The 57,671-nt window shown below is 62.5% G+C and carries 49 protein-coding genes and 1 pseudogene (1 of these 50 running past the window's edge); 34 read left to right on the top strand and 16 right to left on the bottom strand.

Features of this window, described 5'->3' with window-relative positions:
• Nucleotides 1-656 precede the first annotated feature (656 nt).
• From KQ661_RS22820 to KQ661_RS09530, 17 genes are all read left to right on the top strand, one after another.
• Nucleotides 657-1,259 carry a T9SS type A sorting domain-containing protein gene (locus tag KQ661_RS22820; protein ID WP_216686288.1) on the top strand — a complete coding sequence of 201 codons (603 nt, stop codon included), beginning with the start codon at nt 657-659 and terminating at the stop codon, nt 1,257-1,259.
• A gap of 258 nt (nt 1,260-1,517) precedes the next feature.
• Nucleotides 1,518-1,841, top strand: a complete 324-nt coding sequence (locus KQ661_RS09600; RefSeq protein ID WP_216686287.1) for a hypothetical protein — start codon at nt 1,518-1,520, stop codon at nt 1,839-1,841.
• 21 nt (nt 1,842-1,862) lie between these two features.
• On the top strand, nt 1,863-2,537 hold the full coding sequence (locus KQ661_RS09595; protein WP_216680418.1) for a response regulator transcription factor: 675 nt from the start codon (nt 1,863-1,865) through the stop codon (nt 2,535-2,537).
• A gap of 77 nt (nt 2,538-2,614) precedes the next feature.
• Nucleotides 2,615-3,958: a sensor histidine kinase gene (locus tag KQ661_RS09590; RefSeq protein ID WP_216680417.1), complete on the top strand. Its 1,344-nt coding sequence runs from the start codon at nt 2,615-2,617 to the stop codon at nt 3,956-3,958.
• A gap of 81 nt (nt 3,959-4,039) precedes the next feature.
• Nucleotides 4,040-4,168, top strand: a complete 129-nt coding sequence (locus tag KQ661_RS22550) for a hypothetical protein (RefSeq protein ID WP_262898296.1) — start codon at nt 4,040-4,042, stop codon at nt 4,166-4,168.
• A 74-nt stretch (nt 4,169-4,242) separates the two neighbouring features.
• On the top strand, nt 4,243-4,446 hold the full coding sequence (locus tag KQ661_RS09585) for a hypothetical protein (protein WP_216686286.1): 204 nt from the start codon (nt 4,243-4,245) through the stop codon (nt 4,444-4,446).
• 92 nt (nt 4,447-4,538) lie between these two features.
• A complete protein-coding gene (locus tag KQ661_RS09580; RefSeq protein ID WP_216686285.1) occupies nt 4,539-5,387 on the top strand; it encodes a hypothetical protein in 849 nt (282 codons plus the stop codon).
• Between the two features lie 72 nt (nt 5,388-5,459).
• Nucleotides 5,460-6,005, top strand: coding sequence for a hypothetical protein (locus KQ661_RS09575; RefSeq protein ID WP_216680413.1), 546 nt, complete (start codon nt 5,460-5,462; stop codon nt 6,003-6,005).
• A 257-nt stretch (nt 6,006-6,262) separates the two neighbouring features.
• Nucleotides 6,263-8,083, top strand: coding sequence for a DUF885 domain-containing protein (locus KQ661_RS09570; protein ID WP_216680412.1), 1,821 nt, complete (start codon nt 6,263-6,265; stop codon nt 8,081-8,083).
• Nucleotides 8,084-8,207: 124 nt separating this feature from the next.
• On the top strand, nt 8,208-9,992 hold the full coding sequence (locus KQ661_RS09565) for a DUF885 domain-containing protein (protein ID WP_216686284.1): 1,785 nt from the start codon (nt 8,208-8,210) through the stop codon (nt 9,990-9,992).
• Between the two features lie 147 nt (nt 9,993-10,139).
• Nucleotides 10,140-11,138, top strand: a complete 999-nt coding sequence (locus KQ661_RS09560; protein ID WP_216686283.1) for a hypothetical protein — start codon at nt 10,140-10,142, stop codon at nt 11,136-11,138.
• An 84-nt stretch (nt 11,139-11,222) separates the two neighbouring features.
• The gene (locus tag KQ661_RS09555) at nt 11,223-13,490 is read left to right on the top strand and encodes a M3 family metallopeptidase (RefSeq protein WP_216686282.1); all 2,268 of its coding nucleotides are present in this window, start codon (nt 11,223-11,225) and stop codon (nt 13,488-13,490) included.
• A gap of 277 nt (nt 13,491-13,767) precedes the next feature.
• Complete coding sequence (locus KQ661_RS09550) at nt 13,768-16,107, top strand: S9 family peptidase (protein WP_216686281.1); 2,340 nt, start codon at nt 13,768-13,770, stop codon at nt 16,105-16,107.
• A gap of 146 nt (nt 16,108-16,253) precedes the next feature.
• Complete coding sequence (locus KQ661_RS09545; protein ID WP_226929988.1) at nt 16,254-17,663, top strand: POT-type proton-dependent oligopeptide transporter; 1,410 nt, start codon at nt 16,254-16,256, stop codon at nt 17,661-17,663.
• Between the two features lie 45 nt (nt 17,664-17,708).
• The gene (locus KQ661_RS09540) at nt 17,709-19,205 is read left to right on the top strand and encodes a M28 family peptidase (RefSeq protein WP_216686280.1); all 1,497 of its coding nucleotides are present in this window, start codon (nt 17,709-17,711) and stop codon (nt 19,203-19,205) included.
• Between the two features lie 56 nt (nt 19,206-19,261).
• Entirely contained in the window at nt 19,262-21,064 is a 1,803-nt protein-coding gene (locus tag KQ661_RS09535; protein ID WP_216686279.1) for a DUF885 domain-containing protein, read from the top strand.
• 45 nt (nt 21,065-21,109) lie between these two features.
• Complete coding sequence (locus tag KQ661_RS09530) at nt 21,110-21,748, top strand: flavin reductase family protein (protein ID WP_216686278.1); 639 nt, start codon at nt 21,110-21,112, stop codon at nt 21,746-21,748.
• Nucleotides 21,749-21,828: 80 nt separating this feature from the next.
• Here the strand turns inward: KQ661_RS09530 and KQ661_RS09525 are convergent, their stop codons facing one another.
• Nucleotides 21,829-22,167, bottom strand: a complete 339-nt coding sequence (locus KQ661_RS09525) for a hypothetical protein (RefSeq protein ID WP_216680404.1) — start codon at nt 22,165-22,167, stop codon at nt 21,829-21,831.
• A gap of 127 nt (nt 22,168-22,294) precedes the next feature.
• Here KQ661_RS09525 and KQ661_RS09520 point away from each other — a divergent pair, with 127 nt between their 5' ends.
• Entirely contained in the window at nt 22,295-23,458 is a 1,164-nt protein-coding gene (locus KQ661_RS09520) for an esterase/lipase family protein (protein ID WP_216686277.1), read from the top strand.
• Nucleotides 23,459-23,593: 135 nt separating this feature from the next.
• Here the strand turns inward: KQ661_RS09520 and KQ661_RS09515 are convergent, their stop codons facing one another.
• Complete coding sequence (locus tag KQ661_RS09515; RefSeq protein ID WP_216678791.1) at nt 23,594-24,424, bottom strand: IS5 family transposase; 831 nt, start codon at nt 24,422-24,424, stop codon at nt 23,594-23,596.
• Between the two features lie 179 nt (nt 24,425-24,603).
• Between KQ661_RS09515 and KQ661_RS09510 the strand changes: the two genes are divergently transcribed.
• Nucleotides 24,604-25,020, top strand: coding sequence for a thiol-disulfide oxidoreductase DCC family protein (locus KQ661_RS09510; RefSeq protein ID WP_216680402.1), 417 nt, complete (start codon nt 24,604-24,606; stop codon nt 25,018-25,020).
• 312 nt (nt 25,021-25,332) lie between these two features.
• On the opposite strand, the gene KQ661_RS09505 is transcribed toward KQ661_RS09510, so the two are convergent.
• Complete coding sequence (locus tag KQ661_RS09505; RefSeq protein WP_216685403.1) at nt 25,333-26,448, bottom strand: IS4 family transposase; 1,116 nt, start codon at nt 26,446-26,448, stop codon at nt 25,333-25,335.
• Nucleotides 26,449-26,619: 171 nt separating this feature from the next.
• Between KQ661_RS09505 and KQ661_RS09500 the strand changes: the two genes are divergently transcribed.
• The 3 genes from KQ661_RS09500 to KQ661_RS09490 are packed head-to-tail and all read left to right on the top strand — an operon-like array spanning nt 26,620 to nt 29,937.
• Nucleotides 26,620-27,450 (top strand): IS5 family transposase, encoded by an 831-nt coding sequence (locus KQ661_RS09500; RefSeq protein WP_216685353.1) that lies wholly within the window; start codon nt 26,620-26,622, stop codon nt 27,448-27,450.
• Between the two features lie 40 nt (nt 27,451-27,490).
• Nucleotides 27,491-29,185 (top strand): reprolysin-like metallopeptidase, encoded by a 1,695-nt coding sequence (locus KQ661_RS09495; protein WP_216686276.1) that lies wholly within the window; start codon nt 27,491-27,493, stop codon nt 29,183-29,185.
• Complete coding sequence (locus KQ661_RS09490; RefSeq protein WP_216686275.1) at nt 29,179-29,937, top strand: T9SS type A sorting domain-containing protein; 759 nt, start codon at nt 29,179-29,181, stop codon at nt 29,935-29,937. The genes KQ661_RS09495 and KQ661_RS09490 overlap by 7 nt, the downstream gene beginning before the upstream one ends.
• A 689-nt stretch (nt 29,938-30,626) precedes the next feature.
• Here KQ661_RS09490 and KQ661_RS09485 read toward each other — a convergent pair.
• The 5 genes from KQ661_RS09485 to KQ661_RS09465 form a co-directional block, all read right to left on the bottom strand.
• A complete protein-coding gene (locus KQ661_RS09485) occupies nt 30,627-31,094 on the bottom strand; it encodes an enolase C-terminal domain-like protein (protein ID WP_317196087.1) in 468 nt (155 codons plus the stop codon).
• Between the two features lie 30 nt (nt 31,095-31,124).
• The gene (locus tag KQ661_RS09480) at nt 31,125-31,487 is read right to left on the bottom strand and encodes an enolase-like domain-containing protein (RefSeq protein ID WP_216680398.1); all 363 of its coding nucleotides are present in this window, start codon (nt 31,485-31,487) and stop codon (nt 31,125-31,127) included.
• A gap of 6 nt (nt 31,488-31,493) precedes the next feature.
• A complete protein-coding gene (locus KQ661_RS09475; protein WP_216680397.1) occupies nt 31,494-31,688 on the bottom strand; it encodes a hypothetical protein in 195 nt (64 codons plus the stop codon).
• Between the two features lie 998 nt (nt 31,689-32,686).
• Nucleotides 32,687-33,064 (bottom strand): hypothetical protein, encoded by a 378-nt coding sequence (locus KQ661_RS09470; RefSeq protein ID WP_216680396.1) that lies wholly within the window; start codon nt 33,062-33,064, stop codon nt 32,687-32,689.
• Between the two features lie 47 nt (nt 33,065-33,111).
• Complete coding sequence (locus KQ661_RS09465) at nt 33,112-35,586, bottom strand: glycoside hydrolase family 31 protein (protein ID WP_216686273.1); 2,475 nt, start codon at nt 35,584-35,586, stop codon at nt 33,112-33,114.
• Nucleotides 35,587-35,809: 223 nt separating this feature from the next.
• Here KQ661_RS09465 and KQ661_RS09460 point away from each other — a divergent pair, with 223 nt between their 5' ends.
• The 6 genes from KQ661_RS09460 (at nt 35,810) to KQ661_RS09445 (ending at nt 40,556) form a co-directional block, all read left to right on the top strand.
• Nucleotides 35,810-37,207, top strand: a complete 1,398-nt coding sequence (locus tag KQ661_RS09460; protein ID WP_216686272.1) for a glycosyltransferase — start codon at nt 35,810-35,812, stop codon at nt 37,205-37,207.
• An 80-nt stretch (nt 37,208-37,287) separates the two neighbouring features.
• A complete protein-coding gene (locus tag KQ661_RS09455; protein WP_216686271.1) occupies nt 37,288-37,758 on the top strand; it encodes a YdeI/OmpD-associated family protein in 471 nt (156 codons plus the stop codon).
• A gap of 238 nt (nt 37,759-37,996) precedes the next feature.
• A complete protein-coding gene (locus KQ661_RS22815; protein WP_317196151.1) occupies nt 37,997-38,425 on the top strand; it encodes a cyclomaltodextrinase N-terminal domain-containing protein in 429 nt (142 codons plus the stop codon).
• A gap of 26 nt (nt 38,426-38,451) precedes the next feature.
• Nucleotides 38,452-39,411: an alpha-amylase family glycosyl hydrolase gene (locus tag KQ661_RS22810; protein WP_317196086.1), complete on the top strand. Its 960-nt coding sequence runs from the start codon at nt 38,452-38,454 to the stop codon at nt 39,409-39,411.
• Between the two features lie 126 nt (nt 39,412-39,537).
• Nucleotides 39,538-39,774 carry a cyclomaltodextrinase C-terminal domain-containing protein gene (locus tag KQ661_RS22805; protein ID WP_317196085.1) on the top strand — a complete coding sequence of 79 codons (237 nt, stop codon included), beginning with the start codon at nt 39,538-39,540 and terminating at the stop codon, nt 39,772-39,774.
• A gap of 245 nt (nt 39,775-40,019) precedes the next feature.
• Nucleotides 40,020-40,556: a hypothetical protein gene (locus tag KQ661_RS09445; RefSeq protein WP_216686270.1), complete on the top strand. Its 537-nt coding sequence runs from the start codon at nt 40,020-40,022 to the stop codon at nt 40,554-40,556.
• A 62-nt stretch (nt 40,557-40,618) separates the two neighbouring features.
• On the opposite strand, the gene KQ661_RS09440 is transcribed toward KQ661_RS09445, so the two are convergent.
• Nucleotides 40,619-42,670, bottom strand: coding sequence for an alpha amylase C-terminal domain-containing protein (locus tag KQ661_RS09440; RefSeq protein WP_216686269.1), 2,052 nt, complete (start codon nt 42,668-42,670; stop codon nt 40,619-40,621).
• A 145-nt stretch (nt 42,671-42,815) separates the two neighbouring features.
• Between KQ661_RS09440 and ggt the strand changes: the two genes are divergently transcribed.
• The gene (gene ggt / locus KQ661_RS09435) at nt 42,816-44,567 is read left to right on the top strand and encodes a gamma-glutamyltransferase (protein ID WP_216686268.1); all 1,752 of its coding nucleotides are present in this window, start codon (nt 42,816-42,818) and stop codon (nt 44,565-44,567) included.
• 173 nt (nt 44,568-44,740) lie between these two features.
• On the opposite strand, the gene KQ661_RS09430 is transcribed toward ggt, so the two are convergent.
• The 3 genes from KQ661_RS09430 to KQ661_RS09420 form a co-directional block, all read right to left on the bottom strand.
• A complete protein-coding gene (locus KQ661_RS09430) occupies nt 44,741-45,112 on the bottom strand; it encodes a hypothetical protein (RefSeq protein WP_216680386.1) in 372 nt (123 codons plus the stop codon).
• A gap of 188 nt (nt 45,113-45,300) precedes the next feature.
• Entirely contained in the window at nt 45,301-45,654 is a 354-nt protein-coding gene (locus KQ661_RS09425) for a hypothetical protein (protein WP_216680385.1), read from the bottom strand.
• Between the two features lie 153 nt (nt 45,655-45,807).
• On the bottom strand, nt 45,808-46,878 hold the full coding sequence (locus tag KQ661_RS09420) for an NYN domain-containing protein (RefSeq protein ID WP_216680384.1): 1,071 nt from the start codon (nt 46,876-46,878) through the stop codon (nt 45,808-45,810).
• A gap of 350 nt (nt 46,879-47,228) precedes the next feature.
• Between KQ661_RS09420 and KQ661_RS09415 the strand changes: the two genes are divergently transcribed.
• Nucleotides 47,229-47,762, top strand: coding sequence for a GNAT family N-acetyltransferase (locus KQ661_RS09415; RefSeq protein WP_216686267.1), 534 nt, complete (start codon nt 47,229-47,231; stop codon nt 47,760-47,762).
• Between the two features lie 21 nt (nt 47,763-47,783).
• Here KQ661_RS09415 and KQ661_RS09410 read toward each other — a convergent pair whose 3' ends face one another.
• The 3 genes from KQ661_RS09410 to KQ661_RS09400 all read right to left on the bottom strand — a co-directional run bounded on the left by KQ661_RS09410 (nt 47,784) and on the right by KQ661_RS09400 (nt 50,486).
• Nucleotides 47,784-48,431 (bottom strand): phosphatase PAP2 family protein, encoded by a 648-nt coding sequence (locus KQ661_RS09410; protein WP_216686266.1) that lies wholly within the window; start codon nt 48,429-48,431, stop codon nt 47,784-47,786.
• A gap of 148 nt (nt 48,432-48,579) precedes the next feature.
• Nucleotides 48,580-49,323: a phosphatase PAP2 family protein gene (locus KQ661_RS09405; protein WP_216686265.1), complete on the bottom strand. Its 744-nt coding sequence runs from the start codon at nt 49,321-49,323 to the stop codon at nt 48,580-48,582.
• 128 nt (nt 49,324-49,451) lie between these two features.
• On the bottom strand, nt 49,452-50,486 hold the full coding sequence (locus KQ661_RS09400) for a YncE family protein (protein WP_216686264.1): 1,035 nt from the start codon (nt 50,484-50,486) through the stop codon (nt 49,452-49,454).
• A 167-nt stretch (nt 50,487-50,653) separates the two neighbouring features.
• On the opposite strand from KQ661_RS09400, the pseudogene gloA2 reads away from it, so the two are divergent.
• From gloA2 to KQ661_RS09380, 4 genes and pseudogenes are all read left to right on the top strand, one after another.
• A pseudogene (gene gloA2 / locus KQ661_RS09395) lies at nt 50,654-51,019 on the top strand (SMU1112c/YaeR family gloxylase I-like metalloprotein); the annotation flags it as partial.
• A gap of 170 nt (nt 51,020-51,189) precedes the next feature.
• Nucleotides 51,190-52,554, top strand: a complete 1,365-nt coding sequence (locus KQ661_RS09390; RefSeq protein ID WP_216686263.1) for an alpha-amylase family glycosyl hydrolase — start codon at nt 51,190-51,192, stop codon at nt 52,552-52,554.
• 30 nt (nt 52,555-52,584) lie between these two features.
• On the top strand, nt 52,585-53,550 hold the full coding sequence (locus KQ661_RS09385; protein WP_216686262.1) for an aldo/keto reductase: 966 nt from the start codon (nt 52,585-52,587) through the stop codon (nt 53,548-53,550).
• Nucleotides 53,551-53,727: 177 nt separating this feature from the next.
• The gene (locus KQ661_RS09380) at nt 53,728-54,756 is read left to right on the top strand and encodes an NADP-dependent oxidoreductase (protein WP_216686261.1); all 1,029 of its coding nucleotides are present in this window, start codon (nt 53,728-53,730) and stop codon (nt 54,754-54,756) included.
• 106 nt (nt 54,757-54,862) lie between these two features.
• Here KQ661_RS09380 and KQ661_RS09375 read toward each other — a convergent pair whose 3' ends face one another.
• Nucleotides 54,863-57,671: the 3' portion of a T9SS type A sorting domain-containing protein gene (locus KQ661_RS09375; RefSeq protein ID WP_216686260.1), read on the bottom strand. It continues 1,439 nt past the right edge of the window; 2,809 of the gene's 4,248 nt are visible here — the last part of the coding sequence; its start codon lies off the right edge, out of view — the gene reads right to left on this strand; it ends in the stop codon at nt 54,863-54,865.

The following is a 57,671-nucleotide window of genomic DNA, read 5'->3' as shown; positions in this document are numbered from 1 at the left end:
TACACATGAACAGTTTTTTACCTTTTGCAACTGCAATCCGCAACCAGCGGAAATCTATCTTTCTCTGCGCATTAAGCTTACTAACTATTTCGTTTGGCGCAAACGCTCAAGTCAGTTCCAAATCTCAAACTTTTAATGCAGCATTCACAAGTCCAGCAACAGGAAGCGAGCTAGGCTTTTCTGCAAGCGCGAATGGTAGTTACTTTAGCAGTACCTCACCTACAGTAGTTGGAACTTTCGGAACCTACGGCGTAATAAATGGAGGTAACGGTCTTACTGGCTCCTCTACAACGCTGACGTTTGATAGTCAGCTTTTTCAGGCAAATTCTTCGAATAATAAAATCACTTTTTTCGTCGGCAGCCTTCAGAACGGTAGCGGTGGTTCGGCTTACACGGATGGATTTGGAAATAACAGTTCTATTACGGTAGATCTGACTCGCAATAGCATATCGTTGCCAACAACAACTTCCACCATTTTGACGCTTGCTCCTCCAGTAAATAGTGGCAATGGCGCCACATATCTTCCGGGTGCTGCTGGAACGGATGTGGCAGACATTATTACGGACGGGACAACAAATCAGCTGGTCCTTGTACCGCTGGCTAATGGTCTCTCTAGCGTTACTATCAACCTTCCCAACTTTACTGTACGGACGGGCGTGGGCTTTTCAATCACCATCAATACTTCGAGAAGGAATATCCTTGTAGTTGACAACGTCACAATTTCTTCAGGCTCCCCCCTACCCGTCGAACTCACCCGCTTCGATGCCACGGCCAAAGCAGGCGGCGTGAGCCTGACCTGGGCCACGGCTACCGAAAAAAACAGCGACCGTTTCGAAATTCAGCGCAGCGCTACGGGCGAAGCGTTCGAGACGCGGGGCACGGTAAAAGGCCAGGGCAGCACCACCATGGCGCACAACTACTCCTTTGTGGATAGCCGCCCGCTCGCCGGCACCTCCTACTACCGCCTGCGGCAGGTAGACACCGATGGCACCTTCAGCTTCTCGCCGGTGGTGGCCGTGCAAACCGAAGCCAGCACCAAAGTAGCGTTCTACCCCAACCCCAGCGCGAACCAGCTCATCATGCCCGCCGGTGTGGGGGCAGTGCAGTACCGTATTTTCAATGCCCTGGGCCAGACCCTGCTCAGCGGCAAAGCCACTGACAATGACCACCTCGACATCACCAGCCTGCCCAAAGGTCCCTTCTTTCTGGAGCTGAGCGGCGCGACCGGCCACCACACCCAGCGCCTGATGCGCGAGTAACGCCGGCCGTGGGCCATTGCCACGCCTCTGGTCCGCACTTATCCGAAAGCCCCGCTCCTACCGTGTGTAGAGGCGGGGCTTTTTCTATTAGCTTATCATGTTCGCATCATGCCCGGGTAGTAGGTTTGGCGGTTGCTACTGCCGGGTGCCTCCATTTATCGCCAGGCTTCTGCCGCTTGCCGGGTTGGCACGGTGCTGGCCGCTGTAATTTGCTCAGGCATACGGCACGCCTGCTTTTCCTGTCTTACTGCATTTGCTATGAAACGCACACTTTTTTTTATACTGAGCCTGGGGTTGCTGTCGGGTGCGCAAGCGGCGGCGGCGCGTCCGCTGTGGGGCGGCTTGCCTGTGCAGCCGGCGCAAACCGGGCCGGTACCCACACCCGCGCCAGCTCCCGAGCCGCCGGTGAAGGCCGTGCCGCTTAGCGGCCACCAGCCCAAGCCCCAACGCGTGGGCGACGACGGCCTGCCCACCGACCACCCCAACGGCCCGAACCAACCCAACCACGGCCGCCGGGCGGGCCGGGCAGCCCACCACGCCCACGGCCCGGGTCCGAGCCACGGCCACGGCCGCCGTCATTAATTAGCTCCCCCCAAGCGCCGCATGACCGTTCTCATCGTCGAAGACGAACGCACCCTGGCCCGCGAGCTGGGCATTTTTCTCTATCAGCAGGGCTTTGCCTGCACGGTGGCCCGCACCGCCCGCGAGGCCCGCGCCCAGCTGGCCGATACGCCCTTCGATTTTGTGCTGCTCGACCTGGGCCTACCCGACGGCGACGGCCTGGCCCTGCTGGCCGAGGCCAAGCAGCAGGAGCTCGCGGCGGCCGTCATCATCCTCACCGCCCGCGGGGCCGTGGAAGACCGCATCAGTGGCCTGGAGCTGGGCGCCGACGACTACCTGGCCAAGCCCTTTTCGCTGCCCGAGCTGCTGGCCCGCATGCACGCCATCACGCGGCGGCGCTTCGGGCTGCACAAGCCGCTGGCGGCGGTGGGCGCGTTTGAGCTCGATTTGCAGGCCCGCCGGCTGCTGTTTGGCGGGCAGGAGGTGAGCTTATCGGTGAAGGAGTTCGACGTATTGAGCTACCTCGTGCTGCACAAAAACCGGGTAATGACCCGCCTGCAGCTCACCGAGCACATCTGGGGCAACCTGCCCGAGTCGGGCTTCGATTCGAACTACATTGATGCCCACATCAAAAACCTACGCAAGAAGCTGGGCCTGCACGCCGACGTGGACTGGCTCGAAACCGTGCGCGGCATCGGGTACCGGGTGCGGGTGTAGGATTCTGGTTGTTGGTGCCTGGTGCCTGACCAATTAAAGAACGTCCTACCCTCATACCCGCCACCCTCCTACCCCCCATGAAGCTCAGCACCAAGTTTTCCCTGTTCAATGCCGTGTCGCGGGTGGTTATTCTGCTGGTGCTGGCGGGGGCGCTGCCGCTGGCTATGAGCCACCTGGCCCGGCTGGCCACCGACCAGCGTCTGGCCCAGAAAAAGGAAAAAGTGCTGCGCCTGCTGCGCCGCAACGGCATTTCGGCTTTCATCACCGCCGAGCAGTCTTCCTATGGCAGCTACAACCTACTCAAGGAGGAGTTTATTTCGCTGGAGGCTATTCCGCCCGGGCCGGGCATCAACGAGATTGAGGACTCGAAGCGGGCCGTGGAGGATGAAATTGTGGAGTACCGGGTGCTGAGCTACGCCTTCGCCCAGGATGGCCAGAACTACCTACTCGAAATAGGGCGCAGCACGGGCAGCATTGGCGAAACGGAGCGCAACTTCCGCCACTACGCGCTGTACATGCTGCTGGTGGCCGTGGCCCTGACCACGCTGGCCGATGTGGCCTTCTTCCGCTATCTGCTGGAGCCGTTCTACACCATTATCCGGCAGCGACTCAAAAATGCCCACCACCCCGCCGCGTTCAACTTCGCGCCCATTAAAACCAGCACCGACGACTTTCGCTACCTCGACGAGAGCCTGCGCGAGATGATGACCACCATCCAAGCCTCGTTCACGAAGGAGCGCAAGTTTATCGCGGATGCCTCGCACGAGCTGCTCACGCCTCTGGCCGCCCTGCAGTACCGCTTCGACAACATGCTGGCCGATGAGTCGCTATCCGATGAAAACCAGCTGCGCGTGGTGGATTCGCAGCGCACGGTGCACCGCCTGCGCACCATCATCAGGTCGCTGCTGATGATTTCGAAGATTGAGAACGACCAGTTTGCCCGCGCCGAAACCGTGCCGCTGGCTCCGCTGGTGGCCGAAGTATGCGACGAAGTGCAGGACCGCCTGGCCGTGCTCGGCCTGACCCTGCACCAGGACCTGACGCCCGATTTCACCGTGCTGCACGGCAACCGCAGCCTGCTCTTCACGCTGCTCTACAACCTGGTGAGCAACGCCATCAAGTACAACCGAGCCGGGGGGCGCATCGACGTGCGGGGCCGGCCCACGCCCGGCGGTGGCTACGTGCTCGAAGTGCGCGACACCGGCGTGGGCATTGCCCGCGAGCAGCTGCCGCGCCTGTTTCTGCGCTTCGACAAGGGGGCCACGGCCGACCCCGACAGCTACGGCCTGGGCCTGAGCATTGCCCGCACCATTGCCGACCTGCACGGCATCAGCCTCGAAGTCAATTCAATTGAGGGGCTGGGCACGTCGTTTTTGCTCGGTTTCCCGGCCCCGGCTCCGGGCCTGGCCGAGCCGTTATAGAGCTTATCATGTTCGCATCATGTTGGAAAAGTAGGTTTGAGCCATCATCAACCCCAAACCCATTTCCCCATGAAAAAGCTGATGCTTTCCGCCGTTGCCATGCTGTGCACGTTTGCTGCCCTGGCCCAAGCTACCCCTCACACCGGTGGCCACCACGGCGGCCATCATGGCGGGCACCACGGCCACCACGGCGGCCACAAAACCAAGTAAGCCAAAACCCGGCGGGCGCTGCAACGCCCGGCCAGCTCATTGCCCATTTCTTCCCATTCATTTTTTTGATTCCCATGAAAAAGTATCTGATGTCCGCTGCTGCCATGCTGTGCACCTTCGCCGCTATGGCCCAGGCTACGCCTGCCACCCCCGCTACCCCGGCTACGCCAAACCCCACCCATGCTGACGGCAAGCAAGGCGGTCACAAGGGAAGTCACAAGGGCATGCACAAGGGCAACCACAAAGGCAACCACAAGGGCATGCACGGCACCCGTTAGGTTTTTGCCTCACGGCCAAAGCCCCTTCGCTGCGCGAAGGGGCTTTTTTCGGTTATTTATCTTCCCGCTTTCACTTGCTTCTGCTTTTCTCCTTGGGTTCTTTTTTTCGCTCATTCGCCGCCGCCGCTTTGCTGGCCGCTGGCCCGCTGGCGGCGCAGGCTGCCTTGCATTTTCCTGCCCCGGCCCCCGCCGACACCACCGATGCGCCGCGCCGCTCACTGAGCGCGGCACTCAGCTACGGCAGCAACTCCACGTACTTCGGGCGCTCGCAGGCAGTTGCCTTTCCCTACACGGCCGCCATGCTCACCTATTCGGCCAAAAACGGCCTGTACGGCTCGGTAGAACTGTATAACCTGCTGAATACCGCCACTGCCCTCGACGAAACCGACCTGACCGTGGGCTGGGACCACGACCTGGGCAAAACCCTGGATGTATCGCTCAGCTATTCGCGGTTCTTCTTCCCCACGGGCAGCGAGCTGGTGAAATCGGGCGTGAACAATGCCTTCGATGCCGGACTAGGGCAGGATTGGGGCGCGTTTTACTCGCGGCTGAGCGCCACCTACCTCTTCGGCAAAAGCACCGCCAAGGGCGACGGCTTTCTGGTGCTGGAAAACTCCCGCTCCTTCGAAACCAAGCGCGGCTTTGGCCAGCACGACTATTTCAGCGTCGAGCCGGTGGTGAGCATCGCGGCCGGTACGCAGTCCTTCACCGAAGCGGCCCTGAACAAGCGCAACGGCCCGGCTTCCGCCGCCGCCAAAAACCGCAACGTGCGCCGGTTCGGCATCGTCGATTACGAGTTTGGTGTGCCTGTGACTTACACCGTGGGCAAGCTGGCCGTGTCGGCCGGCTGGCGCTACGTGGTACCCGTGAACCTGCCCGCCGATGATGTGGACTCGCGGGCCCTGTCCATCTGGACGGCCGGGCTCACCCTCACGCTGTAGCCCCGGCGTGGCCTTTTTTCGGCCTGCCAACGTAGACGGTATTTCACGTAACTGACTTTTACCGCTCGTTTTATGCGAATTTCTATTCATTCCATCGGGCCCGCCGGCCGGTTGTTGGCACTGGCCGCCACGGTGCTGCTGGGCGCGTGCAGCGGCCAGGCCCCGCTAGAGCAGGCCAGCGGCGGCAACGGCCTCTCCACCACCGTGCAAACGGATACCACCGCCACGCTGCCTACCGAGGCCTGCGGCCTGCTCACGCCCGGCGAGGTGGCCAGCCTCACGGGCCGCCCGGTGCAGCAGCAGGCCCAAGGCGACGCCTGCCGCTTCGTGGAAGCCGACCAGCCCGCCAGCCCCGATGCCGTGGTAATGGTATCGTTCCGCCCAGCCGCCGCCTTCCAGATTGCGCAGGCCGGCAACGATTTGAAACGGAGCATTTCGCCCGTCAGCGGCCTGGGCCACGAAGCCTATTATGATGACAGCCACGGCGACCTCTACGTGCAGCTGCCCACCCGCACCCTGGTTATCAGCATGCCGCGCCGCGTGAAAAGCTACTCGCGCGAGCGCATTGCCCCCGAGCTGGGCCGCCTGGCCGTAGCGCGCCTGGCAGTGCGCCGATAGAACGGCCAACTCCCCTCCTTACCAAGGAGGGGACATTTTCGCGACGCGAAAATTGGGGTGGTTGTGGGCGTCGGAGGCCGTTGAACTGAATGAAAAGAATGGCCGACAGCTGAAAGGCAAGGACACCGCCCTTACGCAAGCCGTTCAATGCCACCCTCCGGTGGCACCACCCCAATTTCAGCTTCGCTGAAATGTCCCCTCCTTGATAAGGAGGGGAGTGTGTCGCTTCGTAGCTTGCGGCACATTCAACCCCGCTCATGAAAAAACTTGCCCTGGCCGGCCTTGTCGCGGCCGCCCTCACCACGGCCTGCAACCAGACCAAAACCACCGAGACTGCCACGAGCAGCGCCAACAACGAAACGGGAGCCGCCGCCGACTCGACCTCGGGCCTGCCGGGCCTGTTCAACAGCTACTGGGAAAAGCAGTCGCGCCTCGACCCGTTGTCGGCCACGGCGTATGGCGACAACCGCTTCAACGACCAGCTGCCCAACAACCAGACCCGCGCCTTCCGCGACACGCTGCGCACCTTTTACCAGGGCTACCTCACGCGGCTGCAAACATTTGACCGCGAGAAGCTGAGCGACAACGATAAAATCAGCTACGACATCTTCGAGTACGAGATGAACCACGGCCTGGCCGGCCTCAAGCTCAACTCCTGGATGATGCCGGCCAACCAGTTCTACGGCCTGCCCATCTCACTGGGCCAGTACGGCTCGGGGCAGGGCAATCAGCCTTTTAAGACGGTGAAGGATTACGAGAACTGGCTGGGCCGGGTGCGCGGCTTCACGGCCTGGACCGACTCGGCCATTGCCAACTTCCGGGTGGGCATGCGCACGGGCGTGGTGCTGCCCAAGGTGCTGGTGCAGCGCATGATACCCCAGCTGCAGGCCAAAGACATTGTGGTGACCGACGCCACCCAGAGCCTGTACTACGGCCCCATTACCCGCCTGCCCAAGGATTTTTCGGACGCTGATAAAACCCGGCTCACGGAGGCCTATAAAAAGGCCATCCTGACGGAGCTGGTGCCCGCCTACCGAAAGCTGGGCACGTTTATGCAAAACGAGTACCTGCCCAAGGCCCGCGCCACGAGCGGCATCGACGCCGTGCCCGGCGGCAAGGAGATGTACGCCTACGACGTGAAGTACGAGACAACGACCGACAAAACGCCGGCCGAAATCTACCAGACCGGTTTGAGCGAGGTGGCCCGCATCCGAGCCGCGATGGAGAAAGTCAAGGCCGAAGTGGGCTTCAAAGGCGACCTGCCGGCCTTCTTCAAGTACCTGAATACCGACGCCAAGTTCCGGCCCTACAAGAAGCCGGAGGAAGTGCTAGCCGCCTTCGAAGACATCCACCAGCGGATGCTGCCCAACCTGCAGAAGATGTTCGGCCGCACGCCCAAAACGCCGTTTGAAATTCGCGAGACCGAGAAATTCCGCGAAGCCTCGGCCTCAGCCGAGTACAACCAAGGCTCGCCGGACGGCACGCGACCGGGCATTTTCTACGTGCCGATTCCGGACGCTACCAAGTTCGCTACTACCTCGGGCATGGAGTCGTTGTTTCTGCACGAAGCCATTCCGGGCCACCACTACCAGATTTCGCTGCAGCAGGAAAACACCGGCCTACCCAAGTTCCGGCGCTTCGGCGGTCAGAATGCCTACGTAGAGGGCTGGGCGCTGTACTCGGAAAGCCTCGGGCCGGAGCTGGGCCTGTTTAAAGACCCCTACCAGCGCATGGGCGCCATGGGCGACGAGATGCTGCGCGCCGTGCGCCTGGTGGTGGACACCGGCCTGCACTCGCGCCAGATGACCCGCGAGCAGGCCATCGACTACCTGCTGGCTAACCTGAGCACCACGCCCGACGAGGCCACTTCGGCCATCGAGCGCTACATGGCCATCCCCGGCCAGGCGCTGGGCTACAAAATCGGTCAGCTCAAAATCCGGGAGCTACGCGCCAAATACGAGAAGCAGCTCGGCAGCAAATTCAACCTCAGCACCTTCCACGACGAGCTGCTGAAGGATGGCTCGATGCCGCTGGCCGTGCTGGAAAAGAAAATGGACGCCTGGGCGGCAAAACAATAAGAAGTAGATACCTAAATATGTATGCCAAAAAGCCTCGCCCGGATTATTCCGGTGCGGGGCTTTTTAGCATAAAAAAGGGAATTCCACGCCTATTTATGTAGCTTGCCCGCCTATTCACCGGTCAATGACGCGACTTTTTACTATCCTGCTGGCCGCATGGTGCTTAGTAGCCCACCCGGCCGAAGCCCAACTTTCGCCGGGCAACTCCACTTCGGCGGCGCTGCTGACGGGCCTGTTCAACGATTACTGGGAGGGCCGGGCGCGGTTGTTCCCATTGGTGGCCACGTCGCAGGGCGACAACCGCTACAACGACCGCCTGCCCAACGACCAGACCCGCGCCTTCCGCCAGCAGCAGGTGCGCTTCTATCGCCGCTACCTCAACGACCTGCTGAACATTGACCGCGCCCGCCTCCGGGCCGACGACAAGCTCAGCTACGACATCTTTCAGTACGAGATGCGCAGCCGCATCGAGGGCCTGCGGCTGAATACCTGGATGATGCCCTTTGCCCAGTTTTACAGCCTGCCCACCACGCTGAGTCAGCTGGGCGCGGGCACCGGCGCGCAGCCCTTCCGCACCGTGCGCGACTACGACAACTGGCTGGCCCGCGTGGGCCGATTCCCGGTGTGGGCCGACTCGGCCATCGGCAATTTCCGGCAGGGCATGCGCACGTCCATAGTATTACCCCGCGGTTTGGTGCAGAAAATGGTACCCCAGCTGCAAGCCCAAATCACCGCCGACGCCACCAAAAGCCTGTTCTACGGACCCATCACGCGCTTGCCGGCCAGCTTCTCGGAGGCCGACCGCGCCCGCCTCACGGCCGCCTATCAGCAGGCCATTGCCACGCAGCTGGTGCCCACCTACCGCAAGCTGGCCGAGTTCCTGCAGACCGAGTACCTGCCCCGAGCCCGCAGCACCGCCGGCCTGGCCGATGTGCCCGGCGGGACCGAGATGTACCGCTACAACGTGCGCCTGATGACGACCACCGAGCGCCCGCCGGAGGCCATTTACCAAACCGGTCTGGTCGAGGTGAAGCGCATTCGGGCCGCGATGGAGGCCGTGAAAAAGCAGGCCGGCTACAAGGGCAGCCTGTCGGGCTTCTTCAACTCGCTCGCTTCCAATAGTAAGTACACACTCTACAAGTCGCCGGAGGAAGTCCTGAAAGCCTTTCGGGGCATTCAGGCCCGCATCACGCCCAGCCTGCCCCGGCTATTTGGTCTGGCCCCAAAGTCGCCGTTTGAAATCCGGCAGACCGAAGCCTTCCGGGCCGCCACAGCCTCGGCCGAGTACAACCGGGGCACGCCGGATGGGACGCGGCCCGGCATTTTCTACGTGCCCATTCTCGATGCTACCACCTTCAACGTGACCTCTGGCATGGAGTCGCTGTTTCTGCACGAGGCCATTCCCGGGCATCACTACCAACTGTCGTTGCAGCAGGAAAACACCAGCCTGCCCAAGTTTCGGCGCTTTGCCTCCTACCCCGCTTTCAGCGAGGGCTGGGCGCTGTATTGCGAAAGCCTGGGGAAAGAGCTGGGCCTCTACACCGACCCCTACCAACGCATTGGCGCGCTGGGCGATGAGATGCACCGCGCCCTGCGCCTGGTGGTGGATGTGGGCATGCACGCCAAAGGCATGAGCCGCGAGCAGGCCATCGACTACATGATGGCCAACGAGCCCATTTCGGAGCAGTCCGCCACGGCCGAAATAGAGCGCTACCTAGCCATGCCCGGCCAGGCGCTGGCCTACAAAACCGGCCAGCTCAAAATCCGCGAGCTGCGCAGCCGCTACGAAAAGCAGATGGGCAAAACATTCAGCCTGAAGGCTTTTCACGATGAGATTCTGGCCGGCGGCTCGATGCCCCTGGCGGTGCTGGAGCGCCGCATGGACGCCTGGGCGGCCCGGCAGCGCTAAGCGGGCCTTATTCTACTACTGCTACTACACTACCTTTCCCTAATGTTTGCCTCTACTGGTTACTCCTATCTGCCCCTTCCGCATGCGCTCAACAACCGCGAACACCAAGCCCCAACTACTACTGGTTTACGATGGAGGCGGGCAGGCTTGCTCCTGACCCTGTTGTTGGGGGTGGCCTTCGTAGGCCGGGCCCAGGACATCGTTGCGGCGGGCGGCACCCTGAGTCCCGCAACCACCACCGTAACGGCGGGAACCAACTCCGGCACGTTGATTTTGCAGGGATTTTACGGCACCATCCTACGCTACCAAGCCGATACCGGCCAGGGTTTTGTGGACGTGGGTGGCCCGGGCCGCAGCTATACGTTCTCGGATTTATTAACCACCACGCGCTTTCGTGCCGTGGTGCAAACTACTAGCCTTGTGGTGGTTACTTCCAGTATTGCCGTGGTCACGGTGGTGCCTCCCGACGGGGCCACGGGGCCAGCCGATAAGCTGAAGCCCAGCCGACAGGTCAGTTTAGCACCGGCCCTGGCCGTAAAATTCTCACCCCTGGCTACCCAGGACCCCAGCGCCAGCACGCTCCTGGTGGGGCTGGAGTACCGCCCCAGTCCCCGCATCGGCCTGGAGGCCAGTTATGGCCAGCAGTTTACCGCCCTGCGCATCACCACCCTGGGACTGCTCGCCGACCGCTACGACTACCATTACCAGAAATTCAAGCTGGAGCTACGCCGCTATCTGCCCGCACGCGCCAAAAATCCTCACCAGGAAACCTACTTTTCCGTGCAGGCGTTTTTCACGCCCGAGCGCTACACCCGCTACGGCAACAACTACTACCGCGACGCAACTTACTACACTTACGACCGCAATTTTGTGAGCAAGGACATTTCGGGAATCGACCTAAAAATAGGCTCGGTATGGCATGTTGGGTCGAACTGGCTGTTGGAAGGTGGGATGGGGCTGGGTGGCCGGTTTGTGGTCACGCAGTACGACATGCTCAACGAGCACCGGGCCACCAACTTCACCGCCAAGCAAGTCAATCCCTTCAATCAGATTGAGGAGCCGGGCAACAAGGCCAGCATTGATGTAGAGCTGGTATTCAAAGTCGGCTACGTTTTCCCCTTTCGCAAACAGGAGTCGGCGAAATAGCCTCGCTGGCAAGTATCTTACCCCAATGCCGGCCCTTCCGGCCCGGCTTCGTTCCAACCTTTACTTCGCGTCCCCATTCCCTATATGCGTCAACTTCCCTTTGCTGCCAGCCGCCGGCTGACAGGCTTTCTGACCACCCTCGGCCTGGCTTTCACCCTGCTTCCCACCCCTGGCATGGCCCAAACTACTGCTTCTAGCGCCACGCCGACCTCGGCCCGCGCCAACCAGCCGGCGCTGCTGGCGCCCTGGGCTGGGGGCCACGGTGGCGTGCCGGCGTTCGATAAAGTGAAGGTGGCCGATTTCAAGCCCGCGCTCGAAGCCGCGATGGCTGAGAACCTGGCCGAAATCAACGCCATTGCCAACAACCCGGCGGCCCCCACATTCGAGAACACGATTGCCGCGATGGAGCGCAGCGGCCAGACCCTGACCCGCGTATCGGCGATATATGACATCTGGAGCGGCACGCTGAACGATGCCGCTTTCAGTGTCGTGGAAACCGAGATGGCCCCCAAGCTGGCCGCGTTCAGCGACCAGATTACGCAGAACGCGGCCCTGTTCAAGCGCATCGAAACCGTGTATAACGCGCCCGCTACCAAGAAGCTGACGCCGGAGCAGCAGCGGCTGGTGGAAGTGGACTATAAGCAGTTTGTGCGGGCGGGCGCGAAGCTGAATACCACCGCCAAGGCCCGGGTTTCGGCCATCAATCAGCAGCTGGCGGGGCTGTTCACCAATTTCTCGCAGAACGTGCTGGCCGATGAGGCCGACTCGGTGCTGGTGCTGAAAACCGACAAGGACCTGGGCGGGCTGCCAGCCTCGCTGCGCGACGCGGCCAAAACCACGGCTGGCACCCGCAAGATTGCGGCGGTGGGCGTCATCACCAACACGCGCTCCAGCATCGACCCTTTTCTGACGTACTCGGACCAGCGCGGGCTGCGCGAGAAGGCCTGGCGGATGTTCACGAACCGGGGCGACAACGGCGGGGCCCACGACAACAATGCCCTCATCACCCAGATTCTGCAGCTGCGGGCCGAGCGTGCCAAGCTACTGGGCTACGCCACCCACGCCCACCTGCGCCTCGATAATACCATGGCCAAAACGCCCGAAGCCGCCATGCAGCTGATGGAGCAGGTGTGGAAGCCTGCCGTGGCCCGCGAGCACGAAGAAGTGGCAGACATGCTGGCCCTGGCCAAAAAAGAAGGTGCCTCCGCCAACTTCAAAATTGAGCCCTGGGACTACCGCTACTACGCCGAGAAGGTGCGCAAGGCGCGCTACGACCTCGACCAGAACGAGGTGAAGCAGTACCTGCAGCTGGATAAAATGCGTGAGGGCATGTTCTGGGTGGCCGGCGAGCTGTTCAACTTCGCCTTCGTGCCCGTAACCGATGTGCCCGTTTACCACCCCGACGTGAAGGTGTGGCAGGTGAACGACAAAACCACCGGCAAGCAAATCGGCCTCTGGTACTTCGACCCCTACGCCCGGCCGGGCAAAAACTCGGGCGCGTGGATGAATGCCTACCGCAACCAGGAACGCATGGACGGCAAGGCCGTGACCACCATTGTATCGAACAACTCAAACTTTGTGAAGGGTACGCCCGGCGAGCCGGTGCTCATTTCCTGGACCGATGCCACCACGCTGTTCCACGAGTTCGGCCACGCCCTGCACGGGCTGTCGAGCAACGTGACCTACCCCACCCTTTCGGGCACCAACGTGGTGCGCGACTACGTGGAATTCCCCTCGCAGCTGCTCGAAAACTGGCTCGCGACGCCCGAGGTGCTCAACAAGTTTGCCCTGCACTATCAGACCGGCCAGCCCATTCCGGCGGCGCTGGTGGCCCGCATCGACAAAGCCAGCTCGTTCAACGAGGGCTTTGCTACCACCGAGTTTCTGGCCAGCGCCCTCATCGACATGAAGCTGCACCTGGCCGGCGGGCAAAAAATTGACCCCGACAAGTTTGAGCGCGAAACCCTGGCCGAGATGGGCATGCCCTCCGAGCTGGTGATGCGCCACCGCACGCCGCAGTTCTCGCACGTTTTCTCTTCGGATGGGTACTCGGCGGGCTACTACTCCTACCTGTGGTCGGTGGTGCTGGCGGCCGATGCCTTCAGCGCCTTCACCGAAGCCGGCGGGCCGTATGACAAGGCCGTGGCCGCGCGGTTGCGCAAAAACGTCTTCACCGTGGGCAACACCGTGGACCCGGCCACCGGCTACCGCGCCTTCCGGGGCCGCGACCCGAAGATTGACGCGCTCATGAAGCAACGGGGCTTCCCGATGGCCAAAGCCAAAGCCGGCGGCAAGCTGGGCCCCAGCAAGCCGGCGGGTGCGCCGCCCAAGATGCCGGTTCAGCATAAGTAGCCGAGCGTCGGTCAGTGCTTATCACAGGAGTTGTTTAGAAAGTCACAAAAGGTACTCAAACGGTCATGCAGCGCGCAGCGAAGCATGACCGTTCGGGGACTTTCTAAACAGCTTCACAGGAAAGCCCCGTTATTGGGGCTTTCTTTTTGCCATTTTGCTGTCCATTGTAGGGTGCGGTGCCTGCCCCCTACTTCGCAACCAAAGCAACCTACCCCGGCCAAACGCCGACCTTTCAAGCCTGATAATTTCAATTTTTAGCCTGCTCCTAATAAAGCCTATGCACAAGTATGTACCGGCCCTACTCACGGCCGCGACCTTTTTCGTTTCGGCAGTGGCGGTGGCCCAGCAGCTGCCCACCCTCACGGCCGAGGACTACGCCCGCGCCGAACGTTTCCTGAGCTACAACACCCAGCCGCTGGTGGACCACAGCGCCGGCCAGCCCAACTGGCTCGCGGGCGACCGGTTCTGGTACCGGGTGCTCACGGCCCAGGGCAGCGAGTTCATTCTCGTGGACCCGGCCCGCAAAACCCGCAACGCCGCCTTCAACCAGACCAAACTGGCCGCCGCGCTGTCCACGGCCACCGGCCAAACCTACGAGGCGGCCCGGCTACCGTTTCGCACCTTTGCGTTTTCGCCCGATGAAAAGACCATTTCCTTCGCGGCCGGTGGTAAAAGCTGGAAGTATAACGTGGCGAGCGGCCAGCTGAGCCCCGAGGCCACGCCCGCCGCCAAGCCAAACGCCCACGCCGAAAACGAAATTGAGTCGCCCAACGGCCAGCTGGCCGCCTACATCAAGGACTACAACCTGTGGGTGCGCGACACCAAAACCAACCAAACCACCCAGCTCACCACCGACGGCACCAAGGACTACGGCTACGCCACCGATAACGCCGGCTGGACCACCAGCGACAAGCCGGTGCTGCGCTGGTCGCCCGACTCGCGCAAAATTGCCACCTTCCGGCAGGACCAGCGGGCCGTGGGCGACATGTACCTGGTGACCACCAACGTGGGCCATCCCACCCTCAAATCCTGGAAATACCCGCTGCCGGGCGACAAAGACGTGACCACCATCGAGCGGGTCATCATTGAGGTGAACAACCCGAAAGTGGTGCGCTTGCAGATGGCCCCCGACCAACACCGGGGCTCGCTGTCCGACGATATTTCGAGCAGCGGCACTTTTGACGATGTGGACTGGAGCCCTGATGGCCGCGAACTGGCCTTCGTGTCGACTTCGCGCGACCACAAGGAGGAGAAGCTGCGCGTGGCCGATGCCGCCACCGGCGCGGTGCGCGACGTGTTTTCCGAAACCGTGGCCACGCAGTACGAATCGGGTCAGGGCGATATCAACTGGCGCTACCTGCCCAAGACGAAAGAGGTTGTCTGGTATTCGGAACGCGACAACTGGGGCCACCTTTACCTGTATGATGCCGGCAGCGGCAAGGTGAAGAACCAGATTACGAAGGGTGACTTTGTGGTAACGCAGCTGCTGCGCGTGGATGAGCAGAAGCGCCAGCTGTACTTCCTGGCCGATGGCCGCGAGCCGGGCAACCCGTATTTTACCCACCTTTACCGCGTGGGGCTCGATGGCAAAAATCTCACCCTGCTCACGCCCGAAGCCGGCAACCACCAGGTGATGCTCTCGCCCTCGGGCCGCTATTTCGTGGACACCTACTCGCAACCCGACAAGCCGGGAGTGACCGTGCTGCGCGCCGCCACTGGCAAGCTGCTGGAAACGCTGGAGAAAGCCGACATTTCCCGCCTCACCGCCACCGGCTGGAAGGCTCCCACGCCCATCACGGTGAAAGCCCAGGATGGGCAGATTGACCTGTACGGCCTCATGTTCACGCCCACCAACCTGGACCCGAACAAGAAGTACCCGATTATCAACTACATCTACCCGGGGCCGCAGGGCGGCGGCGTGGGCAGCTGGTCGTTTGCCTCGGCGCGGGGCGATAACCAGGCGCTGGCCGAGCTGGGCTTCGTGGTGGTCGTGATTGAAGGCAGCTGCAACCCCTTGCGTTCCAAGAGCTATCACGATGCCTGCTACGGCAACATGGCCGAAAATACCCTCTCGGACCAGGTGACCGGCATGCGCCAGCTGGCGCAGAAGTATTCGTACATCGACCTGGAGCGGGCCGGTATCTGGGGGCATTCGGGCGGTGGCTATGCCACAGCGGCGGCCATGTTCCGCTACCCGGATTTCTTCAAAGTGGGCATCTCGGAATCGGGCAACCACGAAAACCGTAATTATGAGGACGACTGGGCCGAACGCTACATCGGCCTGCTGAAAACCAATGCCGACGGCACCACCAGCTACGACAACCAAGCCAACGCCACGTTCGCCAAGAACCTCAAAGGCAAGCTCATGCTGGCCCACGGCCTGATGGACAACAACGTGCCGCCCGCCAACACCCTGCTGGTGGTGGAGGCGCTCACCAAAGCCAACAAGAGCTACGACCTGGTGGTATTCCCCAACGCCGCCCACGGCTACGGCGCCTACTCGCCCTACATGACGCGCCGCCGCTGGGACTACTTCGTGCAGAACCTGGCCGGCCGGCAGCCGCCGCACGACTACGAGATGAAGCCCCGGCCCGACCCGCGCAACGCGGTGCAGTAGAATAACGGTTAGCAGAAGGAACGTCATGCCGAGCGGAGCCGAGGCATCTCGCGTGTAGTAGTAATCCAGTCGATTAGGTTTACTATTGCACGCGATATGCCTCGGCTCCACTCGGCATGGCGTTCCCTATTTTTTGGCCTTGCCTCATGATGCCTTCCACCGCTGCCGACGCTCCTGCATCTTCCACTACGGCCGCGCCGGTGCGCTTCCCGCGTGCCCTCCCTTTCATTATCGGCAGCGAGGTGGCCGAGCGGTTCAGCTACTATGGCATGATGACCATTCTGCCCACGTTTCTGGTGGCGCAGTTTTTCAATCCCACGCACAGCGCGGCCCTCACGGCCGGGGCCGAGGCACGGGCCAACGCGCTGGTGCACTCGTTTTCGGCCTTGGGCTACGCCCTGCCGGTGGTGGGCGCGCTGCTGGCCGACTGGGTATTGGGCAAGTACCGCGTCATTCTCTATTTGTCGATTCTGTACTGCGGCGGGCACGTGTTGCTTTCCGCATTCAACAATGATTTGAGCGGCTTCCGGCTGGGGCTGCTGGTGGTGGCCATGGGCATGGGCGGCATAAAGTCGAACGTGACGGCCAACCTCGGCGACCAGTTCACGCCGGCCAACGCGGTGCTGCTGCCCAAGGCCTACGGCTGGTTTCAGATGAGCATTGATGTGGGGGCGGCGCTGGCCACCATCCTCACGCCGCTGCTCTACCAACATTTCGGGCCGGCCGTGGCCTTCGGTGTGCCGGGCCTGCTGATGGCCACGGCGGCCCTCACCTTCTGGGCCGGGCGACGGCGCTACGTGCGCGTGCCGCCCACCGGCCTGCGCGCAGGCCTGCGCAAGGTGCTGGGCGCCGGCGAAGACCGGGCCGCCTTGCGCCGCGTGGGCGTGGTGTTTGCCTTCGTGCCGGTGCTCTGGATACTGAACGAGCAAAGCTCCTCGGAATGGGTGCTGCAGGCCACGCACCTCAACCGCGAGCTGTGGCCGGGCTTCCGGCCCCTGGCCGAGCAGCTGCAGCTATCGGGCATCATCTTTGGCATCGGGCTGAACCCGCTGTTCACGTACAAGCTGTATCCGGCCCTGGCCCGGCGTGGGCTGCAGCCTACGCCACTGCGCCGCATGGGCGCGGGCATGGTCATTGCCACGCTGGGCGTGCTCATTGTGGGCGCTATTCAAACGCGGGTAGATGCCGGCAGCCATCCCTCGGCCTGGTGGCAGATTCTGGCCTACTGCGTGCTGGTGGGTGGCGTTATTATGGTAGCCATCACGGGGCTCGAATATGCCTACACCCACGCCACGCGCTCGCTGAAAAGCCTCACCACGTCGCTGTGGGTGCTCACCATTGCGGCGGCCAACTTCGGGCTGAGCCTGGTGAATGGCAGCATTGCGCGCGGCGGCTGGCTGGCCGGACTGCACGGGGCCAACTTTTACTGGTTCACGGCCGGGCTAATGGCCGTGAACGTGACCCTGTTTGTGCTGGTGGCTTCGCGGCTGCCCGAAAAAACATACGTCGGGGCCGAGCCGTTGGAGTCCCGAGCGGCCCAGAACCCTTCTGCATGACGTTCTTTAAATGTTCAATTAATTTTTTCTCTCAATCCGTCCCTTATGCTCCCACAACTTCGCTCCCTGCCGCGCCTGCTGCTGGCCGGCTTAGCCCTGGCCGCCCCCGTGGCTGCTTCAGCCCAAAAGAAGCCCGTTGCCAAGTCCACCAACGCCGAAAGCGCCATTCACGAAGCCGACATCAAGCGCGACCTGTTTGCGCTGGCCGGCGACCATTTCCGGGGCCGCGAGGGCGGCACTCTGGATGAACTGAAAGCCAGCGTGTGGCTCGCCGACCGCATCCGCGAAACGGGCATGCTGCCCGCTGGCGACGACGGCACCTACTTCCAGTGGTTCAACCTGCAGCGCACGCGCCTGGGCAAAAACAGCACCCTGCGCATTGGCACCCACGAGATTAAGCTGAACGAAGACGGCGTAGTAACCGCCCCCACCAACGCCAGCATTACGGCCCCGCTGGTATTTGTAGGCAGCGGCTCGGCGGCCGAGCTGGCCAAAGTCGATATCAAAGGCAAGGCTGTGGCCGTGCAGATTTCCGGAGCGCCGACGGATGGCATCAGCTACCGGCGCTACGTATTTGGCAAATTTGCCGGACAAACGGCCGAGCTCGTGAAGGCCGGTGCGGTGGCCGTAGTATTTGTCTCGGATGCGCCATCGCAGGCCATCTACGACCATTGGAGTCATATTTACGAGCGCGGGCGCTACAGCCTGCCCGGCGCGGCCAGCACCAAAGTGGTGAACACCCCGCCCGTGATATGGCTGCCCGCCAGCGCCGCCAGCTGGGTGCAGCAGGCGGGCCAGCAGTTTACGACCGAGCTGAAGGTGGAAAGCTTCCAGTACCCGTCCGTGAATATTGTGGCCAAAATGCCCGGCACTGACGCGCAATTGAAAAAGGAGTACGTTCTCTTCAGCACCCACCAGGACCACGACGGCGTGCGTGCGCCCATCGCCGGCGACTCGATTTATAACGGAGCCGACGACAACGCCACCGGCTGCGCGGCCCTGCTGGCCATCATGCGGGCCTTTAAGCAGCAGCCGGGCCGGCGCTCGGCCCTGTTCGTGTACCAAGGCTCGGAGGAGCGCGGGCTAATTGGCTCAACCTACTTCTCGGCCCACCCCACGGTGCCCCAATCCAGCATCGTGGCCGTGCTCAACGCCGAAATGATGGGCCGCAACGTGGCCGACAGCGCTGCCCTGCTGGGCTCGACGCCGCCCCACATGAACTCGTCGGACCTCGTAAAAACCGCGCTGTCTGCCAACCAGGCCGGCCCCAAATTCAAGCTCGATACCGAGTGGGACAAGCCTACGCACCCCGAGGGTTGGTATTTCCGCTCCGACCACTTGCCCTACGCCCGCCTGGGCATCCCGTCCATCATGTACACCTCGCTGCTGCATGTTGATTACCACACGCCGCGCGACGAGCCCAGCCGCATCGACTACGCCAAGCTCACGCGCATGACGCAGTGGATGTACCTCACCGGCTGGGCCGTGGCCAACCGCACCGCGCCGCCGGCGCGGGAGCCCGGCTTCAAGCTGGAACGGTAACGGGGTGAGCCCCGAAGTCCGCCTTCCGCTCTTTTTTCGTCTTTCTCTTCGTTGCCATGAAACAGTTTCTTTTTGTCGCCGTGCTACTGGCCGGCGGTGCGGCGGCGGCCCAGCCTGCCAGGCGGCCCGCTCCGGCTTCCCGGCCTGCCGCACCGCCCTCGGCCCCGCTGGCGGCAGTGTTCGAAAGATATTCCGACCGCACTAACCAGCTGTTTCCGTTGGCGGCCACGGCCCAGGGCGACCACCGCTTCGACGACCAGCTGCCCAACGACCAGACCCAGGCCCGACGCAACACGCTGAAGCGCTTCTACACGCGCTACCTCGGGGCATTGCGCACGTTCGACCGGGCCCGGCTCAGCGCCAACGACCAAGTGAGCTACGATATCCTGGCCTACGAGCTGGAGCAGCGGCTGGCCGGCTACCAGTTCAACAACTGGATGATACCCTTCAACCAGTTTTATGCCCTGCCCAGCAGCCTGGCCCAGCTGGGGGCGGGCACCGGCGCCCAACCCTTTGCCACCGTGGCCGACTACGACCACTGGCTGGGCCGCCTGCGCGGCTTCCCGGTCTGGGCCGATTCGGCCATCGGCAACTTCCGGCGCGGCATGAAGGCGGGCGTGGTACTGCCCAAGGCCCTGGTGCCCAAAATGGTGAGCCAGCTGCGCGCCCTGGCCGTGGCCGACCCCGCCAAAAGCTTGTTCTACGGCCCCGTAAAGACTTTCCCGGCCAGCTTCGCGGCGACCGACAAGGCCCGGCTGACGCCTTTGTTTGAGGAGGCCATTCGGCGCGACGTAGCGGCTCCGTACCAAAGGCTGGCCGACTTTCTGGAAACCGAATACCTGCCTCAGGCCCGGGCTTCGTCGGGTGTGGGTGCGCTGCCGCAGGGTGCCGCCCGCTACGCCTACGCCGCACAGGTAGGCACCACCACCACCCGCACCCCGGAGCAAATTTACCAGACCGGCCTGGCCGAAGTAGACCGCATCCACGCCGAGATGGAGCGGGTGAAAGCCGAAACCGGCTTCAAAGGCGACCTGAAGGCCTACTTCGCCTTCGTGAACACCGACCCGCGATTCCGGCCCTTCAAAACCGAAAAAGAGGTACTCGATGCCTTTCGGGCCATTCAGGCGCGCATCGAGCCGGGCCTGCCCCGGCTGTTTGGCCGCACGCCCAAAACCGGGTTTGAGGTGCGCGCCACTGAGGCCTTCCGGGCGGCTTCGGCTTCGGCCGAGTACAACCGCGGCACCCCGGACGGCACCCGGCCGGGCATTTTCTACGTGCCCATCCTCGACCCGCTCACCTTCAACACGGCCGGCAACCCGGCCATGGAAACGCTGTTTCTGCACGAGGCCATTCCGGGCCATCACTACCAGGTATCGTTACAGCAGGAAAACACCACTCTGCCTAAGTTCCGCCGCTTCGGCGGCTACTCGGCCTTCAACGAGGGCTGGGGCCTGTATGCCGAGAGCCTGGGGCCGGAACTAGGCGTATTCAAAGACCCCTACCAGCACATGGGCCACCTGGGAGCCGAAATCCACCGGGCCCTGCGCCTGGTGGTGGACGTGGGCCTGCACACCGGCAAGCTCACCCGCGAGCAGGCCATTGCCTACATGCAGGCCAACGAGGCCATCAGCGAGCAGGGTGCCACAGCCGAGGTGGAGCGCTACATGGCCGTGCCAGGGCAGGCCCTGAGCTACAAAACGGGCCAACTCAAAATCAGTGAGCTGCGCGACCGGTACCGCAAGCAACTGGGGCCGAAGTTCGATCTGCGCGCCTTCCACAACGAGCTGCTCGACGGCGGCTCGATGCCGCTGACGGTGCTGGAAAAGAAGATGAACGCCTGGGCCGCCCGACAGCAGTAAGACGTTCCTCCTTCTTCATTTCTCATTCAGTCAAGCCAAGCGTCCATGCACCACCTCACCGCCGCCGAAATCGCCGGCTTCGAAAAAGTATACCGCCTCAACCTCGTCAACGGCCTGCCGGGCTTCAAATCGGCCAATCTAGTGGGTACCGCTGCGCCCGATGGCATGACCAACCTGGCCGTGTTCAGCTCGGCCCTGCACCTGGGTTCCGACCCGGCCTTGCTGGGCATTATCACGCGCCCCACCACCGTGCCGCGCCATACCTACGCCAACCTCAAAGCCAGCGGATGCTACACCCTCAACCACGTACCCGAGGCCCTGGCCGCCCAGGCCCACTACACCTCGGCCAACTTCCCGGATACGGTTTCGGAGTTTGATGCCTGCGGCTTCACAGCCGAATACCGCGACGGCTTCCCCGCGCCCTACGTGGCCGAAAGCGCCGTTAGCATCGGCCTGCGGCTGCTGGAGGAGCACCACATCAGCAATGGCACCGTGCTGCTGGTGGGCACCGTGGAGCACGTTTATCTGCGCGACGAGCTACTGCGCCCCGATGGCACGCTGGACCTGGCCGCCGTCGGCACGGCCGCCATTTCAGGCCTCGATGGCTACCACGCCGTGCTGCCGCCCGTGCGCTTCGGCTACGCCCGCGTGGGGCAGCTGCCAGTGGCCGAGCGCCCGGCTTAGCTCAACCCGCAATTTCAACGCAAAAAGCCCGCTACCATTAAGGCAGCGGGCTTTTTTGTATTTTGGGCGATTGCCGAAAACTAGTTTTTCGGCTGGGTCTGGTCTACCGAACCCATCTGACCGCTGGCATTTTGGGGCGAGGTAGCGCTGGTACCAGCCGGAGCCGAGTCCAGCTTCTCCTTCACGGAGCCTTTTTTAATGGCTACGGCCGAACCGGTGCCCGTGGCGGGCTCTACGCGCTGCTGGTTATTGATGCTGTCACGGTCCACATCCGATTTGTGCCAGCCGGGGGCGTTGGTGAAACCGTGTTTGAATTGCGGGTTTTTGCCGGGGCTCCAGTGGTATTCGCAGGACGAGAGCGAGGCCGCCAAAGCGGTGCCCAGCAACAGGGCCAGGGCGGGACGGTGAGAAAGCTTCATGAAATGTAGTGCTTGGAATTAAGTAGTGCAAAGTACGTTGATTTCGGGCGGAAGGCCAACGCAATACCGGCGGCGGCGCTACTTTCGGGTTATACTTCTTCTTACCGCCGCGTGTTCCCGCCAGCCCATGTCTGATTCTGACCCCAAGCCGCCCTCCCGCTTCCGCCGTGCCCTGGGGGCCGTGGGGCGGGCTGCAATGCTGCCCGTGCGCGGGGCCAGCTACGTGGTGCGCGTGGGCCAGGCGCACCAGCATTTTTTTCTACCCGTGCTCAATGGGGCCCTCGGCGACCAGCTGGCTACCCGCTTCGACCCGCGCGCCATCCAGATGAGCTTCCGGCGGGGCGGGCAGGACGTGGCCGTGGCCGACCTGCACCTCATCGAGCCACACCAGAAAACGGTGGTTTACATCCACGGTCTGATGGGCGATGAGCTCATCTGGCAAACCAGTTTTCAGGACCCGGCCGGCAGCCGCCGCTACGGCCCGCGCCTGGCCGAAGAAACCCACAGCCGCGGCCTCTACCTACGCTTCAATTCCGGCCTGCACCTCTCCGAAAACGGCCGCGAGCTCAACCGCCTCCTCACCGAGCTGGTGAATACCTGGCCCGATGCCATCGGCGAGCTCGTGCTGGTGGGCCACAGCATGGGCGGGCTGATTATCCGCTCGGCAGGCTACTATGGAAGTGAGTTAAAAATTAAAAGTGAAGAGTTAAGAGTTGTTAGTGATGAGTCGGCCACAACTTCCGACCAAAATCAACTCTTAACCCTTAACTCTCAACTCTCAACCAATAACTCCCCCTGGCTGGCGCATCTGCGCTCCATTTTCCTCATCGGCACGCCCAACGATGGCTCGTGGCTGGAGCAGAACTCGCACTTCACGGCGCGGCTGCTGGAACGCATCAACCTGTTTCCCACCCGCTTTCTCAGCAAGGCCCTCAACCAGCGCAGCAACGGCATCAAGGACCTGCGCTACTCCATTCTGGTGGATGAGGACTGGCAGAATGCCCACGCCAACGACCTCACGCCGCCGCGCACGCCCGTGCCGCCGCTGCCCGGCGTGAAATATCATATTCTGATGGGTTCCTGGCTACGGGCCACCCGACCCTCGGCCCTGCGCGAGTATTTCGGCGATGGGCTGGTGGGCCACGGCAGCGCCCGGGGCCACGCCACCTTCGGCGATGAAGCGGCCCTGCCCGCCGGGGCCAGCGTCCGCACGGCCGTATTCAACCAGCAGCACCACGGCGGCCTGCTCACGCATCCGGAGGTGTTTCAGTACCTCAAGCAGTGGGCCTGAGGCGGCACTTAAACCGGGAAACGGGAAACGAAAGAACGCCATGCTGAGCGCAGCCGGATGCGCCAGTTAGTTGCTGATTGGATGCTTTTGAGCCGTTTTTTAGAACGAGCAACCAGGAACTCATTAAGAAGCTGTTTAGAAAGTCGGCTTTTGGTTGATTTTTCGCAAAAAGATGACGACAAAGGCGAGCCAGTGCCAGGCCAGCCAATTGCCGACGCTGGTTTCGTAGCGCACGAGCAACGTTTTAAAGCCGTCGAGCCAAGCGTTGGCGTGTTCGACCACGACGCGGCGGCGGTAGAGTTCGGGGTCGAAAAAGGTGTCGTCGTCGGTCTGCCAGTCGGCGGCGCGGCGGTTGCGGGGAATGTTGGCCTCGATGTCGCGCCGGGCGCATTCCTGACGAAAGCCTTGGGTGTCAAAGGCTTTGTCGGCGTTCAGAAACAGCCCGGCGACGGGAATATTGGCCGCTTCGAGCGAGGCGCAGATTTCCCCGAACAAGGCGTTGAGCTGGTGGGTGTCGTGGTGGTTGCCCGCCTGCGGGCTGGCGCAGGCCAGCGGCTGTCCCCGGTTATCGGCCAAGAAGAGGGCTGTGGTGGTACGGGCTTTCTTGCGGCCCTGATAGCCGACGGCCTCCCCGCCGTTCTTGGCGGGCGTGTGGCTGCCGTCGAGTTGGACGCTGGAACAGTCCAGATGGGCCCCGTTTTCGCGCAACAAGCGGAGCCATACCCCTTGCCAGGACCCGTCCTTGCGCCACGCATTAAAGCGGGCGTACACGCCCTGCCAGGTCAGCGATGCGCCCGTAAAAAACTGTTTAACAGGCAATAATCGCCATTGACAGCCGCTTTTGAGTTTGTAGAGAATGGCTTCCACCAACTCGGCCGGCTCCACGACCGAGGGGCGGCCATGGGCGGAGAAGGTGAGCGCGGGCAGAATCCATTGGCGAATCATATCTTTGGACAGGACTTCCATTAAAATGCGAAAAAAGGAGTGTTACACCTCAAATTTCGCGCTTTTTTGGGAGTCCTTTGACTTTCTAAACAGCTTCTAAAACTCCCGGCACAAGCATTACCGGCGCAACAGCAATTATCAACATTGGCCCGGCCGGCCCGTTTAACATAGCAGTCACCACCGCCCCTTTCGCCGAATCCATGCCCAATTCTGTTCCTGATACCATCCTGTTCGACGGCGTGTGCAACCTCTGCAACGGCTTTGTGCAGTTCGTTATCCGCCGCGACCCGGCGGGCCACTTCCGCTTCGCGGCCCTGCAAAGCGACGCCGGCCGGGCCCTGCTGATGGCCCACGGCCTCACGCCGGCCGCCGTCGCGGCCGCCCCCGAATCGGTGCTGCTGCTGAGCGGCGGGCAGTTGTACTCGCATTCGGACGCCGTGCTGCGCATTGCCGAGGGCCTGGGCGGCGTATGGCGGGTAGCGGGCCTGGGCCGGGTGCTGCCCGCTGCCTGGCGCGATGCCGCCTACCGCTTCGTGGCCCGCCACCGCTACCGCTGGTTTGGCCGACAGGAAAGCTGCATGCTGCCCACGCCGGCCCTGAAAACGCGGTTTTTATGAGGCGCACCCAGCCAATAGGCCCGCAACCCTAATGCGGCCATTGGCCTGGTAGGACGGCCCTGAACGAGGAAGCATTTTGACTTTTTTAAATAAATAAATATTTTATATAATACATATTTATTCGCAACTGGGCGCCTTGATAGTGAGCCGGCCAATAACTTGCCTTGTGCGTGGCAGCGAACAAAAAGGTGCCGTATATGCGATGTAAATACAGCTTCATTTCACTTCCTGACTTGTATTTTACTCCATATTATTCCTCATTTGGCAGGACTCACCCGCAATAGTGGTTTTGTACTGTACAGCTATCGTACTCTACCCTACTATTTTTCTAGTGAATTGATATCGAGTAATTTGCCAGCAAAACCAGCGCAATACTGTTTCCACCATTCGGGCGAGCTTCTCAGCCGCCCCGGTACCGGGGCGGCTGAGCTGGCGCAGGATATTTAAGCCGTGTCGGCTAAGGCTCATGGCTCGGTAGCCGTGGTTTTTGCGGCCGATGGGCTGGCTTTTCCGGTCGGCTACCGTGCCCACGCCCAGGCAAAAGGCGTACGCCAGACTGACCAGGGCCACGAGCTTGCGCAACTTCAGGTGGCAGCGCAAGTGACTGGCCTCCAGGTTGAAGCCCCGACCTTTGAGGTTCTGAAAGCACTGCTCGATGGTCCAGCGCTTGGCGTAGAGCTGCCCCATGTACGGCAGGCCCACGTTGCCAAAAAGAAAGAGGAAATCCCCGTCCGTCAAGGCCTTGACCCAGACCTGTCCCCAGACCCCGTCGACCTGGCACTGGGCGAAGCGCCGGGTCTGTCCGACGGCCAGGCCCAGGTCCGTAATGGCTTGCCGGCGGCCACTCGGGTGAGTGAGCAGGTGGTGCCGGGGTAGACGCATAACAAAAGGCAGTCCGTTGTCCTTGAGCCATTTGAACCAGGCATGGCCCACGAATTCGCGGTCGCCCAGCACCAGGCCAATCCGGTCTTTGCCCAGCACCTGGACGCAGACCCGGAGCAGGGCGATGCGGTCAGCCGCGTTGGAATTGCCGCTGCGGTTGTCGAGCAGTTCCCAGTAGAGGGGCACGTGAAACGCGCCCTGACCCACGGTCACGAGCAGGATATTGACCTGGCACTGGCCGAAATCCCACTCCGTGCGGTCCAGGCACAGGCGCAGCTTGCCCTGGGCCGGCAGCAGGCCCAGCACTAACTGCGCCAGCACCAGATAGTTCAGGTCCGTTTCGCGGAAAAAATCCTGAATCCGGGTTTCGTTCGAGGCCAACTTGACGGCATCGTTCAAGTGCTGGGCCACCTCGCAGAATTGGACGTTGCGGCTTTTTATCAGCGCGATAATGAACTGGCTCACAAACTTTTGGCGAGCCAGGTTGCGCACCACCGGCAGGTGTTGTAAAACGGTCGTAATTTTGGCGATGAGGCGTTGCTTCATGGGGCGGAACGAGTTGAGCGTGTAGGAACCTCAAAGGTCGGGCCGCCCCGTTTTTTTGCCTTGCCTGACTTTTAGTAGGGTAGAGTACAGCTATCGAAGCTGTTTAGAAAGTCAAAGGACTCCCAAAAAAGCGCGAAATTTGAGGTGTAACACTCCTTTTTTCGCATTTTAATGGAAGTCCTGTCCAAAGATATGATTCGCCAATGGATTCTGCCCGCGCTCACCTTCTCCGCCCATGGCCGCCCCTCGATCGTGGAGCCGGCCGAGTTGGTGGAAGCCATTCTCTACAAACTCAAAAGCGGCTGTCAATGGCGATTATTGCCTGTTAAACAGTTTTTTACGGGCGCATCGCTGACCTGGCAGGGCGTGTACGCCCGCTTTAATGCGTGGCGCAAGGACGGGTCCTGGCAAGGGGTATGGCTCCGCTTGTTGCGCGAAAACGGGGCCCATCTGGACTGTTCCAGCGTCCAACTCGACGGCAGCCACACGCCCGCCAAGAACGGCGGGGAGGCCGTCGGCTATCAGGGCCGCAAGAAAGCCCGTACCACCACAGCCCTCTTCTTGGCCGATAACCGGGGACAGCCGCTGGCCTGCGCCAGCCCGCAGGCGGGCAACCACCACGACACCCACCAGCTCAACGCCTTGTTCGGGGAAATCTGCGCCTCGCTCGAAGCGGCCAATATTCCCGTCGCCGGGCTGTTTCTGAACGCCGACAAAGCCTTTGACACCCAAGGCTTTCGTCAGGAATGCGCCCGGCGCGACATCGAGGCCAACATTCCCCGCAACCGCCGCGCCGCCGACTGGCAGACCGACGACGACACCTTTTTCGATCCCGAACTCTACCGCCGCCGCGTCGTGGTCGAACACGCCAACGCTTGGCTCGACGGCTTTAAAACGTTGCTCGTGCGCTACGAAACCAGCGTCGGCAATTGGCTGGCCTGGCACTGGCTCGCCTTTGTCGTCATCTTTTTGCGAAAAATCAACCAAAAGCCGACTTTCTAAACAGCTTCATCGTATAGTACCCGGTCTGCGCTTGATTAATATGGATTTTCGATACGGCAAGATTTCTTTTGCGCTGATTTCTGCGCTATTGCTATGCCCCCGGGTGGGCAGCGCTCAAACCCCGGCCCCACTGTGGCAGCCAGCCCCGGCCGCCCGCAATGGCGACATGGCCCCGAAAACCTCCGGCAGCTGGTTTATCCTCGATGCCACGCAGCTGGACGCCCGCCTGGCCAGTGCGCCTTCCGAAACCAGCCCCGCCGCCGTCACCCTGGAACTGCCCTACCCCGACGGCACGCTGCACCGCTTCGCCCTCACCAAAGCGCCGGTGATGGCCCCCGCGCTGGCGGCCCGTTATCCGCAGCTGGCCACCTACGCCGGGCACGGGCTCGACGAGCCCACCGCCTCAGTGCGCCTCGAAACCTCACCCGCCGGAATACACGCCCAGGTGCTTAATCTCACCAGCACCCTCGTTATCGAAGCCGACCCCGGTACCGCCAACCGCTACCAGAGCCACCCCGACGCGCTGCCGGAGTTTGCCTGCGGGGTCTTGCCGGTGCCCGGCCGGGTGCAACGGCCCGCCGGGGGCACCGCGCCCACCCCACCCGCGCCATATGGCAGCCAATTGCGCGTGCTGCGGCTGGCCATGGCCGCCACCGGCGAGTACACCCAGCAGCTGGGTGGCAACACCATGGCCAATGCCCTGGCCAGCATGGTAACACTGGTGAATTCCCTGAACGCGGTGTATGAGCGCGACCTGGCCGTGCGCCTGCAGCTGGTAGGCAACAACGACCAGCTCATTTTCACCGATGCCACCACCGACCCTTATACCAACAACAACCTCGCAAGCTTGCTGACTGAGAACCAAAGTAAGATAGACCAAGTCATTGGCTCCGGCAACTACGAACTGGGCCATGTGCTGGGCTACCGCAGCGGCGGCTACTCGGGCGTAGCTTACGTAGATGTGACTTGCTACGACCCGTACAAAGCCAGCGGCGCTTCCACCGGGAGCTCAGCGGCCCTGATGGCCACCGTGGTAATCCACGAAATAGGCCACCAGCTCGGCTCCGAGCATACATTTAATGGCGACCAGGGCAATTGCGGCGGCGGTAACCGCAGCCTCACGCTGGCCTTCGAGCCGGGTGCGGGCAACACCATCATGTCGTACGACTCTCGCTGCGCCCCCGACAACGTGGGCGCGGGCATCGACTATTTTCACGCCGGCAGCCTGAGTACCATCGTGCCCAGCCTAAACTGCGGCAGCTTCACGACCACCGGCAACCAGCCGCCCAGCCTGAGCGTGCCGGCCAGCAACACCTACACCATTCCGCAGGGCACCCCCTTCACCCTCGCCGGCAACGGCACCGACCCCAACGGCGACGTCCTCACCTATTCCTGGGAAGAGCTGGACATAGGCAATGCCAGCGGCCTGGCCGGTGCGGCCACCGATGCTTCGGGTCCGCCGCTGTTTCGCAGCTTTGCGCCCGAGACCAGCCCGGCCCGCACGTTTCCCAACCTGACATCGCTGCTGGCCAACACGGCCTCGCTGGGCGAAATACTGCCCCAGGTGGCTCGCACCCTCAATTTCCGCCTCACGGCGCGCGACAACCACAGCGGCGTGACGGGGGCCAACGTGACCCTGGCCGTGGCCTCGGCCGCCCCCTTTGCCGTGACGGCCCCCGGCGCGGCAAAGGGGCCGGCCGAGGCAGCACCTACACCCTCACCTGGAGCGTGTTGAGCACCGACCAGGCCCCAGTGAGCTGCCCCAATGTGCAGGTACTTTTCTCGACTGATGGGGGCCTGACCTTCCCCACCGTGCTGCTGGCCAGCACGCCCAACGATGGCATCCAATCGGTGCAGCTCCCCAATGTGAATACGACCCAGGGTCGCATCAAAATTCAGGCGCTGAACAACGTGTTTTTTGCCATCAATAATGCCAACATTACCCTGGCAGGCCCCTTGTCCGTGGAGCTGACTGCCTTCACGGCCGAAGCCCACGGCCCCACGGCGCACCTGAGCTGGCACACGGCTTCGGAGAAAAACAACGCTGGCTTTGCCATCGAGACTTCTGCCGATGGCACGATTTTCCGCCGCCTGGGCTGGGTACACGGCCCGGGCAGCAGCAGCACGCCCCGCAGCTATCAGTTCGACGATGTGGCCCTGGCCACCTACCCCGGCCCCACGGCGTACTACCGCTTGCGCCAGGTGGACAACAACGGCCCCGAAAGCCTGTCGCCGGTACGCGCCGTGCCCGTGCCCGCCAGCGCGGTGGCCCGGCTGCAGATGTGGCCCAATCCGGCCGCTGGCACGGTTACGGTGACGGGCCTTGTAGCCGGCCAGCTGGTGCAGGTGCTGGATTTGTCCGGCCGGGTGCGCCTATCAGCTATGCAAGCCGACAGCAGTACGCTTCGGCTGGAGCTGGCGGCCCTTGCGCCGGGCCTATACGTGGTGCGCGGCAACGGCACAACCGTGCGCCTGGTGGTTAACTAATTGGTTACCAATCAACAATTAGCTGAAACATAATGGTGCGACGACCAAAAAGTCGTCGCACCACTAAACCCTTCCGTCACCGTGGTCTAATCCAGCGTGGTACGACAACTTTTTAGTTGTCGTACCACGCTGGATTAGACCACGGTGACGGAAGGGAAGGCATGGCCTGCTTTTTTCTATGCTACCGACGCGGCCAGTCAGCTACCTGAGTCGCTTATCAGAATCGGGTTTGAAGTCGCTCTCGCCAGCTTGCGCAAACTCTCTGATAGTAAGGAATGCAAAAACAATAAACGCGGGAACCACCAAAAGAGTAAACAGTAAAATATCGGCGTTGTCCATGTTATTGTTGTTTTTTCAAGTTGAAGTATACCAGAAACAGCAACATGGTTGGGGGCCACAACCCAATAAATAGCGCCCGGTCATGGTCCTTCAAAACCAGGTAGTAGTACTCCGACACGAATATCAAAAACACGACTAGAAACAGAATAAGCAATTCTGATAGTTTGAATTTTCTTAGCATTCCCTTCTGAAAAATGATGATTTATTGCCAGTTTCTTGCCAGTTACGTCATTGCAAATAGCACACCTATCTCAAGCCACGCTCGCCTGGGATTGTTTCTGAAAACCCGTAAGTATCTATAAATTCGTTTCAGCAAGGAGCCTACCCCTGCGTTTATTTTGCTCAACACGCTAGGCAGTAGTCCTGCTCAGCCCCACCAACCGAGGTAACAGGGCTTGGGAAATAGTTGGAACAAACCGTGAGCAGGGCCGGCTTATCAAAAATGCACCTGCTCGGCGCGGCGCAGCCAGGCCTCGTCGATGCCAGCGCCCAGGCCGGTAGCGGAAGCCACCCACCACCGGGTCTGCCGCAAACATGAGCGGGGTATCGAAATCGCAGTGCTGGATGGCCGGGTTGCTGAGGGCCAAGTGGGCGGCGGCCGTCATGCCGAGGCGCGATTCGAGGAAGCCGCCCACTTGCAACGTGAGGCCGGCGGCCTGGCCCAGCTGCGCTATTTTTTGCGCCCGATGGAAGCCCGAGGACTTGCCCAGCTTGATATTCAGCATCTGGCAGGCTTGCAGCTGGATAAGGCGGGCCGCGTCGTGCTCGTCGCCGCAGCTTTCGACGGCCATGATTGGAATGGGCGAGGCCGCCCGCACCCGGCCAGGGGCTGAAGCACGGCAATGGCGTTATCGGCCGTCGCCCAGCCCTGGTTGGCGTCGATGCGCAGCGGGTGCGCGGGACCAATGCCCGCCCAGCTTCACTTTGATGGCCGGGAAGCCCTCCCGCTGAAAGCGCACGGCATCGGCCTGCATTTTGGCGGGCGGGCCGAGGCTCACGGTCATGTCGGTGGTGAGAACTTTGTCGTTTTTCCCACCCAGGAATTCATAGAGCAGCTGGCCCGCGTGCTGGGCCGCGGTGTCGTGCCAGGCAATATCGAAAGCGCTTTTGATGCTGCTGTTGCCGTAAATGATGCGGTCCAGCTCGGCGAGGTTACCGGCAAAATCCAGCGCATCGCGGCCCATGAGCGCGGGGGCAAAATACTGCCCCACGATGAATCAGATGTCCACGCTCTCGCCGCTAATGGTGAGGAAGGGGCTGCACTCACCGTAGCCGACGTGGCCATCGGCCGTGCGCAGGACCACAATGATATTCTCCACCGCCAGCAGCGGCCCGAGGGAAATCACGAACGGCTCGCGCAGCGGCACCAGCAGCCTATAGATACTGATGGCTTGCAGAGTGGTACCGGACATGGGGCAAATGACGGGGCCGGAGCGGGATAAAGCAACCCTGCGGTTTTGCGCTTTCGGAGTTTCCCTGCTGGCACCCTGCTGGCGCGACCGGGTGGGCGGGAACGAAACAGGGCACCCCGTGTGGTACCCTGTTTTGGTTTTTGGGGTGGCTGACCTTTGCTGAAGCGTACTAGCCAAGGCTACTTACTGTTTGGTAAAGTCTCAGGCGAGTACGGCCGGCAAATCGGCAGGTTGCACCATTCCCTCCAGTACCAAGCCCGTGGTGCAGGAACAAGTATTGCAAACCATGCCAGCATTTTTGACGCTAGCAGAAGGCTGATGCAGCGTTAGGCCCTGCTGGGCCAAGTAGGTTTGGGCCGCAGTTATGAGTTGTTGGGTGCCCTGAGCTTGGCCCCAACGGTCGGCACATTGGGTTTGGGCGTAGCACACCGCCACCAAATTGGGGTCAGGGTCTTGTTTTTCGGAGGTGCAACTCACGGCTGCCATAGCGCACAGGCTGCCGAGCAGCCAATAAGCAAATCGAGTGGGTTTCGAGTCCATAAAAAAAAGAGGTAAGGCATTCTATCTCGTTGACTTGCGAAGCAGCCTGAAAGTTGCACGTCGGTTTTTATTTAGGCACCAACTGGCATCCAATATACTTAAAAAGCCTTTTTTACTTGGATGTAATATTTCAAGAAGGTTACGCAACCGGTGCCTCCCCCTTCCCCGCCCCAGCCGCCGCCACGTTCACGCGCACCTCGCCGAAGCTGACGGGCAACACCAGGCTGGGACCAAAAGCGGCACCAGCAGCAGCCAAGCCCTGTATGCCACCACTGATGCCTGCAAGTACCAGGACTACGTGACGGACACGCCCGCCCCGCCCGCCGCCCCGGGGCCGCCCCAGGTGTAGCGGCCGGGTGGGCGGGAATGAAACAGGGCACCCCGTGGGGTGCCCTGTTTTGGTTTGTGGGGTGGTTGACCTAATTCCTTTTTTCTACCAAATAGACCCATTTGGCAGCCTATGCAAGAGAGATTTCGCGAAAATCAAATTCGTCGCAAACCAGATAGAAATAAGAATCCCGATGTTCGGCAATTCCTTCTGGCTGCACACGGTTGGGTGCAAAATCGAAAATCAATTTACTGCCCCATCGTTCCGCAGCAAAGGACTCTACCACCGTTGGCGTCATTTGCTCAGTGGCAATAAGACGAAACTCGTGAACCTTCTGAAAGGTCATTTCCAAATAAACCCACGCATCGTCTTGAAGCAGGGACATACAGTCTAACACAACTTTTATAGTTGGGGCAATTGCAGATGGCAAGAAGCAAAATGACACATCGCGCAACACAGCATCATGCAGTTCGCCATACTCTGTAAAAAAGTCTGTTAAGTTTTTCATTTCCTTAAGAGAGAAGGATAGATAAGTATAAAACCCCGCGCCATCGTTTACACAACCGGCACTTCCCCCTTCCCCGCCCCACTCGCCACCACGTTCACGCGCACCTCGCCGAAGCTGACGGGCACCACGAGGCTGGGCAGGGTGAGGCCCGTTTCCAGGGTGGCGTCGGTGACGGGGGCGGGCTGGCCGTCGGCGGTGACGGCAATGGCGCCGGCCACGCCGTGCAGCACCACGCGGTAGGTGGCGTAGCTGGGCGCGTAGTCGCCTTCGATGGCCTGGGTGAGGACGAGGTCGGTGGCGGAGCCGGTGACGGTGAAGCGGCGCACGGTTTTGTGGCCTTCGAGGTAGGCGTAGCCTTCGCCGCCGTCGTCGTAGAGGACGCTCTCGGCGGTGCCGTTTTTGTAGTACACGTGCAGGGTGAGCTCGGTGACGGGGGTTTCGCCCACGTACTGCATCACCGGCTGCATGGGCACCACCGCGCCGGCCTTGATGAAGAGCGGAATGCGGGTGAGGTCGGCGGCGGCCCAGACTTCGCTGCCGCCGGCCTGGGGCGTGTCGGTCCAGTAGTAGAACCAGTCGCCGCGGGGCAGGTACATCCAGCGGCCATCGGCACCGGGCTGGGTGATGGGGCAGACAAGCAGGTTGTCACCGAGGCCGAACTCGGCCATGCGCAGGTAGGTTTCGGTGTCGTTCTGGTCCAGAAAGGTGAGCGGGCGTAGCATGGGCGTACCCTTGGTGGCGTACTGCCAGAAGGCGGTGTACATGTAGGGCAGCAGGCGGTAGCGCAGCTCGATGAATGAGCGCACGACGTCCGTCACGGCATCGCCGAAGCTCCAGGGCTCCTGGTCGCCGTGGTCGCCGGAGCTATGGGTGCGGAAAAACGGGTGGAAGGCCCCCAGGGCAATCCAGCGGGCGTAGAGCTCGCCGGTGGGCGTGTCCACGAAGCCGCCGATGTCGCTACCGATGAAACTGAAACCCGAGATGCTCAGGCGCTGGCACTGGATGTTGGCCAGCCAGAGGTGCTCCCAGCTGGCAATGTTGTCGCCGGTCCAGCCCGAGGAGTAGCGCTGGCCGCCGCTGTAGGTGCTGCGCGTGATGGTGAAGGGCCGATTGGGGTAGCTGAAGCGCTTCACGCCATCGTTGGTGGCGCGGGCCATCTGCATGCCGTAGATGTTGTGGGCCTTCGAGTGCGAGGCCGAGTGGCCGTCGTAGTCGAAGCGCACATCGGGCGGGAAAGTGCCTTTTTCGAATACCGCCGGCTCGTTCATGTCGTTCCACACGCCTTTCACGCCGATGTCCTGAATCAATTCCTGAAACAGGCCGGCCCACCACTCGCGCACGCGAGGCGCGGTGAAATCGGGGAAGTTGCAGAGGCCGGGCCACACCGAGCCCTTCATCAGCGGGCCATCGGCGCGGCGGCAGAAGTAGTCGTTGGCCACACCCTCCTTGTACACCGAATACTCGGGGTCAATCTTGATACCGGGGTCGATGATAACAATGGTTTTGAAGCCCTCAGCGGCCAGCTCCTGCACCATGCGCTTGGGCTCGGGGAAGTGCTGCTTGCTCCAGGTGAAGCAGCGGTAGCCCTCCATGTAGTCGATGTCGAGATAGAGGGCATCGCAGGGAATCTGGCGGTCGCGCAGGCCCGAGGAAATTTCCTTCACGTTGCTCTCCGGGAAGTAGCTCCATTTGCACTGGTGGTAGCCCAGCGTCCAGAGGGGCGGCAGCTCGGGCGGGCAGGTGAGCAGGGTGTAATCCTGGGTCACCTCCATGAGCGTGGGGCCGTAGATGAAGTAGTAGTTCAGCTCGCCGCCCTGGGCCCAGAAGCTGGTGACGTCGGCGCGCTCGGCGGCGAAATCGAAGCTGGCCTTGAAGGTATTATCGAAGAAAATGCCGTGCGCGATTTTCTGGTGCAGCACGTGGTAGAACGGGATGTTCTTGTAGAGCGGGTCGGAGCCTTTCACGTAGCCGTAGGTGTCGGAGCCCCAATTGGTGAAGCGCTTGCCGCGCAGGTTCATGTTGTCGGGCTTGTCGCCGAGGCCGTAGTAGTGCACGCCGGCGGGTACCTGCTTGCTCATCTTCACGATATCGTTGCCGGTATCGTAATCGTACTCCCAGTGGAAGCCTTTTTCGTCGTCGCTGAGAATGGTACCGGAGCGGTCGAGCACGCGGGCCTTCAGGTTTTCCTTCTGCACGATGCAGATGAGGCGCTCGGTGGTGATGCGGTAGTGGTCGGGCTTTTCGCGGAATTCCACCAGGGCCGGCTCCATGCGCGAGACGGCATCGGCGGGCACGGCGTAGGAAAAATCGGGCGAGAGCGGGCCGTCGGTGAGGTAGCGGAAGCGGATAATCTTGTCGCTGAGGACGTGCAATAAGAGCCGCACGCCGTTCTGGCAATTGAAGAGGAAGCGGTGGCCGTCGAGCTCGTCGGCCCGGATAATTTCGCCCGGATAATGTTCCTGGTGGCTTTGCGCCGCCAGGTCGTTTACCATGTAGTTATTTTCCTGAATCGTGGTATCCATAAAGTAATTCTAAGCAGAAGGCAAAAACCGGGATGAAACCGGTTAAAAAAAGACCGGCCGGGCCGGCAAGGCACTTATGAAGCATGCAAGTTACTTTTTTCTGCGCCGCACAAACGGGTTTTTTCGGCAAATGCGACCCCGTTGCCGTAGCATTGGGAGTTAATTCACGGCCAAGCGCTACCCCCAGGGATTGGCCGAATGAATTTCCTTCCCTGCTTTGCCCATGACTCCGCCCGAATTTTCCGTTTTGCTGCTGGCCTGGGACGACGCCGACCCCACCGTGGCCGTGCTCGGCGGCGCGGCCCTGCCTCCTACCCTGCCGCTGGTGTACCAGCTGGCCGCCCGGCAGCCGGTGCTGGCCGTGTACCCGCACCTACCGGCCGGCAAAGCTTCGCTTAAACACGCCGCCAGCAATGCGCCGAAAGCCACGACAGCGGCAGCTGATTCCGCACATTACCCCATTCATAAACAGAATTTTACGGATAACCCCACAGCTGTTTCGGCCGCTCCGGAAGCCGCTGTCGATGCACTGGAAGCGGTAGCGAACCGGCCGGGCATACAACTGCTGCCCACGGCGGCGGCGCAGAACAAAACGACCACACCGGCACGGCAATCGCGCATTATCGGCCTGACCGATTTGGCCGCCGCCGATGCTCCGGAAGCAACCGCGCCGGCCATCCCGGGCACTCCAGCGAAGCCTTTGGCTCCTTCGCGCCGGATGCTGCCCGCTGCTCCCGGCCGCAGCCAGTGGCCTGTCGGTGCTCATGCGCCCGCGCTGGCGGGCCAGTGGCAAGCGCCGGCCGCCCCGTATCTGGGGGCGGGTTCGGGGGCTTTTTTCCCGCCACCACCGCCCGCCCCGCCCCGGCCGCTGGTGGCAGCGCAGGGCACTGGCGGCGCGGTGCCAAAGGCGGCAGTGCCCGGTTTCGGGCCGTTGAATGGCGCGGCTGCGGCCGTTGCGGCTATTTCAATGGCCAGGGCTACCATCCGGCCCCGGCTGCACCCGCAGGCCGGCGACCTGAATTTCGACCCCGACCCGGAGCTGCCGGCCGTGCAGCATCCGGCCGTTTTTGAGGAAACCACGGCAGAAATCGGCGCGGCAGAAGCCGCCGACCTGTCGGCTCCGGAAGACGACCTCGTGCCTGACGCCCCGGCGGCCGACGATGAAGCGCCGGAAGCTGCCGCCGTTCGCGCGCCCCTCCCGCCACCCGCCGCGCCCGCCGTGCTGGTACCCCACCTCGATGGCCTGAACTTCCGCATGATTCAATATGCCCGGCAGGCGGCGCAGCTGGTACAGGGCCGCACCGCCGATTTTGGGGTGATTTACGCCCCCAACTGGCCGGCGTGGCTGGCGGCGCTCGAAATCCGCAACAGCTCGGGCCGGCCGCTGGTGCTCTACCTCGCCAGCCTGGCCACCGACCTGCCCAACCCCGCCGAGCACGGCTACCAGCTCGAAATGGAACGCATGGCCATGCGCCGCGCCCGCCTCGTGCTGGTGCCCGACGATGCCCTGCACCACCGCCTGCTGGCCCTGTATGCGGATGCCACCGGCAAGGTGCGCGTAGTGGCGGCCACCGACGATGCCGCCGTGCAACGCGTGCTGGGCGAAGTGGCCGTGGACTAGGCCCGCAACGGCGGCTTCTTCGGGGAATGGCTTACTTTGCTGAAACAAGCCCTTTTTCAACTCCCCAAACTCCGCCCCATATGCAGCCTGAACACGAATTTGAAGCCGTATTGGAAGCCGGCGATGGCGATGGCGGCGTGTTCGTCGTCATTCCTTTTTCGGTGCCCGAAGTATATGGCACGCGCGGCCGGGTGCCTGTGCAGGTCACCTTCGACGGCTACCCGTACCAGGGCAGCATCACACCGCTCGGCGATGGCCACCACGCCCTGCACGTCCTCAAGCAAATCCGCAAAGCGGTGGATAAAACCATCGGCGACACGGTGCGCGTGACCCTTTCGCGCGACGTGGTGGAACGCAAAATGGAAGCCCCCGCCGACCTCGCCGAGCAGCTTGTCAAAAACCCCCAGGCCGCCGCCTACTTTGCCAAGCTGGCCTACACCCACCAGCGCGAGTTCGTGCGCTGGCTGGAAGGGGCCAAGCGGCCCGAAACCCGCGCCACACGCCTGGCCGAAACCGTGGAGCTGCTGGGCCAGGGGCGCAAGCGACCATAGAACGACACGTTAGAACATACTTGAAAGGCTGTAATCCTGAGCGCAGTCGAAGCATCTCTACCGGGCAACGCAATTATTTACTATTGCGGTGGAGATGCTTCGACTGCGCTCAGCATGACGTTCTAAAAATCAACCATCCCACCATGAAAAACCGCTTCCTGCTGCCGCTGCTGGCCCTCCTACCCTACCTCTCCAATGCCCAAACCGCCACCATCGACCGCGTGAACCCCACCAATTGATGAACCCCAGCGTGCAGATGCTCATGCACGGGCCGGCCGCGGGCACGCTGGCCTACAGCATCAACTACCCCGGCGTGAAGCTGGTGAAAACCAACACCGTTGAGAACCCCAACTACGCTTTCCTCAACCTCGTCATTAGCCCCACAACCAAGCCTGGCCAAGTGCAGATTACCAACAAAAAAGGCAGCCAGACCATCACGCAAACCTGGGAAATCCGCGCCCGCGACAAGTCGCCCAAAGGCCAGGGCGTGACCGACACGGATTTCATCTACGAGGCCATGATTGACCGCTTCGCCAACGGCGACCCGAGCAACGACAAGTTCGCCGACATGCGCGATACCAACCTCGACCGCGCCAATCCCTTCTTCCGGCACGGCGGCGATTTGGCCGGCGTGGCCCAGCACTTTCCCTACACATCAAGGAGCTAGGGGCCACGGCCGTATGACTGACCCCGGTGACAGAAAACGACCAGCCCCTCACCAACGAGGGCGGCACCATGCGCGCCTCCTACCACGGCTTCGGCTTTACCGACCAGTACAACGTGGACCGGCGCTTCGGCGGCAACGCGGGCTACAAAGCCTACGTGCAGCAGGCCCACGCCGCCGGCCTCAAAGTGGTCCAGGATGCCGTGTACAACCACGTGGGCAACAACCACTGGATTTTGCAGGACCTACCCATGAAAAGCTGGCTGCACCAGTGGCCCACCTACACCAACACCACCTACAAGTACCAGCCCATTACCGACCCGCACGCCGCCCCCAGCGACAAGCGCGTAACCCTCGACGGCGGGTTCGTGCCCTTCCTACCCGACCTCAATCAGCAGAACCCCTACGTGGCCAACTACTTAATTGAAAACGCCCTTTGGAACGTGGAGAACTTCGGCATCGACGCCTACCGCATCGACACCTACATGTACAACGACCAGCCCTTTATGAACCGCTGCAACGCGGCGCTGCTGGCCGAGTACCCGCGCCTGCACATCTTCGGCGAGTCGTCGGTGAATAACGTCATCGACCAGGCCTACTACACCCGCAATAAAATTGATTTCCCCTTCAAGTCGAACCAGCCCGGCGGGCTCGATTTCGTGCTCGAAGGCGGCCTGCTGGGTGCGCTGAAGGAAGTGGGCACGCCAGCCGCCACCGGCTGGGACGGCGGCGCGCAGCACCTTTACCAGACCCTGGCCCAGGATGCCGTGTACGAGAACCCCAGCAAGCTCGTCACCTTCCTCGACAACTTCGACCACGACCGGTACCTGTCTGTCATCGGCGACGATTTCGACCGCTACAAAATGGACCTAACCTGGCTGCTCACCACCCACGGCATCCCGAGTATGTACTACGGCACCGAAATCCTGATGAAGAACTTCAAAGACCCCACCGATGCCGAGGTGCGCAAGGATTTCCCCGGCGGCTAGCCCGGTGATGCGGAGAATAAATTCACCACCGCCGGCCGCTCGGCCCGCGAAAACGAGGCCTTCGACTTCGTAAGAAAACTCGCCTCCTACCGCCGCGACCATAAAACGCTGCACTCCGGCAAGCTGATGCAGTTCCTGCCGCAGGATGGCCTATACGTGTACTTCCGCTACGATGCCACCGGCACCGTTATGGTAGCCAGCAACACCACCGACAAGCCCGCCAGCCTGCCCACCGCCCGCTTTTCGGAGCGCATGGACGGTTTCTCGAAAGCGCGCAATGTGCTCACGGGCGAAAGCCTTAGCAGCGTTGCATCGCTCCAGCTACCCGCCAAAACCGCCGTGGTATTGGAGTTGCTCAAGTAGCGGCCTGTTCCGCCTATTGTTTAGGGAGTAGCGCCCGCCGAAAGGGTCCGGGAGAGTTTACGAAACTCATCCCTAGCGGACGTTTCGTAAACTTTGATTCGTAGACGAGTTTCTTAAACTCGTACTGCCTTGCAGGGGCTCACTGGCACCTGATGCTGGGCAACTGCGAGGGGTTTACTGAAAGGAGCGTATAAAATGGTAGACTAAGGCGCAACAAAGTGCTGCCCTACCGCTACCTTCCACCCATGTTGCGCAAACTTCCGCTCTACCTGTCCCTGTTGTTGTTGACGCAATGCAGCAAGTGCCGCCGCGACGACCCGGCCCCCGTCGACCAACTCCCCCCTGCGACCCAGACCGGGGCCGGCACCTTCGGCTGCCTGCTCAACGGCCAAGCGTGGACGCCCCGGGGCAATGACGGCTTTGCGAATTATTCCGTGTCCTATGACCCGACCTATCACCTGGGAACGCTGAGCGTAGCGGCGTACCGATTATCCGGCAACGGAGCAGACCAACAAACCATCGGGTTTAGCTCCGACAGTGTTCGGGCCACGGGGACCTACTTTTTTAAGAAAGCAGGACGCCACCAAGCGGGTGTCGAGGATAGAGCAACCACCTGTCGATACTACTCACAAGACGCTGGGGTTTATTGCAAGGGCTATTTTGCCATCACGCGCTTGGACCTCTCAGCTGGCATTATTTCGGGCACCTTCGCCTTTACGCTCCACAAGCCGGGCTGCGATACGGTGCGCGTCACCAACGGACGTTTCGACCGGAAACTCTAAACACCTGCTACGGCGCGTACTTGCTAGTTTAGGAAAAGGGTGATATTGATAAACAACTGTAGTCAACTACCCAATTCCAGTACCAGCGCCACCCGGCTTGGCAGGTACAGGCTGAGCTGATGCTCGAACGTCTCGTACTCGTAGCCCTCGTCGGGCCGGTCGAAACCGCCGAAGCGACCGTTGTCAGACGACAGTACCACGCGATATTTACCTTCCTCCGTTACCCAGAAGCGGTAGTCGGTCAGGCTTTTTTCGACGTGGAAATTGACCACGAACACCAGCCCGGCGCGCTCAAATACCAGCACTTTGTTTTCCTCGTCGTGCTTCAATAAAACGGCGGGACCGGCGGCCAGCAGGTGTTGCGCTTTGGCCAAGTGAATCATCGCCTTATCGAACTCCCCCAGCTGGTGGAATTTTAGCTCCGGGTTGTCGCCCAGGCTCCACTGGCGGCGGGCGAAGTGATAGCTCCAGTCGTTGCCCTCGCGGGGGAAATCGACCCACTCGGGGTGGCCGAACTCGTTGCCGATGAACGTGAGGTAGCCCTCGCCGCCGGAGGCCAGCGTGAGCAGGCGGATGAGCTTGTGCAGGGCCAGGGCCCGTGCCGCGCCGGGGTCACCATCCATGACGTGCATGTGAGTATAGATACTGGCATCGAATAGCCAGTGCGACAGGGTTTTGTCACCCACCAGGGCTTGGTCGTGGCTTTCAGCGTAGGCAATGGTTTTCTCGCCAGCGCGGCGATTGGTGAGGGTGTGCCAGAGGTCGCCGAGGGGCCAGGCTTCGTCGGGCGTGTGCTTGAGCAGCTTAATCCAGTAATCGGGAATGCCCATGGCCAGGCGGTAGTCGAAGCCCACGCCGCCTTCCTTGATGGGGCGGCACAGGCCGGGCAGGCCGCTCATGTCCTCAGCAATCAGGATGCTGCCTTTTTTAAACTCGTGGGCCAGCGTGGTGGCCAGCTGCAGGTAGAGAATGGCATCCTCGTCGGCGGCCGGGCCGAAGTAGTTGTCGTAGCCCACGAATGCCACCCCCTCGCCGTGGTGCTGGTAGAGCATGCTGGTTACCCCGTCAAAGCGGAAGCCGTCGAAGTGGAATTCTTCCAGCCAGAAGCGTAGGTTGCTGAGCAGGAACTGCTGCACCTCGGGCCGGCCGTAGTCGAACAGCTTGCTGTCCCAGCCGGAGTGGTTGCCGCGCTCGCCCTTGTGGAAATAGAGGTTACCCGAGCCGTCGAAATCGGCCAGGCCCTCGGCCTCGTTTTTCACAGCGTGCGAATGCACGATGTCGAGCAGCACAGCGATGCCCCGCCGGTGGGCTTCATTGATGAGGAACTTGAGGTCCTCGGGCGTGCCGAAGCGCGAGCTGGCCGCAAACAAATTAGCCACGTGGTAGCCAAATGAGCCGTAGTACGGGTGCTCCATTACGGCCATCAGCTGCACGGTATTGTAGCCGTCGGCCTCGATGCGGGGCAGGATATTCTCGGCAAATTCGCGGTAGGTGCCCACCCGGCTTTCCTCGGTGGCCATGCCCACGTGGGCTTCGTAAATGAGCGGTTCTTTGCCAGCGGTGGCGGGCCGGAACTTCTGGTCGGTCCAGCGGAATTCGGCTTCGGGCCGCCAGATTTGGCCGGCGAAATCCTTGGTTTCTTCGTCCTGCACGGCGCGGCGCAGGGTGGCGGGCAGGCGGTCTTTGCCCTGACCATTGGCCGCTACGTGCACCTTGTAGCGGCTGCCGTGGGCCAGGCGCTGGTCATACTCGGCATCGGGCAAAAACACTTCCCACACCCCAAAATCAAGCTTTTGCAGCGGGTTGGCTCCACGGTCCCAGCCGTTGAAATCGCCCACCAGCGACAGGTAATCGGCCCCGGGAGCCCACTCGCGGTACACCCAGCCCCGGCGGCCGGCGTCGTGGTTCAGGCCCAACTGCTGGTGGGCGGTGGCGTAGTTTGCTAAAGAGCCGTGGTATTGTTCGATTTCGGCCAGGCGGGCCTGTAGGCGGGCCTGGCGCTGGCGCAGCACGGGTTCGTAGGGCGCAAGCCAGGCGTCGTTTTTCACGAGGGCGAGCGGGGCCGGGCGGCGGGCCTTGGGGGCGGCGGATGCAGTGGATTTCGACGTAGCCATGATGCGGGAAGGTTTAGGCCAAAAGTAACGCGCCGCAACTGCCGGCCCAGCAGCGGCGGCGGCTCGGCGGCAAATTATACGTGCTGGCAGGCAATTTCGGTCCGGCAATAGCAATCCGCTGAAATATGGCGTTATTTTGCCCAATATGAGATACCGTCTCCTGACCATTCCGCTGGCCTTGCTGCTGGCCTGCTCGTCCGAGCGGCCGGTCACGTCCACCTCGCGGGCCTTCGAGGGGTCGCTGGGCACGCCGCCGCCCAAGGCCGCCGCCCCCCGGCTGGCCCGCTACGCCATGGTGGTATCGGCCCACCCCGAAGCCTCCAAAATCGGCACCCAGATTCTCCAGCGCGGCGGCAACGCCTACGACGCGGCCGTGGCCGTGCAGTTTGCGCTGGCCGTGGCCCTGCCCGTGGCCGGCAACATCGGCGGCGGCGGCTTCCTGCTCTACCGCGACCGCAACGGCTCGGCCGGCTCGCTCGATTTCCGCGAAACGGCCCCCGCCGGCGCCACGCGCGATATGTACCTCGATAAGCAGGGCAACGTGGTGCCCGACCTGAGCACCGCCGGCCCGCTGGCCGTGGGCACGCCCGGCACCGTGGCCGGCATGGCTACGCTGCACAAGCAGTTGGGTAAGCTTTCGTGGGCCACGCTGGTGCAGCCGGCCGTGGCGCTGGCAACCCGGGGCTTCCCGCTCACGGCCAAGGAGGCGGCCGGCCTCAACCGCAACCGCGCCGATTTCCAGAAATACAACCCCGGCAGTTCCCCGGCCTACCTACGCCCCGGCGGCGGCGAGTGGCAGGCCGGCGACACCCTGCGCCTACCCGAGCTAGCCCGCACCCTCACCCGCGTGCGCGACCAGGGCCGCGCCGGCTTCTACAAGGGCGAAACCGCCCGCCTGCTGCTCAGCGAAATGAAGCGCGGCGGCGGCCTCGTAAACCAGGCCGACCTCGACAACTACAAGGCCAAGTGGCGCGAGCCCCTGCGCGGCCACTACCGCGACTACGACGTGATTACCATGCCGCCGCCCAGCTCGGGCGGCGTGGCCCTGCTGCAGATGCTGCAAATGCTGGAGCCCGTGGACCTGGCCCAGGCCGGCTACCACACACCCCTGGCCGTGCACTACATCACCGAAGCCGAGCGGCGCGTGTATGCCGACCGTGCCACCTACCTCGGCGACCCTGATTTCGGCTTCGTGCCCGTACAAAAGCTGCTCGATGTGGACTATAACCGCCAGCGGGCCGCCTCCATGCGCCCCAAAGGCCGCGCCACCGCCAGCGCCGCCGTGGCGGCCGGGGCCAAACTACCCGGCTACGAGAGCGACGAAACCACCCACTACAGCATCGTCGATGCCTTCGGCAATGCCGTGAGCTGCACCACCACCCTCAACGGGGCCTATGGTAGCAAAGTAGTGGTGCCCGGCGCGGGCTTTTTGCTGAATAACGAGATGGACGACTTCTCGGCCAAGGCCGGCGTGCCCAACGCCTACGGCCTGGTGGGCGGCACCGCCAATGCCATCGCGCCCGGCAAGCGCATGCTCAGCAGCATGACGCCCACCATCCTCACCCGCAACGGCAAGGTAGCGCTGGTAACCGGCACGCCCGGCGGCAGCACTATCATTACCAGCGTGTTGCAAAGCATCATTGGCATTGTTGATTACGGCCTGAACGCCCAGCAAGTGGTGACCGCGCCGCGCCTGCACCACCAGTGGCTGCCCGATATCATCGACGTGGAAGCCGGGGCCCTGCTGCCCGTGGCCCAGGATACGCTGCGCGCCCGCGGCTACCACCTCAACCCGCGCCTGCCCTGGGGCAAGCTCGACATCATTCACATCCTGCCCGACGGCATGCTGGAAGGCGGTGCCGACCCGCGCGGCGATGACACGGCCCTGGGGTATTAGCAGTCAGAAAAAAAACGTTATGCCGAGCGTAGCCGAGGCATCTCGCGTGTAGTAGTAGTAACTCAATCGTTCAACGACGTTAATTACTACCACACGCGAGATGCCTCGGCTACGCTCGGCATGACGTTCTTGCTTTTGGGCTTCTTCAACCCAACCGCTACGTTAACCGTAGCTTAGTGCTGCGCTACCCGCGAGCCGGCGATGTGGCGCAGATTGCCGGCCACCGAAATCAGCTTCTGGCTGAACTCGCGGGCTTTGTCGCCTTCGCCGCTGAAATTGTGGGTAGTGAGGGCGGCCTGGGCCGTCATCTCGCCGAGGTTCTGGAAGGCCTGCGACATGCCGGCAGCGTTGTTGTTGCTGATGTGGTTGCGCAGGGTTTCAAGCTCGGCTACCATGAGGCGGGTAGCCGGCTGGTCGATGTTGCGCAGGTGCTGAATCCAGTTTTCGAGATGGCTGATGCCTTTGCCGGGGTCTACCTGGAAGCCGGCGTTGTTGGTATCGAACAGCAGGCGAATGCTGGATTCTGCTTCAGTGAAAAAGCTCATAGGGCAAATTTAGAGATGGGTTGGTACGGCAACGAGGCCACGAATGGAACATCCGACCGGCCTGCTTTCAGCCGCGAAGATACGCAGCCAAACAGGCAAAATGCTATTCAACGGCGGCAGCCCCGACAAGCAAACGGGCACTCCGGAGGAATCTCCGGAGTGCCCGTTTGCTTGTCGGGGCCGTTGGGTTAGCCCTTCAGCTGGCTGGCGGCCGTGCTCAGGGCCTGGCCGAGCTGGCGCAGCTTGTCCTGGGCATCGGGGGTGGCTTGCGCAGCTGCTTTGGTGGTGTGCTCGCCGAGGGTGCTCAGGCTTTGGGCCAGAGCGCCGGTGTCAGAAGCACCGCTCTGCAACGAATCATGCAGGTTTTGCAGCTCCGAGCTGATGCCCGAGAGTTGCGTATTGCCTTGCAGGGTTTTAATCCAGCCGGCAATGTTGGGGCCGGCGGCACCGGCGGCGGCGGCCAGGCCGCCTTGCAGGGCATTGAGGGTAGCGTCGAGCTGGCTGGTGCCCTGGCTGCTTTGCGATGTGGTGCTGTTATCCATGGGAAAAAGAAGATTAGTTAGGTGAATTTATACCCTACTAACGCATCCGCCGCAAGGATGTTAACTTATTGATGAACAAAATTTTGGCATTTATTTATACGTGATTTAATAACAAACATTTCAGGCCAAAAGGAGTTGTGCAGCCGCCAGATGCTACTCCTCGCCGGGATGCAGCTCCTGCACGTCGGGGTGGCTATAGTTGACCACGATGACGGAAAACGGGTGCGGCTCGCCCTCGCGCTTCTCGATGCGGATGGTGCCGGCATCGCGCAGCTTGTTGAGCTGGTCGCGGCGCTCGTAGTCGGGCAGCTCGGGCAGCTCGTCGGTGAGCAGGCGCATAAACGGGCCCAGCCACAGCTCCGTCACGCGGCGCTGCTGCTTGGCTTCGAGCTTCTGAAACTCGGCCAGCATGAAGGCCAGCGTCCGGCGCTCGGTGTCGGTGGCCAGGCGGCGGACGGGGGCAAATTCAGATACTTCGTCGCGCGATACAAAAGGCCGGGCTGGCACCGGCAAAACGGGGCGCGGGGCACTGGCCGACGGCACGGGCGCTACTTTGGGCAAGGGCACGGCGGCAACTTCGCCCGCGCTGTCGGCGCGGGCGGCCAGGGCAGCAGCCGAGGGCACGCCGGCCATGCCCTGCTCGCGCAGGCGGCGGCTTTCCTCCAGGGTACGCTGGCGGTCGGTGCGGCGCTTTTCGAGCTGCTCCACGCGCTCGGGCGCAAGCAAGTCGCGGGCATCGATGAACTGCGCGGAACCGATATTCTGGAGCAAATCGCCGGATACCGACTCGCGGAAACCGGCCACCAGCACCTGCCGAGCCTGCCGGCGCAGGTGCTGCAGCACGGGAATGTAGTCGCGGTCGCCGGCCACGAGCACGAACGTGCCGATATCGGGCCGGGTGTACATCACCTCCAGCGCGTCGATGCAGAGCTGCATATCGGCGGCATTTTTGTGGTCGGTGCCCAGCACGTTGCGGGTACTCACGCCCATCAGGTACAGCGCGCCCTGGGGGGCGGTGGCCAGGCGCTCAAAGTCGGCGTAGGCGTAGCTGATGAGGCTGTCGAGGCCCTTGGCGCTCAGCTGCTCGCGCAGGGTGCGGATGATATCGAGGCAGATATCGTTGAGGTCGGGCGGGTCGTGAAAGTGGTTTTTGAGGAAGTAATAGACGTTTTCAAAATCGATGAAAACGGCGGCGTAAGGGGAAGCAGTCGGTTTGGGCAACATGGTGCAGAAATACTTTGTCTTATCACGAAAAAAACAGCGCTGAGGGAAGACCAGAATAGTTGAACAACACGCACCCGAACAGCAAACGCTCCGGCTGTGGCTACCGGGAACATGCGCCTGACGGGCTTATAACCTGAGCCGTAGTTTGCCGGCCCAGCTTTTACTTTCAGTGGATGAAGGTACGATGCCTTACCGCTGCTTCGGTAACGGCTCCGGCATTGGGGGTGAATCCGGCCCGCTGCCCGGCGGGTACGGAGCCGCCCGCACCGGCCGGTACGGGCGGCTGATTTAGCACAGTACATTTGCGCTCACGATGCACAAGCTAAAGCATGTGCTACTACTCCTTCCCAATGCTGCCTTTCGATAGCGCCCGCCTGCACTTCCGCCCCCTCACCCCTGCCGACACGGCCGGGATGTTTGCGCTCGATTCCGACCCGGCCGTGCACCGCTACCTCGGCAGCATTGGCGGGCAGATGGTAAGCACGCTGGCCCAAAGCGCCCAGACCATTGCCTACATCGAAGCCCAGTATGCTGCCGTCGGCATCGGGCGCTGGGCCGTGGTGCTGCGCGAAACCGGCGAGTTCATGGGTTGGGCCGGGCTGAAGCTGGTGGCCAGCCCCATCAACGGCCGGCACGATTTCTACGACCTGGGCTACCGGTTTTTGCCGCGTTTCTGGGGGCAGGGCTACGGCTTCGAGGCGGCCCGGGCCTGGCTTGACTATGGGTTCGATGTGCTGCACCTGCCCCGCATCTGCGCCTACGCCGACACGCACAACGTGGCTTCGCGCCGCATTCTCACCAAAATTGGCCTGCGCGAGGAGCCGGAGGAGTTTTTGATTGAAGGAATGCCCTGCGTCTGGTTCGAGGCCGACGCGCCATACTAAGCTTAAATACAATTCATTAAGCTACTGGCGTGGCCGGCGCAGCGCCACCCAATGCACCGCTGCCACCCAGGCCACGGCCGCCGCCCAGCCGGCCAGTACATCCGACGGGTTGTGCACGCCCAGGTACATGCGCGCCCAGCCCACGGCCAGCGCAAACAGCGGCATCAGCCCCCAAACCCACCCGCGCCCCCGGCGGCCCCACACCAGGAGCACCAGCGCCGCCGCAATGGCCGCCGTATCCATGGCGTGCCCGCTCGGGAAGCTGAACGTATGCTCGGGCCGAATGCTGGCCCAGAGCGCCGGCCGGGGCCGCGCCACCAGCGGCTTAATAACCTGCGTGAGCAGCATCGACCCGCCTACTGAGAGGAAAAACAGCGCCGCCGCCCGCCCCTGCCGCCGCCACAGCAGCCCCAGAAATACCAGCACCCCGAGGCCCACCATCGGCCAGGTATTACCGATGATGGTGAGCAGGACGGCCGCATTATCCAGCCCCGGCATAGCGTGGCGGTGCCAGAATTCCAGCACGGGCGCATCCCAGAGCAACCCGCCGAAGCGCAGCACGGCAAAGGCCAGCCAGCCAAAGGTGATGGCCGCAACCAGCACAGTGAGCCGCAGGACTCCGGGGGCTGGCACTGGCGTGGTTGGAACGGAGTGCGGGGATGCAATCATAGAAGCAGGCAACCGAAAAGAATGCACCGGCAAGTAACAATGCGGGCAGGCCCTTGTGGTTAATCGAATACGGAGTCGTTGCGCCGGTCAGACCGCATAGGGCGGGCGGACCGGCGCAACGACTCCAGACTTGGGTTAGGGCTAGCTGCTAGGCCGGGGCACTTTGCGTTTCATCCGACGGCGACACCAGATTGGGGAAACGGTGGTGCAGGCTTTCGCGCCAGAACTGCCGCAGCTGGTGGAATTCGGGCGAAAACAGCATGTGCAGCCCCGCCACCCAGCCCACAGCGCCGGTCCAGCCGGCCAGCACGTCGGACGGGAAATGCACGCCCAGGTACACCCGGCTCCAGCCCACGGCCAGGGCAAACAGCGCCCCCAGCGCCGAGGCCGGCCACCGGCCGCGCCACTGCCACAGCAGAAACCCCAGGGCCGTGGCCATGGCCGCCGCCCCCATGGCGTGCCCGCTCGGAAAGCTGTAGTAAAACGCCGGCTTCAGGCTTTGCCACAGCACGGGCCGGGGCCGGGCAAACAGCACTTTCACCAGCAGATTCAGGGCCATGGCCCCGCCCACCGACAGGCCAAAAAACCACGCCTGCCGGCGCACGCCCCACACGGCCAGCCCCACGGTGATGAGCACGGCCAACACGCCCATGGGCAGGGGGGCGCCGGCGGCGGTGAGGGCCAGCGCCAGCTGGTCGAGCGCCGGGGTGGCGTGGGCGTGCAGAAACGCCAGAATCTGCTTATCGCCGATAAAGCCGCCGGACTCCCAAATGTCCTCGGCCACGTTCACGAACACCACCCAGGGCATTATCAGCCCAGCCAGTAGGGCCAGCAGCACCATCTTGTGTGCTCGCAGGGCATGGCGCAGGCGGGACCAGAAAGAATTGGGCATGAATCAGTAATGTCCGCAGTGTTGAATAAGGAATAGGGTTCAACGAAAAAAAGAACGTCATGCTGAGCGCAGTCGAAGCATGACATTCTTTTTTTCGTTGAACCCTATTCCTTATTCCCTATCCCATCTCACCGCCCAAACTCCAGCACCCGGAACGTACCAGGCACAATGCTGGGCCGGGGGCGAGGGTTCTCGGTAGTGGGGGCCGGCGTGGAGCCGTAATCGGCCGTCACGGTATAGACGTGGCCGGTTTTCGGGTCGATGCTCATGGTGCGGGCGCCCCGGGCGGTGGGCACGCTGCCCACTACCGCGTACTTGCCGGGCGCATCCTCGTGCATCACCGTGAAGGTGCCCGAGCCGTTGGAAGTGATGATGTTGCGGGTGGCAGGGTCGAAGCCCGTGCCGTCGGTGCCTTTGGCGGTGGGCAGCACGGCGATTTGCTTGCCGGTTTTGCTGTCCGTCACCACCAGCTTCTCGTTGGCGCAGCCGCTGAAGAGGCGGTTGGTTTTGGCGTCGTAGGCCAGGCCGGTGGGCTCTTCGCCGGGGGCCAGCGGGTAGTGGTGGCGCACGGCCAGGGTTTTGGCGTCGAAGGCCACGATTTCGCTCTTGTTCTCGATGTTGACGAAGATGGTGCCGTGGCCGTCGCTCACGCCTTCTTCCACGTCGCCGCCCAGCTCGGCGGCACCCACGATGGCCCCGGTTTTGGCGTCGAGCACAGTGCTTTTGCCGCCATCGTTGCTGAAAATGAATATCCGCTTCGAATAGGCATCATACAGCAGCGCATCGGGCTTGGGGCCGGTAGGAATGGGCGCGCCGATGGGCTTCAGAGTCTTCACATCAAACACCACGCACGTGTTGTTGCGCCCGCAGGTGATGTAGCCGCGATTGGTGCCCGGCACCACTTCAATGCCGTGCACACCTGGCGTATCCATAATGGTGCCGATGAGCTTACGGGTCTTCAAGTCGACCACCTCCACCCGCGTGCCGTGCGACACGTAGAGGCGCTCGCCGGCGGGGTCCACTTTGAGGTAGTCCCAGCCGCCCTCGCCGCCAATGCTGATGGTATTGAGTAGGTGGTACGACGCGGCGGGCGCGGTTTGGGCGTGGGCGGCGGGGCCGAAAAAGGCCAAGGTCAGGGGCGCGACCAGCAACAGGTTTTTCATGAGGGAAGGGCTTATAATGAAACCGATGCCGCGAAGGTGGCCGCCGATTCTGTAGCTGGGCTGAAGTGCGTGGCCACAACCGTAGTTGAACTGCCAGGCCGAGCCGATTAAGCGCCGCAACCCGCCGCAATTGCAGATATTGCCGGCCCCATCAACCCAACTTTGCCCATGCTGCCGTTATCTGTTCCGATTACGTGGCCTCGAAACGCTTCTACACCGAAATTCTCGGGCTCGAAATCGTGGCCGAAACCTACCGGGCGGCGCGCGACTCGCACAAACTGGATTTGGCCATCGGCGGGCAGTACGTGCTGGAGCTGTTTTTCTTCCCCAACCCGCCGCCCCGCCCCAGCTACCCCGAAGCCGCCGGCCTGCGCCACCTCGCCTTCGCCATGCCCGACGTGGCCGCCGCCATCCGGCACCTGGCGGCGTACGAGGTGCCCTGCGAGCCGGTGCGCGTGAATGAGCTCACCGGCCGCCGTTTTACGTTTTTTTCGGACCCCGATGGCCTGCCGCTGGAGTTTTACGAGGGGTAGGGACGCAATAGTTGGAGTCTCGTCGTTGCTGATGTTGTTTAGTTGGCACGGTTCGGCGCGGTTTCGGTCGTTCAACGACGAGACTCCAACTATTGCATCTCTACTCCATTCAGCCGACAACCACCATCCTTGGCGGCGCGTAGCGTTACACTCCACCGCTCCCGCTCAAGATGCCCGACCACCCGCTTGCCGCCCGCTTCACGGTGGCCCACCCCGAATGGGCGGCCCACGCCACCATCTACGAAGTCAACGTTCGCAATTTCACGCCGGAAGGCACTTTTCGGGCCTTTGAGACCCACCTGCCGCGCCTGCAAAAAATGGGCATCGGCATCGTGTGGCTGATGCCGGTGCACCCCATCGGCAAGGTCGGGCGCAAGGGCGCGCTGGGCGCGCCGTATGCCGTGCGCGACTACTTCGCCGTGAGCCCGGAGTTTGGCACGCTCGACGACCTGCGCCACCTGGTGCAGACGGCCCACGCGCTGGGAATGAAGGTGCTACTGGACTGGGTGGCCAACCACACCAGCCGCGACAACGCCCTCATCGCCGAGCATCCCGACTGGTACCAGCACGACACCGCCGGCCAGCTGGTGCCGCCCGTGCCCGACTGGACCGACGTGGTGGCGCTGGATTACACCAGCCGCGCAATGCGCCGCTACATGACCGACGCCCTGTCCTGGTGGCTGCGGGAAACCGACATCGACGGCTACCGCTGCGACGTGGCCGGCCTGGTACCCACCGATTTCTGGGACGAAACCCGGCCCGTGCTCGACGCCATTAAGCCAATATTTATGCTGGCCGAATGGGACGAGCTCTACCCTTCGGGCGGGCTGAGCTGGGAGGAATTCGACTCCGATACGCGACTGCTCGAAAAGGCCTTCGACATGAGCTTCGGCCTGCGCCTGCATTACCTGCTCGACCGCATTGCCGAGGGCCACGCCACCCTGGCCGACATAGACACTTACCTGACCGCCGAGCGCGAAAAATACCCGCCCACGGTGTACCTCATGCACTTCACCAGCAACCACGACGTGAACAGCTGGGACGGCACCGAGTACGAGCGCCTGGGGCCGCTGGCGCAGCCCTTCGCCGTGCTCACGGCCCTGCTGCCGGGCATGCCCATGCTGTATTCGGGCCAGGAAGCAGGCCTGAACCGCCGGCTGGAATTTTTCGGCCACGATACCATCGAGTGGGGAGATTTCCCGCTCCAAGACTTCTACACGCGTCTTTTTCAGCTCAGGAAAACCCATGCGGCCCTGGCCAACGGCGACCCCGCCAGCCAGCTCCGCCGCCTGCCCGGCCCGGCCGATACCTACGCCTTCACCCGCTCCAAAGGCGACGCGGCCGTGCTCTGCGCCGTGAACATTGCCGCCGAGGCCCGGGCGGTGCCCGCCGTGGCCGGCCAGTGGCGGGATTTATTCAGCGATGAAGCCATGACGCTGAGCCCCGGCCAGCCGCTTGAAGTGCCGGCTCACGGCTGGCGGGTATTGGTGGCTGAGCCCGCTGCCAGCCAACCTTCGGCGTTGATTATCGGTTAGCAAAGCTTGTCTTTCACAATAATATCTCCTATGCAAACCCGTGAACTCGGCCGCTCCGGCCTCCAAATTTCGCCCCTCATGCTGGGCGGCAACGTCTTTGGCTGGACTATTGACGAAGCCACTTCCTTCGCCGTGCTCGATGCTTTCGTGGCCAACGGCGGCAATGCCATCGACACGGCCGACGCTTATTCCGTGTGGGTGCCCGGCCACGTCGGCGGCGAGTCCGAAATCATCATTGGCAAGTGGCTGCGGCGGCGCGGCCGGCGCGATGATATCATCATCGCCACTAAAGTGGGCTGGGAGGTGAATGCCGACAACAAGGGCCTGAAAAAGGACTACATTCTGCGCGCCGTGGAAGGCTCGCTCCAGCGCCTGCAAACCGATTATATCGACCTGTACCAATCGCATAAGGACGACCCGACCACGCCCGTGGAGGAAACCCTCGAAGCCTACGCTCAGCTGGTGAAGGAAGGCAAGGTGCGCGTTATCGGCGCATCCAATTTCACTGCTGCCCGCCTGCAGGAGTCGCTGGCGGCCAGCACCAAACACGGTTTCCCGCGCTACGAGACGCTGCAAAACCTGTATAATCTGTATGACCGGGCAGATTTTGAGCAGAACCTGGCCACGCTCCTGCTGCAGGAAAACATCGGCGCGATTCCGTACTACGGCCTTGCCGCCGGCTTCCTCACCGGCAAGTACCGCGACCAGGTCGACCTGCAAAAAAGCGCGCGCGGCACCGGCGTCGGCCAGAAATATCTCAACGACAAGGGCCTGACCCTGCTCACCGCTCTCGATGCCGTGGCCGACCGCCAGCAGGCCACCCTTGCCCAGGTGGCCCTGGCCTGGCTGATGCAGGCGCCGGCCGTGACCGCGCCCATCGCCAGCGCCACCAGCGTGGGCCAGGTCACGGAGCTGCTCGAAGCCACCGAGCTGCGCCTCACGGCCGAGGATTTGGAAACGCTGGAAACGACGCAGGCGGTGCCGGCAGTAAAGTAGGTTGGTATAAGCACCTGTTGCACGTTTCAAAAGAACGTCATGCCTCGGCTGCGCTCGGCATGACGTTCTTTTTTTGCCGAAAATCCCTGAATTTCCTAACCTAGGTTAAGCCCCGGCCGGCGCAACTTGCACCCCTCCTACCCCCATCGCCTCCCACCCTCAAACCCTTAAATAAGCATGTCCCTCACCAACACCCGCGTCAAACTTGCCTCGCGCCCCGTGGGGCTGCCGCAGCCGGCCAATTTCGATATTGAAACCATTGAGGTGCCCTCGCTCGAAGACGGCCAAGTGCTGGTTAAAATCAGCTTTATCTCCCTCGACCCCGCCATGCGCGGCTGGATGAACGAGGGCCGCAGCTACATCAAGCCCATTGCCATTGGCGACGTGTTTCGGGCCGGCGTGGCCGGGCAGATAGCCGAGTCGAAAAGCCCCGCCTTCGCCGTGGGCGACTACGTGACCGGCAGCCTCGGGGTGCAGCAGTACGCCGTGGTGGGAGCCGGGGCCACCGACCCGCGCAGCCCCGAATACCTCGTGAAAGTTGACCCCAGCATCGTGCCGCTCGAAGCCTACCTGGCCACCCTCGGCATGCCGGGCATGACGGCCTACTTCGGCCTGCTCGACACAGGCCAGCCCAAGGCGGGCGAAACCGTGGTGGTATCCGGCGCGGCCGGGGCCGTGGGCAGTGTGGTGGGCCAGATTGCCAGGCTCAAAGGCTGCCGCGTAGTCGGCATCGCCGGCGACCAGGAAAAGTGCGACTACTGCGTGCAGACGCTCGGCTTCGATGCCTGCATCAACTACAAAACCGACAACGTGCGCCAGGCCCTGCGCGCCGCCTGCCCGCAAGGCATCGACGTGTATTTCGACAACGTGGGCGGCGAAATTCTCGACCTCGTGCTGGAGCAAATCAGGCTGAAGGCGCGCATCGTCATCTGCGGGGCCATTTCGCAGTACAACAGCACCACCGGCGTACGCGGCCCCGCCAACTACCTCTCGCTGCTGATGAACCGCGCCCGCATGGAAGGCATCGTGGTGTTCGACAACGCCGCCAACTACGGCACGGCCGCCCGCGAAATGGCCGGCTGGATTAAAGAAGGCAAGCTGCACTCGCCCAAAATCCAGGTCGAGCACGGCGTCAAAAATTTCCTCCCGGCGCTGCTGAAGCTGTTTTCGGGCGAGAATTTCGGCAAGCTGGTACTGGTTCCGTGAGGCCGACACCTGGCATAATAGTGACCGGCGCAACAGCAGTCACCAAACGCCAAAAATCCCCGTCAGCAGCTGCTGACGGGGATTTTTGGCGTTTGGTGACTCTGAACTATTCGCGCACGAAGCGGCGCGTAGCCGTGCCGTCGGCCGAGGTAGCGCGCAGCAGATACACTCCGCTGGGCAGGGCGCTCAGGTCGATGGGCTGCTGAGCGGCCGCAGTGGCGGGCAGCGCGGCGCGGTACACCACCTGCCCTACGGCGTTGAGCACCGTGAGCTGCGTCGGCTGGTGGGTGCCGCTCAGCTCGATGGTCAGTTTGCCGTCGGGCGTGGGGTTGGGGTACACTTGCAGCGCAGCGGCGGCCAACTGCCGGGCCGTGGCCGTGACCACGAGCGCAACCGACGGCAGCGAGGTGCAGCCCTGCGCCGAGGTGGTGGTAACGGTATAGGAACCCAGCTGGGCCGCCGAATTCACCACGTAAGTAAGACCGGCGGCCCCGGCAATGGCTACGCCATTGAAGTAGAACTGGTTGCCGATGGCCGCGCTGCTGGTGAGCGTGGTGGTGGGGCCATTGTACTGAGCCGTCAGCGTTGGGCGCGTGGGCAGCGCGTTGATGGTCAGCGTAGCCGTGGACGTGGCCCCGCCACAGGCTCCGGCGCTGCTCACCGTGTTGGTCACGGTGTAGGTGCCGGGCGTGCTGGCGTCCAGGCTGATGGCTCCTGTGCCGGCATTCAGGCTCAGGCCGGTAGTAGCGGAGAACGTACCGGCGCTGGCCCCGGTGGCGAGCGCCGGAGTGGCCGTGCCAGTGGCGCACAGCGAGGCGCTGGCGTAGCTAAAGGCCGCCGAAGCCGGGGCCGAAATCGTGATGGTGGCCGTGCTGCTGCTGGGGCAGCTGCCACCCACGCTGTACGTCACGGTGTAGGTACCGGGCGTGGAGCTGGCCGGGGCAATGGTGCCCGTGCCGGCGTTCAGGCTCAGGCCGGCCGTCGAAGCAAAGGTGCCGCCCGTAGTGCCCGCGATGCTGGGCGTGGCGGTAGCGCTGCTAAGGCAATAGCCGGTAGCCGCGTAGCTAAACGTGGCCGAGGTGGCCGGGTTCACCGTCACGGCCGTGGCGGGCGAGGTAGCGGCGCAGCCGCTACCGCTGGAGATGACCACGGCATAGCTGCCGGCCGCGCTGGCCGAATACGTAGCCGTAGTGGCCCCGGCAATGGGCTGGCCATTGAGCAGGAACTGATACGTAGCCCCGGCCCCACCGCCGCCGGCCGTTAGCAGCACCGCGCTGCCCTGGCAGATGGCCGTCGGGCCGGCGGCTACAAGTGTGGCCACCGGCGCGGCGCTGATGGTAATCGGAGCCGTAGCCGTGGTGGCCGCGCACGAGCCCGACGCCGGAATGGTGTTGGTGACGGTGTAGGTGCCCGCCTGGCTGGCCGCCAGATTCACCACGCCGGAAGCCAGGTTCAGGCTCAGGCCGGTGGTGGAGGAGAACGTACCAGCGCTGGCTCCGCTGCCGAAGACCGGGGCCACGTTGCCCTGCGCCGCCGCGCAGTAGCTGGTGACGGGGTAGCTGAATGCCGCCGCCGGGGCCGTGGTGATGGTGACCGCAGTGGTGGCCATTGCCGTGCAGGTGCTGCCCACGGTGTAGGTCACGGTGTAGGTGCCGGCCGTGCTGGAAGCGGGGTCAATTGTCCCGGTGGTCGTGTTCAGGCTCAGGCCGGCGGGGGCCGCAAACGTGCCGCCCGAGGTACCCGCAAGCGTGGGCGAGGCGCTGCCGCCACTGGCGCAGAACGTGGACGATGCGTAGGCAAATGCCGCGCTCGGGGCTGCGTTGATGGTGATACTGGCCGTAGCCGTGCCCGGGCAGGGGCTGCCCGCCGAGTAGCTCACGGTGTAAGTGCCGGGCGCGCTGGCGGCCAGATTAATCGCGCCGGTTGCGGCGTTCAGGCTCAGGCCGGTGGTTGAAGCGTACGTACCGCCGGCGATGGAAACCGTTGGTCCGGGGTTGTTGCCGCCGTTCTGACAGTAACTCGTGGCACCGTAGGCCAGGGTGGGCGTGGCCACAGGATTCACAGTGAGGGTGGTGCCAGCCGAGGTGGCCGTGCAGCTGCCGGGATTGGTGATAACCACGCTGTAGGTGCCGCCCTGCGTGGCGGCGTAGGTGGCCGAAACAGCGCCGGCAATAGTCTGGCCGTTCAGCAGAAACTGATAGGTGGCCCCGGTGCTGCCGCCGTTAGCCGTCAGCGTCACGCTATTGCCCTGACAAAAAGTGGTGGCGCCGCTCACGGCCAGCGCCGCCGCCGGTACCGCACTGATGCTCACCTGCGTAGTAGCCGATGCCGCTTGGCAGGCCCCGTTGGCAGATACGGTGTTGGTCACAGTGTAGGTACCGGGCTGGCTGGCCGCCAGGTTGATGGCCCCGGTGCTGGCGTTCAGGCTCAGGCCCGTGGGCAAAGCCGTGAAGGCCCCCGCCGCCGCGCCGGCCGCGAGCGTGGCCGTGGGGTTGGCTCCGCTGGCGCAGTAGGCCGCGCTGGCGTAGCTGAAGCCGGCCGCGCCGGGCGTGGCCACCGTTACCTGCCGGGTGCTCGTGCTGGGGCAGGGCCCGCCCACGCTGTACGTCACGGCATAGGTGCCGGCCGTGCTGGCGGCCAGGTTAAGCTGGCCGGTGGCGGCGTTTATAGTCAATCCGCTGGGAGCAGTAAACATGCCCCCGACGTTGCCGCTGATGGTAGGCGTAGGGTTGGCGCTGCTTTGGCAGTACGACGCCGCGTTGTAGGTGAAGGCGGCCGAAGTGGCCGGATTCACCGTCACGGCCACGGTGCTGGTGTTCGAGCAGCCGTTGCTGGAGGCGGTGAGGGTATAGGTAGTGGTGATGGCCGCGCCGGTCGCGTTGGTGAGCGAAACCGTGGTTTGGGCCACGCTGGCA

Source organism: Hymenobacter siberiensis (genome assembly GCF_018967845.1).
GTDB classification, from domain to species: Bacteria; Bacteroidota; Bacteroidia; order Cytophagales; family Hymenobacteraceae; genus Hymenobacter; species Hymenobacter siberiensis.
This window is presented reverse-complemented; position numbering and strand designations above follow the sequence as displayed.

What these genes read in the sequence shown, in the direction of transcription:
- KQ661_RS09445 (WP_216686270.1), top strand. Translation starts at nt 40,020, where the DNA reads ATGTTGCGCAAACTTCCGCTCTACCTGTCCCTGTTGTTGTTGACGCAA.
- KQ661_RS09470 (WP_216680396.1), bottom strand. Translation starts at nt 33,064, where the DNA reads ATGAAAAACTTAACAGACTTTTTTACAGAGTATGGCGAACTGCATGAT.
- KQ661_RS09430 (WP_216680386.1), bottom strand. Translation starts at nt 45,112, where the DNA reads ATGAGCTTTTTCACTGAAGCAGAATCCAGCATTCGCCTGCTGTTCGAT.
- KQ661_RS09530 (WP_216686278.1), top strand. Translation starts at nt 21,110, where the DNA reads ATGCACCACCTCACCGCCGCCGAAATCGCCGGCTTCGAAAAAGTATAC.
- KQ661_RS09550 (WP_216686281.1), top strand. Translation starts at nt 13,768, where the DNA reads ATGCACAAGTATGTACCGGCCCTACTCACGGCCGCGACCTTTTTCGTT.
- KQ661_RS09385 (WP_216686262.1), top strand. Translation starts at nt 52,585, where the DNA reads ATGCAAACCCGTGAACTCGGCCGCTCCGGCCTCCAAATTTCGCCCCTC.
- KQ661_RS09380 (WP_216686261.1), top strand. Translation starts at nt 53,728, where the DNA reads ATGTCCCTCACCAACACCCGCGTCAAACTTGCCTCGCGCCCCGTGGGG.
- KQ661_RS09405 (WP_216686265.1), bottom strand. Translation starts at nt 49,323, where the DNA reads ATGCCCAATTCTTTCTGGTCCCGCCTGCGCCATGCCCTGCGAGCACAC.
- KQ661_RS09570 (WP_216680412.1), top strand. Translation starts at nt 6,263, where the DNA reads ATGAAAAAACTTGCCCTGGCCGGCCTTGTCGCGGCCGCCCTCACCACG.
- KQ661_RS09545 (WP_226929988.1), top strand. Translation starts at nt 16,254, where the DNA reads ATGATGCCTTCCACCGCTGCCGACGCTCCTGCATCTTCCACTACGGCC.
- KQ661_RS09515 (WP_216678791.1), bottom strand. Translation starts at nt 24,424, where the DNA reads ATGGAAGTCCTGTCCAAAGATATGATTCGCCAATGGATTCTGCCCGCG.
- KQ661_RS09520 (WP_216686277.1), top strand. Translation starts at nt 22,295, where the DNA reads ATGTCTGATTCTGACCCCAAGCCGCCCTCCCGCTTCCGCCGTGCCCTG.
- KQ661_RS09420 (WP_216680384.1), bottom strand. Translation starts at nt 46,878, where the DNA reads ATGTTGCCCAAACCGACTGCTTCCCCTTACGCCGCCGTTTTCATCGAT.
- KQ661_RS09525 (WP_216680404.1), bottom strand. Translation starts at nt 22,167, where the DNA reads ATGAAGCTTTCTCACCGTCCCGCCCTGGCCCTGTTGCTGGGCACCGCT.
- KQ661_RS09410 (WP_216686266.1), bottom strand. Translation starts at nt 48,431, where the DNA reads ATGATTGCATCCCCGCACTCCGTTCCAACCACGCCAGTGCCAGCCCCC.
- KQ661_RS09575 (WP_216680413.1), top strand. Translation starts at nt 5,460, where the DNA reads ATGCGAATTTCTATTCATTCCATCGGGCCCGCCGGCCGGTTGTTGGCA.
- KQ661_RS09460 (WP_216686272.1), top strand. Translation starts at nt 35,810, where the DNA reads ATGACTCCGCCCGAATTTTCCGTTTTGCTGCTGGCCTGGGACGACGCC.
- KQ661_RS09565 (WP_216686284.1), top strand. Translation starts at nt 8,208, where the DNA reads ATGACGCGACTTTTTACTATCCTGCTGGCCGCATGGTGCTTAGTAGCC.
- KQ661_RS09390 (WP_216686263.1), top strand. Translation starts at nt 51,190, where the DNA reads ATGCCCGACCACCCGCTTGCCGCCCGCTTCACGGTGGCCCACCCCGAA.
- KQ661_RS09555 (WP_216686282.1), top strand. Translation starts at nt 11,223, where the DNA reads ATGCGTCAACTTCCCTTTGCTGCCAGCCGCCGGCTGACAGGCTTTCTG.
- KQ661_RS09400 (WP_216686264.1), bottom strand. Translation starts at nt 50,486, where the DNA reads ATGAAAAACCTGTTGCTGGTCGCGCCCCTGACCTTGGCCTTTTTCGGC.
- KQ661_RS09510 (WP_216680402.1), top strand. Translation starts at nt 24,604, where the DNA reads ATGCCCAATTCTGTTCCTGATACCATCCTGTTCGACGGCGTGTGCAAC.
- KQ661_RS09475 (WP_216680397.1), bottom strand. Translation starts at nt 31,688, where the DNA reads ATGTCCGGTACCACTCTGCAAGCCATCAGTATCTATAGGCTGCTGGTG.
- KQ661_RS09595 (WP_216680418.1), top strand. Translation starts at nt 1,863, where the DNA reads ATGACCGTTCTCATCGTCGAAGACGAACGCACCCTGGCCCGCGAGCTG.
- KQ661_RS09425 (WP_216680385.1), bottom strand. Translation starts at nt 45,654, where the DNA reads ATGGATAACAGCACCACATCGCAAAGCAGCCAGGGCACCAGCCAGCTC.
- KQ661_RS09535 (WP_216686279.1), top strand. Translation starts at nt 19,262, where the DNA reads ATGAAACAGTTTCTTTTTGTCGCCGTGCTACTGGCCGGCGGTGCGGCG.
- KQ661_RS09495 (WP_216686276.1), top strand. Translation starts at nt 27,491, where the DNA reads ATGGATTTTCGATACGGCAAGATTTCTTTTGCGCTGATTTCTGCGCTA.
- KQ661_RS09505 (WP_216685403.1), bottom strand. Translation starts at nt 26,448, where the DNA reads ATGAAGCAACGCCTCATCGCCAAAATTACGACCGTTTTACAACACCTG.
- KQ661_RS09455 (WP_216686271.1), top strand. Translation starts at nt 37,288, where the DNA reads ATGCAGCCTGAACACGAATTTGAAGCCGTATTGGAAGCCGGCGATGGC.
- KQ661_RS09465 (WP_216686273.1), bottom strand. Translation starts at nt 35,586, where the DNA reads ATGGATACCACGATTCAGGAAAATAACTACATGGTAAACGACCTGGCG.
- KQ661_RS22815 (WP_317196151.1), top strand. Translation starts at nt 37,997, where the DNA reads ATGAACCCCAGCGTGCAGATGCTCATGCACGGGCCGGCCGCGGGCACG.
- KQ661_RS22805 (WP_317196085.1), top strand. Translation starts at nt 39,538, where the DNA reads ATGCAGTTCCTGCCGCAGGATGGCCTATACGTGTACTTCCGCTACGAT.
- KQ661_RS09500 (WP_216685353.1), top strand. Translation starts at nt 26,620, where the DNA reads ATGGAAGTCCTGTCCAAAGATATGATTCGCCAATGGATTCTGCCCGCG.
- KQ661_RS09540 (WP_216686280.1), top strand. Translation starts at nt 17,709, where the DNA reads ATGCTCCCACAACTTCGCTCCCTGCCGCGCCTGCTGCTGGCCGGCTTA.
- KQ661_RS09415 (WP_216686267.1), top strand. Translation starts at nt 47,229, where the DNA reads ATGCTGCCTTTCGATAGCGCCCGCCTGCACTTCCGCCCCCTCACCCCT.
- KQ661_RS09590 (WP_216680417.1), top strand. Translation starts at nt 2,615, where the DNA reads ATGAAGCTCAGCACCAAGTTTTCCCTGTTCAATGCCGTGTCGCGGGTG.
- KQ661_RS09600 (WP_216686287.1), top strand. Translation starts at nt 1,518, where the DNA reads ATGAAACGCACACTTTTTTTTATACTGAGCCTGGGGTTGCTGTCGGGT.
- ggt (WP_216686268.1), top strand. Translation starts at nt 42,816, where the DNA reads ATGAGATACCGTCTCCTGACCATTCCGCTGGCCTTGCTGCTGGCCTGC.
- KQ661_RS22550 (WP_262898296.1), top strand. Translation starts at nt 4,040, where the DNA reads ATGCTTTCCGCCGTTGCCATGCTGTGCACGTTTGCTGCCCTGGCCCAA.
- KQ661_RS09585 (WP_216686286.1), top strand. Translation starts at nt 4,243, where the DNA reads ATGAAAAAGTATCTGATGTCCGCTGCTGCCATGCTGTGCACCTTCGCC.
- KQ661_RS09440 (WP_216686269.1), bottom strand. Translation starts at nt 42,670, where the DNA reads ATGGCTACGTCGAAATCCACTGCATCCGCCGCCCCCAAGGCCCGCCGC.